General features: G+C 70.7%; 55 protein-coding genes, 2 tRNA genes and 1 pseudogene (1 of these 58 cut by a window edge). 40 read left to right on the forward strand and 18 right to left on the reverse strand.

Annotated elements, in window-relative coordinates; translation table 11 throughout:
- Window positions 1-136 precede the first annotated feature (136 nt).
- Complete coding sequence (locus OWR29_RS43355; protein ID WP_267569470.1) at window positions 137-613, forward strand: DUF2231 domain-containing protein; 477 nt, start codon at window positions 137-139, stop codon at window positions 611-613.
- 64 nt (window positions 614-677) lie between these two features.
- Here the strand turns inward: OWR29_RS43355 and OWR29_RS43360 are convergent, their stop codons facing one another.
- Window positions 678-1001, reverse strand: a complete 324-nt coding sequence (locus OWR29_RS43360) for a translation initiation factor 2 (protein WP_267569471.1) — start codon at window positions 999-1001, stop codon at window positions 678-680.
- Window positions 1002-1065: 64 nt separating this feature from the next.
- Here OWR29_RS43360 and OWR29_RS43365 point away from each other — a divergent pair, with 64 nt between their 5' ends.
- Entirely contained in the window at window positions 1066-1242 is a 177-nt protein-coding gene (locus OWR29_RS43365) for a hypothetical protein (RefSeq protein WP_267569472.1), read from the forward strand.
- A gap of 27 nt (window positions 1243-1269) precedes the next feature.
- Here OWR29_RS43365 and OWR29_RS43370 read toward each other — a convergent pair whose 3' ends face one another.
- Window positions 1270-1797: a hypothetical protein gene (locus OWR29_RS43370; RefSeq protein ID WP_267569473.1), complete on the reverse strand. Its 528-nt coding sequence runs from the start codon at window positions 1795-1797 to the stop codon at window positions 1270-1272.
- Window positions 1798-2018: 221 nt separating this feature from the next.
- On the opposite strand from OWR29_RS43370, the gene OWR29_RS43375 reads away from it, so the two are divergent.
- Window positions 2019-2213: a hypothetical protein gene (locus OWR29_RS43375; protein WP_267569553.1), complete on the forward strand. Its 195-nt coding sequence runs from the start codon at window positions 2019-2021 to the stop codon at window positions 2211-2213.
- A gap of 62 nt (window positions 2214-2275) precedes the next feature.
- Here the strand turns inward: OWR29_RS43375 and OWR29_RS43380 are convergent.
- Both OWR29_RS43380 and OWR29_RS43385 read right to left on the reverse strand, forming a co-directional pair.
- Window positions 2276-2398: pseudogene (locus OWR29_RS43380) on the reverse strand (FmdB family zinc ribbon protein); the annotation flags it as partial.
- A gap of 89 nt (window positions 2399-2487) precedes the next feature.
- Window positions 2488-3096: a 5-formyltetrahydrofolate cyclo-ligase gene (locus tag OWR29_RS43385; protein WP_267569474.1), complete on the reverse strand. Its 609-nt coding sequence runs from the start codon at window positions 3094-3096 to the stop codon at window positions 2488-2490.
- A gap of 82 nt (window positions 3097-3178) precedes the next feature.
- On the opposite strand from OWR29_RS43385, the gene OWR29_RS43390 reads away from it, so the two are divergent.
- The 7 genes from OWR29_RS43390 (at window position 3179) to OWR29_RS43420 (ending at window position 9642) form a co-directional block, all read left to right on the forward strand.
- Window positions 3179-5098 carry a sensor domain-containing diguanylate cyclase gene (locus tag OWR29_RS43390; RefSeq protein WP_267569475.1) on the forward strand — a complete coding sequence of 640 codons (1920 nt, stop codon included), beginning with the start codon at window positions 3179-3181 and terminating at the stop codon, window positions 5096-5098.
- 48 nt (window positions 5099-5146) lie between these two features.
- Window positions 5147-6055: a UTP--glucose-1-phosphate uridylyltransferase gene (locus OWR29_RS43395; RefSeq protein WP_267569476.1), complete on the forward strand. Its 909-nt coding sequence runs from the start codon at window positions 5147-5149 to the stop codon at window positions 6053-6055.
- Window positions 6052-7356 carry a molybdopterin molybdotransferase MoeA gene (locus tag OWR29_RS43400; protein WP_267569477.1) on the forward strand — a complete coding sequence of 435 codons (1305 nt, stop codon included), beginning with the start codon at window positions 6052-6054 and terminating at the stop codon, window positions 7354-7356. The genes OWR29_RS43395 and OWR29_RS43400 overlap by 4 nt, the downstream gene beginning before the upstream one ends.
- Complete coding sequence (locus tag OWR29_RS43405; RefSeq protein WP_267569478.1) at window positions 7353-7973, forward strand: GNAT family N-acetyltransferase; 621 nt, start codon at window positions 7353-7355, stop codon at window positions 7971-7973. Before OWR29_RS43400 ends, OWR29_RS43405 begins: the two co-directional genes overlap by 4 nt.
- Window positions 7974-8129: 156 nt before the next feature.
- Complete coding sequence (sepX, locus tag OWR29_RS43410) at window positions 8130-8858, forward strand: divisome protein SepX/GlpR (protein ID WP_267569479.1); 729 nt, start codon at window positions 8130-8132, stop codon at window positions 8856-8858.
- A gap of 79 nt (window positions 8859-8937) precedes the next feature.
- Window positions 8938-9011: transfer RNA gene (locus OWR29_RS43415), tRNA-Ala, on the forward strand.
- Window positions 9012-9333: 322 nt separating this feature from the next.
- Window positions 9334-9642: a hypothetical protein gene (locus tag OWR29_RS43420; RefSeq protein WP_267569480.1), complete on the forward strand. Its 309-nt coding sequence runs from the start codon at window positions 9334-9336 to the stop codon at window positions 9640-9642.
- Here OWR29_RS43420 and OWR29_RS43425 read toward each other — a convergent pair.
- From OWR29_RS43425 to OWR29_RS43435, 3 genes are read right to left on the reverse strand one after another with little or no spacing between them, the layout of a single operon-like run.
- Window positions 9639-9953 carry a cold shock domain-containing protein gene (locus OWR29_RS43425; protein WP_267569481.1) on the reverse strand — a complete coding sequence of 105 codons (315 nt, stop codon included), beginning with the start codon at window positions 9951-9953 and terminating at the stop codon, window positions 9639-9641. The two genes, OWR29_RS43420 and OWR29_RS43425, sit on opposite strands and share 4 nt — an antisense overlap.
- A gap of 17 nt (window positions 9954-9970) precedes the next feature.
- A complete protein-coding gene (locus tag OWR29_RS43430) occupies window positions 9971-10747 on the reverse strand; it encodes an SDR family NAD(P)-dependent oxidoreductase (protein ID WP_267569482.1) in 777 nt (258 codons plus the stop codon).
- Window positions 10744-11637: an aldo/keto reductase gene (locus OWR29_RS43435; RefSeq protein WP_267569483.1), complete on the reverse strand. Its 894-nt coding sequence runs from the start codon at window positions 11635-11637 to the stop codon at window positions 10744-10746. Before OWR29_RS43435 ends, OWR29_RS43430 begins: the two co-directional genes overlap by 4 nt.
- Before the next feature lie 113 nt (window positions 11638-11750).
- On the opposite strand from OWR29_RS43435, the gene OWR29_RS43440 reads away from it, so the two are divergent.
- The gene (locus OWR29_RS43440) at window positions 11751-12620 is read left to right on the forward strand and encodes a hypothetical protein (protein WP_267569484.1); all 870 of its coding nucleotides are present in this window, start codon (window positions 11751-11753) and stop codon (window positions 12618-12620) included.
- Between the two features lie 70 nt (window positions 12621-12690).
- Window positions 12691-13935 (forward strand): GAF domain-containing sensor histidine kinase, encoded by a 1245-nt coding sequence (locus OWR29_RS43445; protein ID WP_267569485.1) that lies wholly within the window; start codon window positions 12691-12693, stop codon window positions 13933-13935.
- Window positions 13936-14019: 84 nt separating this feature from the next.
- On the opposite strand, the gene OWR29_RS43450 is transcribed toward OWR29_RS43445, so the two are convergent.
- The 3 genes from OWR29_RS43450 to OWR29_RS43460 all read right to left on the reverse strand — a co-directional run bounded on the left by OWR29_RS43450 (window position 14020) and on the right by OWR29_RS43460 (window position 19450).
- Window positions 14020-16425 carry a bifunctional polysaccharide deacetylase/glycosyltransferase family 2 protein gene (locus OWR29_RS43450; protein WP_267569547.1) on the reverse strand — a complete coding sequence of 802 codons (2406 nt, stop codon included), beginning with the start codon at window positions 16423-16425 and terminating at the stop codon, window positions 14020-14022.
- 50 nt (window positions 16426-16475) lie between these two features.
- Window positions 16476-17390 carry a hypothetical protein gene (locus tag OWR29_RS43455; RefSeq protein ID WP_267569486.1) on the reverse strand — a complete coding sequence of 305 codons (915 nt, stop codon included), beginning with the start codon at window positions 17388-17390 and terminating at the stop codon, window positions 16476-16478.
- A 482-nt stretch (window positions 17391-17872) separates the two neighbouring features.
- The gene (locus OWR29_RS43460; RefSeq protein WP_267569487.1) at window positions 17873-19450 is read right to left on the reverse strand and encodes a dolichyl-phosphate-mannose--protein mannosyltransferase; all 1578 of its coding nucleotides are present in this window, start codon (window positions 19448-19450) and stop codon (window positions 17873-17875) included.
- 75 nt (window positions 19451-19525) lie between these two features.
- Here OWR29_RS43460 and rsmI point away from each other — a divergent pair, with 75 nt between their 5' ends.
- A complete protein-coding gene (gene rsmI, locus OWR29_RS43465) occupies window positions 19526-20374 on the forward strand; it encodes a 16S rRNA (cytidine(1402)-2'-O)-methyltransferase (RefSeq protein WP_267569488.1) in 849 nt (282 codons plus the stop codon).
- Here the strand turns inward: rsmI and OWR29_RS43470 are convergent.
- Complete coding sequence (locus OWR29_RS43470; RefSeq protein ID WP_267569489.1) at window positions 20368-21717, reverse strand: hypothetical protein; 1350 nt, start codon at window positions 21715-21717, stop codon at window positions 20368-20370. The genes rsmI and OWR29_RS43470 overlap by 7 nt on opposite strands.
- Before the next feature lie 133 nt (window positions 21718-21850).
- Between OWR29_RS43470 and metG the strand changes: the two genes are divergently transcribed.
- The 3 genes from metG (at window position 21851) to OWR29_RS43485 (ending at window position 25787) form a co-directional block, all read left to right on the forward strand.
- Window positions 21851-23647 carry a methionine--tRNA ligase gene (gene metG, locus OWR29_RS43475; RefSeq protein ID WP_267569490.1) on the forward strand — a complete coding sequence of 599 codons (1797 nt, stop codon included), beginning with the start codon at window positions 21851-21853 and terminating at the stop codon, window positions 23645-23647.
- A 206-nt stretch (window positions 23648-23853) separates the two neighbouring features.
- Window positions 23854-25140: a hypothetical protein gene (locus OWR29_RS43480; protein ID WP_267569491.1), complete on the forward strand. Its 1287-nt coding sequence runs from the start codon at window positions 23854-23856 to the stop codon at window positions 25138-25140.
- An 80-nt stretch (window positions 25141-25220) separates the two neighbouring features.
- Window positions 25221-25787 carry a hypothetical protein gene (locus tag OWR29_RS43485; protein ID WP_267569492.1) on the forward strand — a complete coding sequence of 189 codons (567 nt, stop codon included), beginning with the start codon at window positions 25221-25223 and terminating at the stop codon, window positions 25785-25787.
- On the opposite strand, the gene OWR29_RS43490 is transcribed toward OWR29_RS43485, so the two are convergent.
- The gene (locus tag OWR29_RS43490) at window positions 25718-26752 is read right to left on the reverse strand and encodes a hypothetical protein (protein ID WP_267569493.1); all 1035 of its coding nucleotides are present in this window, start codon (window positions 26750-26752) and stop codon (window positions 25718-25720) included. The genes OWR29_RS43485 and OWR29_RS43490 overlap by 70 nt on opposite strands.
- A gap of 68 nt (window positions 26753-26820) precedes the next feature.
- On the opposite strand from OWR29_RS43490, the gene OWR29_RS43495 reads away from it, so the two are divergent.
- Window positions 26821-27720, forward strand: a complete 900-nt coding sequence (locus OWR29_RS43495; protein ID WP_267569494.1) for a TatD family hydrolase — start codon at window positions 26821-26823, stop codon at window positions 27718-27720.
- On the opposite strand, the gene OWR29_RS43500 is transcribed toward OWR29_RS43495, so the two are convergent.
- The gene (locus tag OWR29_RS43500) at window positions 27717-28139 is read right to left on the reverse strand and encodes a hypothetical protein (protein ID WP_267569495.1); all 423 of its coding nucleotides are present in this window, start codon (window positions 28137-28139) and stop codon (window positions 27717-27719) included. The two genes, OWR29_RS43495 and OWR29_RS43500, sit on opposite strands and share 4 nt — an antisense overlap.
- A 34-nt stretch (window positions 28140-28173) precedes the next feature.
- On the opposite strand from OWR29_RS43500, the gene rsmA reads away from it, so the two are divergent.
- From rsmA to OWR29_RS43525, 5 genes are all read left to right on the forward strand, one after another.
- Entirely contained in the window at window positions 28174-29061 is an 888-nt protein-coding gene (gene rsmA, locus OWR29_RS43505; protein WP_267569496.1) for a 16S rRNA (adenine(1518)-N(6)/adenine(1519)-N(6))-dimethyltransferase RsmA, read from the forward strand.
- Window positions 29062-29137: 76 nt separating this feature from the next.
- Window positions 29138-30085, forward strand: coding sequence for a 4-(cytidine 5'-diphospho)-2-C-methyl-D-erythritol kinase (locus OWR29_RS43510; protein ID WP_267569497.1), 948 nt, complete (start codon window positions 29138-29140; stop codon window positions 30083-30085).
- A 7-nt stretch (window positions 30086-30092) separates the two neighbouring features.
- Window positions 30093-31877: an ABC-F family ATP-binding cassette domain-containing protein gene (locus OWR29_RS43515; protein ID WP_267569498.1), complete on the forward strand. Its 1785-nt coding sequence runs from the start codon at window positions 30093-30095 to the stop codon at window positions 31875-31877.
- A 65-nt stretch (window positions 31878-31942) separates the two neighbouring features.
- Window positions 31943-32419 carry a DUF4383 domain-containing protein gene (locus OWR29_RS43520; RefSeq protein WP_324291311.1) on the forward strand — a complete coding sequence of 159 codons (477 nt, stop codon included), beginning with the start codon at window positions 31943-31945 and terminating at the stop codon, window positions 32417-32419.
- Entirely contained in the window at window positions 32419-32895 is a 477-nt protein-coding gene (locus OWR29_RS43525) for a DUF4383 domain-containing protein (protein WP_267569499.1), read from the forward strand. The genes OWR29_RS43520 and OWR29_RS43525 overlap by 1 nt, the downstream gene beginning before the upstream one ends.
- Here the strand turns inward: OWR29_RS43525 and OWR29_RS43530 are convergent.
- Window positions 32892-33494, reverse strand: a complete 603-nt coding sequence (locus tag OWR29_RS43530; protein ID WP_267569549.1) for a TetR/AcrR family transcriptional regulator — start codon at window positions 33492-33494, stop codon at window positions 32892-32894. The genes OWR29_RS43525 and OWR29_RS43530 overlap by 4 nt on opposite strands.
- Window positions 33495-33777: 283 nt before the next feature.
- On the opposite strand from OWR29_RS43530, the gene OWR29_RS43535 reads away from it, so the two are divergent.
- From OWR29_RS43535 to cysN, 9 genes are all read left to right on the forward strand, one after another.
- Window positions 33778-33848, forward strand: a tRNA-Gln gene (locus OWR29_RS43535).
- A gap of 66 nt (window positions 33849-33914) precedes the next feature.
- Entirely contained in the window at window positions 33915-35375 is a 1461-nt protein-coding gene (glmU, locus tag OWR29_RS43540) for a bifunctional UDP-N-acetylglucosamine diphosphorylase/glucosamine-1-phosphate N-acetyltransferase GlmU (protein WP_267569500.1), read from the forward strand.
- 172 nt (window positions 35376-35547) lie between these two features.
- Window positions 35548-36528: a ribose-phosphate diphosphokinase gene (locus OWR29_RS43545; RefSeq protein WP_267569501.1), complete on the forward strand. Its 981-nt coding sequence runs from the start codon at window positions 35548-35550 to the stop codon at window positions 36526-36528.
- A gap of 385 nt (window positions 36529-36913) precedes the next feature.
- Window positions 36914-37549, forward strand: a complete 636-nt coding sequence (locus tag OWR29_RS43550) for a 50S ribosomal protein L25/general stress protein Ctc (RefSeq protein WP_267569502.1) — start codon at window positions 36914-36916, stop codon at window positions 37547-37549.
- An 86-nt stretch (window positions 37550-37635) separates the two neighbouring features.
- The gene (pth, locus tag OWR29_RS43555) at window positions 37636-38223 is read left to right on the forward strand and encodes an aminoacyl-tRNA hydrolase (protein WP_267569503.1); all 588 of its coding nucleotides are present in this window, start codon (window positions 37636-37638) and stop codon (window positions 38221-38223) included.
- Window positions 38224-38571: 348 nt separating this feature from the next.
- Window positions 38572-40224 carry a sugar transferase gene (locus tag OWR29_RS43560; protein WP_438872732.1) on the forward strand — a complete coding sequence of 551 codons (1653 nt, stop codon included), beginning with the start codon at window positions 38572-38574 and terminating at the stop codon, window positions 40222-40224.
- A gap of 23 nt (window positions 40225-40247) precedes the next feature.
- Window positions 40248-41135: a 3'(2'),5'-bisphosphate nucleotidase CysQ gene (locus OWR29_RS43565; protein WP_267569505.1), complete on the forward strand. Its 888-nt coding sequence runs from the start codon at window positions 40248-40250 to the stop codon at window positions 41133-41135.
- 3 nt (window positions 41136-41138) lie between these two features.
- The gene (gene cysD, locus OWR29_RS43570) at window positions 41139-42101 is read left to right on the forward strand and encodes a sulfate adenylyltransferase subunit CysD (RefSeq protein WP_438872728.1); all 963 of its coding nucleotides are present in this window, start codon (window positions 41139-41141) and stop codon (window positions 42099-42101) included.
- A complete protein-coding gene (gene cysN / locus OWR29_RS43575) occupies window positions 42101-43399 on the forward strand; it encodes a sulfate adenylyltransferase subunit CysN (RefSeq protein WP_267569507.1) in 1299 nt (432 codons plus the stop codon). The genes cysD and cysN overlap by 1 nt, the downstream gene beginning before the upstream one ends.
- Here cysN and OWR29_RS43580 read toward each other — a convergent pair.
- Entirely contained in the window at window positions 43383-44225 is an 843-nt protein-coding gene (locus OWR29_RS43580; protein ID WP_267569508.1) for an ATP-binding protein, read from the reverse strand. The two genes, cysN and OWR29_RS43580, sit on opposite strands and share 17 nt — an antisense overlap.
- A gap of 123 nt (window positions 44226-44348) precedes the next feature.
- Between OWR29_RS43580 and OWR29_RS43585 the strand changes: the two genes are divergently transcribed.
- From OWR29_RS43585 to OWR29_RS43615, 7 genes are all read left to right on the forward strand, one after another.
- Window positions 44349-45359, forward strand: a complete 1011-nt coding sequence (locus tag OWR29_RS43585) for a LacI family DNA-binding transcriptional regulator (protein WP_267569509.1) — start codon at window positions 44349-44351, stop codon at window positions 45357-45359.
- Window positions 45360-45565: 206 nt separating this feature from the next.
- On the forward strand, window positions 45566-47023 hold the full coding sequence (arfA, locus tag OWR29_RS43590; RefSeq protein ID WP_267569510.1) for an arabinosylfuranosidase ArfA: 1458 nt from the start codon (window positions 45566-45568) through the stop codon (window positions 47021-47023).
- Complete coding sequence (locus OWR29_RS43595; protein WP_267569511.1) at window positions 47020-48348, forward strand: ABC transporter substrate-binding protein; 1329 nt, start codon at window positions 47020-47022, stop codon at window positions 48346-48348. Before arfA ends, OWR29_RS43595 begins: the two co-directional genes overlap by 4 nt.
- Entirely contained in the window at window positions 48338-49291 is a 954-nt protein-coding gene (locus OWR29_RS43600; protein WP_267569512.1) for a carbohydrate ABC transporter permease, read from the forward strand. Before OWR29_RS43595 ends, OWR29_RS43600 begins: the two co-directional genes overlap by 11 nt.
- On the forward strand, window positions 49288-50112 hold the full coding sequence (locus tag OWR29_RS43605) for a carbohydrate ABC transporter permease (RefSeq protein ID WP_267569513.1): 825 nt from the start codon (window positions 49288-49290) through the stop codon (window positions 50110-50112). The genes OWR29_RS43600 and OWR29_RS43605 overlap by 4 nt, the downstream gene beginning before the upstream one ends.
- A 2-nt stretch (window positions 50113-50114) precedes the next feature.
- Window positions 50115-51803 carry a glycoside hydrolase family 43 protein gene (locus OWR29_RS43610; protein ID WP_267569514.1) on the forward strand — a complete coding sequence of 563 codons (1689 nt, stop codon included), beginning with the start codon at window positions 50115-50117 and terminating at the stop codon, window positions 51801-51803.
- Window positions 51804-51826: 23 nt separating this feature from the next.
- Window positions 51827-52840, forward strand: coding sequence for a glycoside hydrolase family 43 protein (locus OWR29_RS43615; protein WP_438872729.1), 1014 nt, complete (start codon window positions 51827-51829; stop codon window positions 52838-52840).
- Here the strand turns inward: OWR29_RS43615 and OWR29_RS43620 are convergent.
- The 3 genes from OWR29_RS43620 to galE are packed head-to-tail and all read right to left on the reverse strand — an operon-like array spanning window position 52837 to window position 55186.
- The gene (locus OWR29_RS43620) at window positions 52837-53046 is read right to left on the reverse strand and encodes a hypothetical protein (protein WP_267569516.1); all 210 of its coding nucleotides are present in this window, start codon (window positions 53044-53046) and stop codon (window positions 52837-52839) included. The two genes, OWR29_RS43615 and OWR29_RS43620, sit on opposite strands and share 4 nt — an antisense overlap.
- A gap of 29 nt (window positions 53047-53075) precedes the next feature.
- Entirely contained in the window at window positions 53076-54215 is a 1140-nt protein-coding gene (gene galK / locus OWR29_RS43625; protein WP_267569517.1) for a galactokinase, read from the reverse strand.
- On the reverse strand, window positions 54212-55186 hold the full coding sequence (galE, locus tag OWR29_RS43630) for a UDP-glucose 4-epimerase GalE (RefSeq protein WP_267569518.1): 975 nt from the start codon (window positions 55184-55186) through the stop codon (window positions 54212-54214). The genes galK and galE overlap by 4 nt, the downstream gene beginning before the upstream one ends.
- Before the next feature lie 178 nt (window positions 55187-55364).
- On the opposite strand from galE, the gene trpS reads away from it, so the two are divergent.
- Window positions 55365-56387, forward strand: coding sequence for a tryptophan--tRNA ligase (trpS, locus tag OWR29_RS43635; RefSeq protein WP_267569519.1), 1023 nt, complete (start codon window positions 55365-55367; stop codon window positions 56385-56387).
- Window positions 56380-56624, forward strand: the start of a protein-coding gene (locus OWR29_RS43640) for a 2'-5' RNA ligase family protein (protein WP_267569520.1). 313 nt of this gene lie beyond the right edge of the window; 245 of the gene's 558 nt are visible here — the first part of the coding sequence; its start codon is at window positions 56380-56382; the stop codon falls past the right edge of the window. Before trpS ends, OWR29_RS43640 begins: the two co-directional genes overlap by 8 nt.

Below are 56624 nucleotides of genomic sequence, written 5' to 3' on the forward strand. Positions count from 1 at the left end.
GGTCGGACGCCAGTTGGTCAAGATCGGCCAAAGCGGTGAACCGGGACCGGCCGGCAGGCGTACGCGGAGGCAGGGCAATGCTTGCGTCGTCAGATACTTCTAAGCTGGCGGCTTGACCTGATCATGAGGAGGCGTCGTGTTCGACCAGATCAACGGCCTGCCGGTGCACGCGCTCGTGCTGCACGCGGCGGTCGTTTTCGTCCCGTTGCTCGCGCTGGGGGCGGTGGTCTACGCGCTGGTGCCCCGCTGGCGGCCCCGGATGGGCTGGGCGCTCGGCCTGCTGGCGATCATCGCGCCGGTGACCGCCTTCGTGACGATGGCCTCGGGCACGAAGCTCTACAACCGCCTGCTCGACCAGGGGATGAGCGGCCCCGGCAAGGAGATTCTCGACGACCACATGGGCTTCGGCACGCTGACGGCCTGGTTCACGCTCGCGCTGGGCGTGGTGAGCCTCGTGATGGTGGCCCTGACGTGGCGACGTGGCAGCACCCGCCTCCCCCTCCCGGGCGAACTCGGCGGCGCCGTGGCGTTGATCGTCCTGGCCGCGGTCTCGGGCTACTTCGTCTTCAAGACCGGCGACTCCGGCGCCACCGCCGTGTGGGGCACCTACTGAACCCCGGACCAAACGAACGCCCCGGAGTGCTGCCACTCCGGGGCGTTCGCCGTTGAAGCGCCGGTCAGAAGAGGAGGCGGACGCACAGCAGGCACATCAGGATCAGGGCGATGGCGCCGGCCACCAGGCCTACGCCGTAGGTGACCGTGCGGGCCGAGCCCTCGGAGTCGTCGAGGTCGTCCATGTCTTGCGGGGGCAGGCTGCGCGGCGGGGGCGGGGTGGCGATCGTGGGGGGACGCCAGTTGGCCGACGGGGGTGGGGTGCGTGGCGGTCCGGGGTACGTGGGACCGGGCGGCGGGCCAGGCTCCGGCTCCCCGGCGGGCCCGGCGGAGTGAGGATCCGGTCGCTGCCAGTACGCGTCGTCCGGGACGCCGGTGGGGGTGGTCACGTTCACCGACGGTACAGCCGCAGGGGGAAGACTTGGGCAGCGGCGCGGGCCTACCCTCGTAGGCGTGGACATCCTGGATGAGCCCGAGCGCGACAGCGACGCCGAGCGCGAGGTCGACTTCGAATCGGAAGAGGCGGCCGTCCTGCCCGACCAGACCCGCGACGACACCGAGCGGGGCTGGGGCGAGCGGTCGTACGACAATGACGACCGCCTGCTGGAGGACCGCCCGCCGCACTGGTGAGCGCCGGTCATGACCGCGGCCCTGCGCTCAGCCGGGGCGGATCAGCACGGTGAAGCTCTGGCCGGGAGCGGCGACGGCGCGTTGAGCCTCGGTGGGGGAGAGCGCCAGCAACAGACCGCCGGCCGTCGGGTCGTCGGGCGAGGTCACCTGCAGGACCAGGGCCGACTGGGCCACCGGCTCGGTGCTGCCGTCGGCGTCGTCGAGGCGTAGCAGGTCGACCCGGTTGCCCGGCTCGACCAGGGCCAGAGCGGCCGGATCGGACAGGCGGACGGGAACGCCCATGCTGCCGCTGGGGATCGATGGGGACGCCGCCGGAGCCGAAGGGGCTGCGGCGGGGACCGTGTAGGCCGGCGGGTCGCACGTCGGTGGGGGCGACCACGACACCAGAGCGGCGGCCCCCAGCAGGATCGCGACTACTGCGAGGCGTAGCAGCAGGCCGCGGGCCGGTGGGCGCCAGCGCACGGGATCGAGACGACCGTCGCCGCCGTCGCGGCTCGGCGATCCCGGCGCCGGGGGCAGGGCCGAGCCCAGCCGGGCCGAGCTGGATCTGCCCATGGTCCTGCCCCTTCCGCTCTGGCGTCGCGGTCTGGCGGCGCCGGACGAGACGCTAGGCGTTCGGCGAGGTCGCCCGCCGGAGCCCTGTGGATAGAGCGGAAATGTGGATAACCGCGTCGCACGCCCGCGATCTGCTAGGGGAGGCGGCGCGGGCTGAAGCACGACAAACCGCGCCGGGCCGGTGGCCGGGCGCGGTTCGTGGGGTGGGTCAGGAGGCGGAGGTGGCCTTCGCGCTGCTTCCCGAGCTCGAGGACGACGACGTGGACGTAGACGTCGAAGTCGACGACGAGGAAGACGAGGTCGAGGACGACTCGCTGGATGAAGAGGACGTCGACGTCGCGTCGCTCTTCTTGGCGGTCTCGTTGCTTCCGGACTTTTCGGCGCTCACGTTGCCGGAGCGGGAGTCGTTCCGGTAGAAGCCCGAGCCCTTGAAGACGATGCCGACCGAGTTGAAGACCTTGCGGAGCTTGCCGGCGCAATTCGGGCACTCGGTGAGCGCCGGGTCGGAGAACGACTGCACGGCTTCGAGCTGGTGTCCGCACTCGGTGCAGGCGTACTGGTAGGTAGGCACGGCTCCTCCGGATTCGTCGGCTGCTGGCACTCGCCAACTCCGAGTGCCAATGTTGCGCCATCGGAGGTCATTTCGTCCACTCGGCCCGGCGTCTGAGCGCTCACACCCGTCGGCGGGAATCAGCGGGCGGCAAAAACGGTCAGGCCGCCGCCGGGGGTGATTACCGCATGGACCGGGCGGTCGTGCGGCTCGGCCGGCACCGCGTCGACCAGTTCGCCGTCGTGCAGCAGCGCCACCACCAGCGGTCCTCCTGATTCCGGCAGTCGCGCCAGCGCCCGGTCGTACGAGCCACCCCCGCGGCCGAGGCGGAGGCCGCGCCGATCGACCGCGAGAGCCGGCACGAGAACGACGTCGGCCGTGGCGACCGCCGACACGCCCAGCCGAGGTCCGGCGGGTTCCAGCAGGCCACGGGGCCCGGCGGCCAGCTCCGAGGAGTAGTCGGCCCACTCCAGGTCGCCGTCCGGGAGCAGCACCGGCAGCAGTACCCGCGCCTGTGCGGCCAGCGCCGCCAGCAGCGACGAGCCGCCCGGTTCGGAGCCGATCGGGACGTACGACGCCACCACGGCCGCCCCCTCCCGGCGTACGAGGGAAAGGGTTTGACCCTGAATCTGTGCGGCGGCCGCCGCTAGCTCGTTGGACGAGAGAGAGCGACGGGAAGTGAGGAGCCGATTGCGGAGTGCGATCTTGGCGGACCGAGATTCTTCCGCTTCACCGGTTAAATCGGACATGGAACACCCCCCTTGTGAAAAGCGGCAAACGGTGCACACTATGTCAGCATCGCTCCGAAATGGGCCACCACCGGGAGGATGCGTGACGCTACGGGGCCGTCTGACCACCGCGTTTTTGGTGGTCGTGCTCGGCCCGGTCCTGCTCGGGGCCATTTTCGTCGCCGTCACGGTCGCCGCGGTGAACCGGGATCGGAGCGCCGAGCGGCTTGACCATGCCACGGCCACGGTCCGCACCGGCATCGCGGCCACCTGCCGGCAACTGCAGGCCGCGGCCGACGCGGTGGCGGTGGTGCCCGCGCGGGACCGATCGGCGGTGGCCGACCAGCTGATCGCTCGCGGTCTGGCCACCAAGATCCAGATGGACGCTCCGGCCGGCGGACAGGACTGCGCCCACCCGGCCGACGGGCCCGTCACCGCGATCGCGGCCCGCTCGGTCACCGGCGACCTCACCGTCACCGCGGGTCAGACGGTCGATCAGGACTTCCTCGAACGCTTGTCGGCGGCTGCCGGCGCGCGAGTCGCGCTGACCGGCCGGGACGGGGGCCGGGTGCTGACGCCCGAGCCCGGCCAGCCCCTTCCTCTCACCCTCACGGTTCCCCAGAACAAACCGATTTTCCTGTACGTCGTACTGCTCGCCGTGGTTCTGTCGGTGGCCGTCGTCGCCGTGCTGGTCGCCCGCGGGCTGGCCCACTCGACCACCCGTCCGCTCGGCGAGCTGGCCTGGGCGGCCGGCCGGGTGGCCGACGGCGATCTGAACACGCGCGTCCCCATCCCGCACCCCGACGAGCTGGGCCGCCTGGCCGCCAGCTTCAACCGGATGACCCGGGAGCTGCAGGCCTACGTCCAGGCCCTGACCGCGAGCCGGGATCAGCTGCGCGGCCACCTCGCGATCCTCGGCGAGACCCTTTCCAGTACGCATGACCTGCACCGGATCCTGCAGGTCATCCTGCGGACGGCGCTGGCCGCCACCGGGGCCCGGGCCGGCCTGGTGCTGCTCATCGACCGCCCCGCCGGGCAGCTGGTCGCGCAGTGCGGCATCGGCCTGGCCGGTCGCTGGGACGTGCCCGACAGCGAGCTGCCCCAGCAGCGCCTGCCGCTCGGTGAGGGCGTGCTGGGCGGGGTCGCCGCGACCGGTGAACCGCGTCGTGGCCAGGGCGAACTCGCCTCGGCCGAGCCGCCCTGCCTGTCCTATGTGGCGGTGCCGATCTGCGCCCCGGGCATTCCCGAGGAGCCCGGCGACCCGGCGCCCTTCCCCGAGACGCTGGGTGTGCTGGCCCTCTACGACCGGGTGGGCGGCGACCGGTTCGACGACTCCGACCTCAGCACGCTGCGCACTTTCGCCGGTCAGGCCGGGGTGGCCGTACACAATGTCCGGCTGCACGAGGAGGCGCAGCGGCTCTCGCTCACCGACCCGCTGACCGGGCTCTGGAACTACCGCTACCTGCACGAGTCGCTGCGCCGCGAGGTGGAGCGGGCCAGCCGCTTCGGGCGCATGCTGGCCGTGCTGGTGCTTGACCTCGACCACTTCAAGGACGTCAACGACACGTACGGGCACGCGGCCGGGGACGCGGTGCTGGGCGAGTTCGCCCGCCGCATCCGGGTCGGCCTGCGCGAGGTGGACGTGGCCTTCCGGCAGGGCGGTGAGGAGTTCGTGGTGCTGCTGCCCGAGACCGACGCGTACGGCGGAGCCATAGTCGCCGAACGTCTGGGCGCCGCCGTCCGCGACCACCCGGTGAGCTTCGACGGCCTCACAGTGCCGATCAGCGTCTCCATCGGAGTGGCGGTCTATCCGGAGCACGGTGAGAATTCACCGCAGGTGCTCGCGGCGGCCGACCGAGCCCTGTATGCGGCCAAAAACGCCGGACGCGACACATATCGGTTGGCCGAGCCCGCGGATGTGACGAAGTCGGGGGTTTCGCCAGGTGATCATGGTGGAGATTGTGATCCCGCGCCGGCCGTGCCCAGCGGGCCACGACCGCCGCAACACAGGCGTGGCCGATAGTCTCGCGGCATAGCACGGGCACGACTGAGCGAAGGTGCGGTGACCTGGATGACCTCGAACGCGCACGAGTCCGGCCGGCGGGCGGTGAAGGCTGTCATCCCGGCGGCCGGCCTGGCGACCCGGTTCCTGCCGGCCACCAAGGCCGTGCCCAAGGAACTGCTGCCGGTCGTCGACCGGCCCGTGCTGCAGTACATCGTCGAGGAAGCGGCCGCCGCCGGCATCACCGACGTCCTGCTGGTCACCGGCCGGGGCAAGACGTCGATGGTCGACCACTTCGACCGCCGGCCCGACGTCGAGGACAGGCTCGAGAAGAAGGGCGACCACGAGCGGCTGGCCGCCGTACGCCGGACGAGCGAACTGGCCGACATCTACACCGTCCGCCAGGGCGAGGCGCTGGGCCTGGGCCACGCGGTGGGCACCGCTGCATCACACATCGGCGACCAGCCCTTCGCCGTGCTGCTCGGCGACGAGTTCGTCGAGCCGGACAAGCCACTGCTGCCCGACATGATCGATCTCCAGGCCCGTACGGGGGGAATTGTTCTGGCCCTGGGCGAGGTGAAGCCTGAAGAGACGTCGCGCTACGGCATCGCTGCCGTCTCGGCCGAGAACGACGGCGTGGTCGAGGTGACCGGGCTCGTCGAGAAGCCCGCCCCCGAGGAAGCGCCGAGCAACCTGGCCGTCCTGGGCCGCTACATCCTGCCGGCGAGCATCTTCGAGGCCATCAAGGACACCAAGCCCGGCAGCGGCGGCGAGATCCAGCTGACCGACGCCATGGCCCAGCTGCTGGCCGACGGCGTTCCCGTGCACGCCATCGTCTACCGCGGCCACCGCTACGACACCGGCATGCCGCTGGGCTACCTGCAGACGGTCGTGATGCTGGCGGCCAAGCGCGACGACCTGGGCGAGGAGTTCCGGAGCTGGCTGGCCGAGTTCGTCGCCGGCGGTGCGAGGGGATGACGGCCACGGCCGATGCCGAGGCGGCCGCCAACGAGCTGAAGCCTCTCGCCGAATACCTGGGCAGCGTGCTGCGCAGGCTCCGGGCGCTGCCTCCGCTCGACCTCGACCTCACCCAGGCCCACGGCAACGTGCTGGCCAACGACGTGCTGGCGCCGCACCCCTACCCGGCCTTCGACCAGGCCGCGATCGACGGGTACGCGGCCCGCTGGGAAGACCTGTCCGGAGCCGGACGAGTCGGATCGCATCCGTCCCGGGGGTTCGAGGGCGGGCGGCCGGTGCGGCTCAACGTCGTAGGCGACCTCGGCGCGGCCAGCTGGCGGCCGGTGCGCATCAACCCCGGCACCTGCTTCTCGGTGGCCGCGGGGGCGCCGCTGCCGATCGGCGCCGACGTGGTCGTCCCCGTGCACTGGACCGATCAGGGCATGGCCGCGGTCGAGATCCTGCACGCGCCGAAGCGTGGTTCGGGCGTACGCCGGGCCGGTGACGAAATAGCGTCCGGGCAGGTGCTGGCGCCGGCCGGGGCCTACGTCACGCCGCCCATGGTGGCCACCTTCGCCGCCTCCGGCATCGGGCACGTCGTGGTGCGGCCCAGCCCCCGCGTCGTGGTCGTGGCCACCGGCGACGAACTGGTCGACGTGGGCCGGCCCAGCCAGCCCGGGCAGGTGGTCGACGCCAACTCGCACGCGCTGACGGCCGCCGCGGTCGAAGCGGGCGCCCTGGCGTACCGGATCGGCATCTGCGACGACGACCCGGAAGGCCTGCGCGGCCTGCTGGAGGACCAGACCCTGCGGGCCGACCTGATCATCACCACCGGCGGCACCGGCACCGGCCCGGGCGACATGCTGCGGCGGGTGCTCTCCCGCCGCGACCCGGGCCGGGGCACCGTGGAGTTCACCGACGTCGCGCTCTGCCCGGGCACCACGCTGGGCTTCGGCACCGTCGGCGGCGAAGAGGTGCCGGTCGTGTGCCTGCCCGGCGAGCCCGGGGCCGCACTCATCGGCTTCGAAGTGCTCGCCCGCCCGGTCATCCAGCTGCTGGCCGGGGCCGAACCGGTGTTCCGGCCCAGCGTCAAGGCCCACCTGCTCGAGACGGTGTCGTCGCCCGGCGGCCTGCGCGAGTTCCGGCCGGCCCACGTGGCGGAGCGGCGCGGCGGCGGACATACGGTGCAACCGCTGGCCGGCGGGCCGTACACTCTCTCCGGCCTGGCCGAGGCCAACGGACTGCTGGTGCTCGGCGAACGGGTCACCACGGCGGCCGCCGGCTCGACCGTTGACGTGCTGTTACTCGACCGGAGGCGATGATGCTGGGGTCCACACCCGGATGGCCCGCCGTGCTGGCGGACGGTCCGGTGGTGTTGCGGCCCTACAAGCGGGGTGACGGCCGGGCCTGGTCCGAGGTGCGCATCGCGAACCAGAAGTGGCTCGCCCCCTGGGAATCGGCGCCGCCCGGTCCCTGGTCCGAGATGAACTCCACGCGCGCCTACAGCTACGTCTACCAGGACATGCGGCGGTCGGCCCGGCGCGGCGAAAGCATGCCCTTCGCGGTCTGCTACAACGACCAGCTGGTCGGCCACCTCAACCTGGGCAACATCGTGCGACGGGCCTTCAGTTCGGCGTACGCGGGATACTGGGTCGACCATCGGGTGGCCGGCCGTGGCGTCATCCCGACCGCCCTCGCGCTCGCCGTCGATCACGCCTTCGGCCCCGGCGGCCTGCACCGCATCGAGGTCAACATCCGGCCCGAGAACCACCCGTCCCGCCGCGTGGTCGAGAAGCTGGGCTTCCGCGAGGAGGCGTACCACCAGCGCTACATGCACATCGACGGCACTTGGCGCGATCATCTTGGATATGCCCTGACCAGCGAGGAAATCGCGGCCGAGGGCGGCCTGATGGCCCGGTGGCGGCGCGTGCGGGCCTGACCCCCGTTGTGCCGAATGATCCTTACGCCCGACACGCCCGGCGCGTCGAGCATGTTTCCGCAGCTCGCGCCCGTAGCCTCGGGGAGATTGGGTCTTGCGGTCCGCCACCGTAGACGTGTAATGGCGGGCCGCCCGTAGCTGACGGGAGGGGTGAGGGTGCCGACCTCGGTGCTCCTCGCCGTCCTCGCCGCGGCCGGACTGCTCGCCCTCGCACCGGCGCTCGTTCGCCGGTACGACGCCACCGAGCGGCTCGCCGCGGAGCGGGCGTCGTCGACGGCGAGGGTGCTGCAGCGCCACCGCCGTCGTCGCACTGTGCCCGGACGCCGACCGATCAACCCTGGACGCCTGGTCACGGTTACGGTTCCCGCGGTCACGGAAAAGCCACAGCGCCGCCTGCGCCTGGTCACACCCGGCCGCCGCCCGGCCCGGCGCGCGCCGCAGCGCCGGCACACCCCGGCGGTCGTCCGCCGCCGCCGGGTCTTCGCCGCGCTGCTGCTGCTCAACGTCATCGAGCTGATCGGCGTGGCGGCGGTCGGACCCGGCTTCTGGATCGGCTTCGCGGTGACCGGCATGCTGCTCGCCTTCGACCTGGTGCACCTGCGCAACCGGGCCCTGGCCGACCGCCGCCGGCGCCGCATCGAGGCCCGCGAGGCGGCATGGCTGGCCGCCCAGCAGGCCATGGTCCGCCGGGAACAGGCCCGGCGAGCACGCGACCGCCGCGAGAAGCAGAAGCAACTGGCCGCCCAGCGGGAAGCCGCCCGCCGCACGGCCATGGGCCTGGACCGCGACGAGCCACCGGCCGCCGCGCCGTCGGTCTACTACCGCCGGGCCGGAGGGTTGCGCGGGCGGGCCTACGAGGCAGGCGGACGGCACCACACCGCATAGGTGGGGCCGGTTCGCGACGCGAGTCCGGAACCTGTTAATGTTGCTGCGGTTCCCCGGACAACTGTCCGAGGGCTGGTAAGGGGCTGTGGCGCAGTCTGGTAGCGCACCTCGTTCGCATCGAGGGGGTCTGGGGTTCAAATCCCCACAGCTCCACGAGTCGAAGGCGACCTTGTCCGCGGAAAGCGCGGACCTGGTCGCCTCGTCATATCTGCTCAGGGGGCCGAGCCCCCTGAAACCCCACGTTGCGGCTGGCGTCTGCTGGGCGGGTGGTTCGGCAGGGCTAGCGCCCTGAAAACCCAGGCGGCGGTGAAGGCCGTGACGTTGCGGGGTGCGACTTTACGATTCATTCGTGTCGTTTACTGATTACTTCTTGGCGCCTGGTGACAGCATTGCGGTCACTGCGGCTGATGACGGGGGGCCCGTCTCCACCGAGCTGCCGACGGTCGAGGCTAAGCACATCGATCCTGTGGTCAACATGGGGAATCTCGAGTCCGTGCTGACCGGGGTCCCGTACGACGTCGTCCTGGCGCAGCCGCGGCACGGCAAGGCGGTCACTGACGTTTCCGGCGAGGTGGAGCACGTCGTCGTCGCCGTGACCGACACCTTGCGGGACGCCTTGGCTGCCGCGTCCCACGACACTCTCTACGACGCCGCGGTGCGGCTGGCTGCCACCGAGGAACTGGCCGGCTTCGAGCCCGCCGGCATCGCCGACTTTCTGCATCGCCTGGCGGCGCTTGCTCGGCGGGCGGACGGGTGGCACCTCTACTGCTATTGGTCGCTTTAGCGTTTCGGGTCGTCCGGCGGTGGGGGGTCGAAGGTCAGCGTCAACGTGCTTCGGTAGGCGGCGCTGGGCTGCGAGGTTGTGATGCGGTCGACGGGGTCGCGGTCGGCCGGCCAGAAGCGGAGGGCGCGGAACGTGTAGCCGTCCTGGTGGGCCGGTTCCCACTCCAGTCGGACCGGCAGGCCGGGCGTGAACGGGGGCTCGCCGGCGGCGGCGCTGAAGTGGGCCCAGCAACCGCCGGGGGTGTGGGGGGAGTCGATGACGCCCCAGCCCTCGTCCTCGTTCCAGACGCGGATCGTTCCGAGGTCGGCCATGCCGGAATCCTTGGGCGTCACCAGACGGTCCAGCCTCCGTCGACCACGACGTTCGTGCCGGTGGTGTAGCTGGAACGCGGGGACGCCAGGTAGAGAACCGTTGTGGCGATCTCGGTGGCGTCGCCGACCCGGCCCAGAGGGGTCTGCTGGGCCAGGCGGGCCAGCAGGGCCGGATCGCCGCCCTCGCCGGGGAACGGGCCGGGCGTCACGCAGTTGACCCGGATGCCGGACGGGCCCAGCTCGACCGCCGCGTAGCGGGTGAGCTGCACCAAGCCGGCCTTGACGGCGCCGTAGTAGGGCGGGTTGCCCGCCTCGGGGGTGTCGTACAGCTGCGGCTTGGGGCTGACCACGCCGTACATCGAAGCCACGTTGATGATCGACGGGGAGCCGTCGGTGGCCTCCAGCAGGTCGCGGGTGGCGTCCAGCAGGCGCTGGAACGCACCCAGCGCCAGATCGGCCGCCGCCAGGTAGTCGGACGGCGTCGACGACCGCAGCGAGCCGCCCTTGCCGACGTGCGCGTTGTGCACCAGCACGTCCAGCCGGCCCTGCTCCTCGCGCAGGCGGGCGCCGAGCGCGGCCACGTCCTCGTCGACGGTGACGTCGCAGCGCGCGGCCCGGCAGCGGTCGCCCAGCTTCTCGGCCAGGGCGTCGAGGCGGCCCTGGTCGCGGCCGACCAGATAGGTGATCGCGCCCGCCCCGGCCAGGGCCTCGGCCATCACCTGGCCCAGGCGGCCGGTCGCGCCGGTCACCACGGCCACCCGCCCGCTCAGGCCGAACAGGTCTTCGAGATTCATGCGTTCCACCGGCTGGGGTCGAGCAGCGCCACCGGCATCTCGGGCAGCGCGGCCAGCGCCTGCTCCCGTTCGGCGTCGGTCAGCGGCTTGCGGCTGATCAGGTCGGCGTTGCGGCGCAGCTGGTCCTCGGTCTCGGCGCCCACGACGAGCGAGGTGACCCAGGGCAGCGACAGCAGATAGGCCAGGCACAGGTCCGTACGGTCCTCGCGCCCGAACTCGACGGCCAGGCGGTCGAGGGTGGCGACCACGGCGTCGCGCTCGGCGTCGGGCAGGTGCGGCCACTTCACGGTGCTGCCCGCGGCGAGCAGCCCCTGCAGGTAGGCGCTGCGAACGGTGACCACGATGTCCGGGACCTCGATGGAAAGCCACCGCTTGTCGAGGATGTTGCAGGGCAGCTGGACATAGCCCAGGTCGGGCAGCGTGAGCACCTGGCGCAGCTCGTCCGGGGACTGCACCGACACCCCGATCCGGTCGGCCTCGCCCGCCTCCAGGAGAGCCCGCAGGTCGGACCACCCGGCGGAAGCGTCGGCCGCGCGGTGCAGCAGCACAGTCAGCGGCCCCTCGACCCTCAACATAGAGCGGCTGGTGGCCAGGCTTTCGCGTACGGAAGCACCCGGCCCGATCTTGGTGATGACGGACAGGCCGAGCCCGGGCAGCGCGGCCCCCAGCCGGCGCTCGCTCTCGCCGTACGCCCGGGCGGTGTCGACGTGGGTGACGCCGAGGTCGCGGGCCGCGGTCAGCATGCGCACGGTGGCGTCGTCGTCCGGCACGCCGGTGCGGTTGGCGATGCCGTACGCCCCACCGAGCTGAGCCGTGCCCAGAACCAGCGCCGACTGGCGGTAGGCGCCCCGCGCCCGGACCGGCACGACCGGCCCCGCCTGGTCTTTCATCAGTTGCCCTCCGCCGGCGCCGACGCCGTTAGTTGATATCTCTTCCGATCGGTACAATCGCACGCCGTACGCCCCGAACGTATCGCCCACCGCTGCGCTGTCTGGATGAGGGTATGCACCACGCCAACTACTACTACGGTCACGCTCACCTGCTTGCCCGTTACGCCCAGCTGGACGATTGGATGCACCCGCCGCGCATGCAGGGTTACCTGCAGCACGGGTGGAACATCGGCGACGGCCTGGCCCCCGGTGTCCCGTTCGTCGACGGCAGCCGCCTGCTGGTCTGGAGCGAGCAGGTGCGCCGCCGCGCCTGGTCGCAGGGCCGCCGCGACGTCATCGCCATCGGCTCGCCGTTCGCCTATCTCCTCGAGATGGACGAGACGCCGGTCGACGAGTCGAAGCGCGACGGCACCATCTTCTACCCCTTCCACGGCTGGGAGGGACAGGAGGTCATGGGTGACCACCAGCGCCTGATCGACGAGCTCAAGGCCAACGAGACCGGCCCGCTGACGGTCTGCCTGTACTGGAACGAGCACAAGGTGCGGGCGATCCGCCGGCTGTACGAGAAGGCCGGCTTCCGGGTCATCTGCCACGGCTACCGCGGCTTCTGGTGGCGCGACCACGACCGCGACTTCCTGGTCCGCCAGCTGGCCGAGCTGCGCCGGCACAAGCGCGTCGTCTCCAACCGCCTGTGCAGCGCGATCTGGTACGGCCTGCTGGCCGGCGCGCAGGGCGCGGTCTACGGCGACCCGATGGTGCTCGAGAACGCCGACCCCACGTTCGGCGGCGAGCCCCGGCTGCGGCGGCAGTGGCCCGAGGTGTACGGCGTCGACCCCGATCCGATCGCGGCCCGCAAGGTGGCCGAGGTCGAGCTGGGCGCCGACATCCTCTGCACCCCGGAAGAGCTGCGCACCCACCTGGGCTGGCCGGTCGCCACGCAGCCGCTCAAGCAGTGGCACCGGGCGGCTCCGCTGACCGCCTGAGGGGCTGTCCGAAAAGCCGGGACTGCTACTTTCGTGTGGTACCTCTGAAGCAAGCCTTCGGAGGTGCCCCATGAAAGCTCCCCAGCCCGAGAACGAGACCGACCGGCTCGCCGCGCTGTACGCGCTCGACATTCTCGACAGCGAACCGGAGCAGGACTTCGACGACATCGTCGCGCTCGCGTCCAACGTCTGCGGCACCCCGATGTCGCTGGTGACCCTGCTCGACACCGACCGCCAGTGGTTCAAGGCGCGCGTCGGCGTCGAGCAGTCCGGGACCGACCGCGATGTCTCGTTCTGCTCCCACGCGATCCTCGGGCGCGACCTGATGGTCGTGCCGGACGCGACCAAGGATCAGCGCTTCGCCGACAACCCGCTGGTCACCGGGCCGATGGGCATCCGGTTCTACGCCGGCGCCCCGCTGGTCACCACCGACGGCTTCGCGCTGGGCACCCTGTGCGTGGTCGACGACGAACCCCGCCGGCTCGACATCGAACAGTTGCAGGCGCTGCGGGCACTGGCCCGCCAGGTGACCTCGCAGATGGAGATGCGCCGGCACGCGGTCGCCCTGGCCAACACGACGGCCCGGCTGCAGGAGCTCGAGCGGCGCAAGGACGAGCTGGCCGGGCTGCTCGGCGGTGATCTCCGGGCGCCGCTGCGCCTGATCTCGGCGTACGTGGAAAAGCTGGGAACCACCGGCCGGCACGACGCCGACATGGCCGAGCTGGTGGCCCGCGCGACCTCCGGACACATCCGCGGCTTCCTCGACCTGCTGCACCACCTGTCGCAGATGGCCGAGGCCGGTTTCGGGGCCGAGAGCCTGCACATGCGGCAGATCGACCTCACCCGCATCACCCGGCAGGCGGTCGAGGCGGTCCGGCCGATCGCGGCCACCAAGCAGATCTGGATTCTCAACCAGGCCGGCGGGCCCGCGCTGCCGATCATCGCCGATCCGGTCCGGCTCGAGCAGGTGCTCACCCACCTGCTGTTCGCGGCGGTGAAGTACACGCCGTCGGGCGGGCGGGTGCGCGTCGGCACCGACATCGAGTCCGGACCGGCCGTCCGCCTCGACGACATGGACATGCCCGACGGGATGCGGCCCGAGCTGTTCCCGCACCTGTACTACGGCGCGATCGCCAACCCGGCCACCGTGCCCGGGCCGGACCGCGGGCTGGCTGTGGCCAAGAAGATCCTGGACGCGCACCACGCCACCGTGGCGCTGTCGGACCGGCCCGGCGACGGCACCTCGCTGCACGTGGTGTTCCCATCGGCTGACCGCAACCCGGCCGCGATGCTCGACGCCCTGATCGCCGCCTAGCCGTACGACACATCGGCCCGCGCCCACCTCGGCTGCAGTTCGAGGGGGACGCGGGCCGACGCATTCACCCGGCGGGGGCCGGGCTCACCCGGTGTAGACCGGGCCGGAGCCGCCACCCGGGGGCGAGCCGGCTGACGGAAGATCCTCGGGATCGAGGTCACGAACGGCCTGGGACGGCACCGCGGGCCGGGCGTTGGCGCGGCCCGCCGCCGGGTGATGCTCGACCGTGATCTGGCCCAGCGTCGACGGCCACGTGTCCACGGGCGGCGCGACGGACTGCTGCGGCGCCGGCGGCACGGTGGCCGCCCGGGCGCCCAGACCGGCCCGGTGCAGCTTGTGCCACCGCAGCCGGCCGCCGGTCATCGCCGTGGTCGCCGACTGCATGAGCACCAGGTACATCAGCTGGCGATAGGCGAACTGCTGCAACGGCAGCCGCCACAACGGCTTGAGCGATTCCCGGTCGAAGCGGAACGCCACCGCCGCCGTGAACAGCTGCAGGGCCAGCATGCCGAGCCAGGCCACCACGGTCTCCTCGAGCTCCCAGAAGACCAGGCCGTAGAGCAGCATGATGTCGACCACCGGGGCGAGCATCGGCAGGGCCACACCGAACAGCGCCAGGAAGGGCAGGCCGACCCGGCCGAACCGGCCCGACGGACCCTTGTCGAACAGCGCCCGGCGGTGCTTCCACATCGCCTGCATGGTGCCGTAGCTCCACCGGTAGCGCTGGCGGTACAGCTGCTCCAAAGTGGCCGGCGCCTCGGTCCACGCCTTCGCGTTCTCGGCGTAGACGACCCGCCAGCCCGCCCGCAGCATGGCCATCGTGACGTCGGTGTCCTCGGCCAGCGTCTCGTCGCTGATCCCGCCGACCTGGGCCAGCGCCTCGCGGCGGAACGCGCCGATCGCGCCGGGCACGGTCGGCATGATGCCCAGCACCTCGTACAGGCGGCGGTCGAGGTTGAAGCCGATCACGTACTCGATGTGCTGCCAGGCGGCGACCATCTTCTCGCGGTTGCCGACCTTGACGTTGCCGGCGATCGCGCCCACCGACGGGTCGGCGAACGGCTGCACCAGGTTGCGGATCGAGTCCGGCTCGAAGATCGTGTCGCCGTCGACGGTGACGATGAGGTTGTGCCGGGCCAGGGCGATGCCGGTGTTCAGGGCGTTCGACTTGCCGCCGTTGGGCACCCGGACGACTCGTACGTTGGGCAATCGCATCTGCTCGACCAGGGCGGCCGTGCCGTCGGTGGAGCCGTCGTCGACCACCACAACCTCGATCTGCGGATAGTCGCCCCCGGCCAGCGACTGCACGGCGGCCTCGATGCCCTCCTTCTCGTTGTAGGCGGGCACGATCACCGACACCGGCTCGGTCACCTCGGGACCCCAGCTCCAGCCGGGCTTGCGCCGCTGCCGGGTGTGGCGGGTCGCGAGCAGCAGCAACAACGCCGTACGACCGATGGTGAGCACGCCGACCACGAGGAACAGGACGGCGATGACCCAGACGAGACCGTCGGCCAGCCGCACGGTCCAGATCACCGCGCTGCCGCGCCAGACGTCACTGCCCGCGGCGGCCGGGTTCTCCGGCAGCTCCGGCACGGGCTTGGCGCCGGCTGCGGCGGCCTGGTTGCTCTGCTCGATCGTGCGGTTCAGGCCCTCGGTGACCGTGGTGAAGACGTAGCCGCGGGCCTTCATCATCGGGATGAACTTGCGCAGCGCCTCGATGGTCTGGGCCCGGTCGCCGCCGGCGTCGTGGAACAGGATGACGGCCGAGGTCTCGCCGGGCGGGGTCGCGTTCTTGATGATCCGGTCGACGCCGGGCCGCTGCCAGTCCTGGCTGTCGGTGTCGTTGACGACGACCAGGTAGCCCTGCCGGCCCGCGTTCTTGATGATCTTCCAGTTGTCGTCGTCGATGGCCGCGTTCATCGACGAGTACGGGAAGCGGGCCAGGTTGGTGTGCACCCCGGTGGCCCGGGCGATCGCGACCTGCGTCTGGGACAGCTCCAGGGTGCGCCGCCAGGGCGCGAGCAGCTGCAGGTTGGGGTGGGTGAAGGTGTGCAGGCCGAGCTCGTTGCCGTCGTCGGTGACCCGCTTGGCCAGGGCCGGATGCCGGGCCACCTCGGAGCCGACGACGAAGAACGTGCCGTGCGCGCCGTTCTCCTTGAGCACGTCGAGGACGCGCGGTGTCCACGTCGGATCGGGGCCGTCGTCGAAGGTGAGCGCGATGGTCTTGGGTGGCATGCGGCTGGTGCTCTCCTGGCCGCCGGTCGTGTTGATGACCGGGCCGCCGTTCAGCACCTCGGGCGGGACGGTGGCGTTGTCGCCGACCTCGGTCTCGACGTGGTCGCCCTTGAACTCGGAGTTGACGTAGGCCTGAACCACCAGCACGGCCACGAAGACGCCCAGCAGCAGCGTGCCGAGCAGCACCCGGGGCCGGGGGAGCAGCCGCCGCCGGACCGGGCCCCGGCCGCGGGTGCGCTGGCGGGTGGACGGCATCGGCGGCGGGGTGTTGGGGGGTGGGGCCTTGTGGGCCGGGGTGTGGGGGGTCACTGCAGCACCTTGGATGTCAGGTCGTCGTCAGGGTCCAGGACGAGGTCGGTGGCGGACTTCGGGGTGTCGTCGCCGGCGGCCGACCCTCCGCTGCCGGCCGATCCGCCCTTGCTGCCACTGCTCTCGCTGCCGCTGCCGCTGCCGCTGCCGCTGCCGCTGTCGCCGCCTTCGTCGCCGGCCCCCGAGGCGGACGAGCCCGAGCCGGTCGGGCTCGGGCTCGTCGGGGTTCCGGCGCCACCACCGGAGCCGCCGGTTCCTCCGCCGGAGCCGCCGGTTCCTCCGCCGGAACCGCCGGTTCCTCCGCCGGTGCCGGGCGGCACCGGGGGCGGCGGGTTCTGGTCGGTCGGCGGGGTCGTCTCCTCCGTCGGCGGGGTCGTGCCGCCCGTCGGCGGGTCCACGGTGACCGGCGGTGTGGTCGTCGGCTTGGTCGTGGTGGTCGATTCCGGCTGCCTCGACGTCGGCGCCGGCTTGGCGGTCGTCTTGGACGGGCTGGGGGTCCTGGTCGCCGCCGGGGTCCGGGTCGACTCGAGGCGCGGCGCCCGCGTCCGCGCGGTGGTGCGGCGCGGCTGCGGTTCGGCGATGGTCAGGGCGCGCGACACCTGGGTCGGCGTCGGGCTGGGCGTCGGCGTGGGGGCGGGGGGCTTGGGGGCCGGCGTCTCCTTCTTCTCGGGTTCGAGCCCGGGCAGCGGCAGAACGGCGCTCGAGCGGACCGGTCCGCCGGCCAGGCTGACGCTGATCAGGCCGCCGTAGAGCATGACCAGCGCGCCGAAGGCGTACGCGATCCGCCGCAAGAACCGGCTGCGGCGCCCGGTGCTGTCCACGAAGACCGGCGCGGGTGTCTCGATCGAGATCACGTCGGTCTCGAGGACGTCGGTCGCGGTATGCGGGTTTTCTGGCTCCTGCGAAGTCACGCGGCGAGCTTAAAAAGATAAATAGCGATCTTGGTACGACTCACTCTCGTGAGTGACGGATGATCGTTTCCCGGATTTCAACCGAAATGATGAGCATCAGCGTTTGACCAGATGGCAGGTCATCTGTGCCACGGGTGAGCAGGACTCGCTGAGCTGCATAGCAAGCGCGGAAGGCCGAAGGTTACGCCAATTCTCCGTTTGTTTTCCTGTCGTATTCGCGACAGTGAAAGAGGCAAAATAGCGAAGCTTATTCACAGCACTAAATGCGTAACTTAATGAGAAGATACCACTATGTCCGAGTTGTCCATGCTGTGCGTGATCGAAATTTGAAACTTCCCCTGGCCACCCGTTGAATCCGCCATCAGAGGTCGTTAAGCTTCATCTTGCGCGCTCCTATCGCCCGCTTCCCCCGTGGCAGGCGATCGGGGCGCGCACCTATTTCCCCCGCCTCCCGCGTCGATCGCGCGGTCGAGAGCAGCGGCCTAGATCCAGCGACCGCCCAGCCACATCCGGTGCGACCAGCTCTCGTACGGAATGAGCTGACCCACGAAGATCGGGTAGAAGTAGGCGAAGCAGACGGCCACCAGCACGAGATAGGCGGCGGCCACCACTGTGCCGATCAGCTGGCGATCCGACCGGCCCGACCCCCGCGCCACCCCCTCGGGCGGCGTCATGATCGCGCCCAGCACGTAGACGACGGCCAGGATGAGGAACGGCAGGGCCGGCAGGGCGTAGAACGAGAACATCGTGCGCCCGTCCTTGACCGCGTAGTAGAACCACGGCAGCAGCCCGGCCACCGCGGGCACCAGGATCGCCCACGCCCGCCAGTCGCGGCGGGCCAGGCCGAACCAGACGAGCGCGACCAGCGCGGGCAGGAACGACCACCACAGAACCGGCGTGCCCAGCAGCAGGATCTCGCGGGCGCAGCTCGGTGCGCCGCAGTCGCCGCCGTTGTTCCAGTAGAACGCGACCGGCCGCCCCAGCAGCAGCCACTGCCACGGCCAGGACTGATAGACGTGTCGCTCGGTCAGTCCGCTGTGGAAGGTGTACGCCTCGTGGTGGTAGTGCCACAGGTTCAGCAGTGCGCCGATGACCGGCGGTTCGCTGAGCCCGTTGGCCTCGCGGTAGTGCCGGAAGTAGCCGGTGTCGGTGACGAACCAGCCGGTCCAGGTGGCCAGGTAGATCACGAAGGTGAGCCCGAAGCTGAGGATTAGCCAGCCCAGGTCGCCGATGATGCCGGCCAGGAAGGGACCGCGCACCCCGGCCGAGCGGCGCGCCTGCACCCGCCAGGCGATCACCAGACCGGCCAGGAAGGGTGCGAAGAACAGGGCACTCCACTTCACGCCGCAGGCCAGGCCGAAGGTGACGCCGGCGACCAGCAACCACCACGGGACGATCCGGGGCAGGTCGGGGGTCTGGGCCGGGTCGAACCCGTTCTCGAGCGCGCGCAGCATCCGCCGGCGGTAGTGATCCCGGTCGAGCACCAGCGCCGCGAACGTGGCCAGCAGGAACGTGGCCAGGAAGATGTCGAGCAGCGAGGTGCGCGAGAGCACCAGCTGGAAGCCGTCGAGCGTCATCAGCAGCCCGGCCAGCCCGGCCAGCAGCACCGAGTGGAACAGCCGGTAGGTGACCCGGATCAGGATCAGGATCATGACCGTGCCGGCGATCGCGGCCGGGAAGCGCCAGCCCAGCTCGTTGTTGCCGAAGATCAGCTCGCCCACGGCGATCAGCCACTTGCCCAGCGGGGGATGCACAACGTACGCCGCGCTGTTGGTTTTCTCGTCCCACTCGACGCCGTGCGAGAGCATGTCCCAGGCGTCGGTCGGGTAGTAGACCTCGTCGAAGATGTAGCCCTTGGGACTGCTGATCCCGTTCAGCCGCAGGATCGCCGCGATCGTCACGATGAGGCCGGTGACCAGCCACGAGTGCGGGTTGAGCCAGTTGTCGAGCGTGGCCAAGCGGCGCCGGACGATCTCGGGGACGCCGCGGACGCCCCCGGGCTCGGCCGCCGCGGGCGGTTCCGGGGTGAGATCGGTCTCCGTCGCGGGCGCCGTAGTCACCCCGCGATCGTAGGGCGTGCGGCTGAGAGGTGACGCCTGCCGTCACCGGGCCCGGGCGTGTGATGGACTTTCGGAGTGGACTCGACTGAGAAGGGCCGGGTGGTTCTGCTCGGCGCGCCGCTGGGCAACGTCGGCGACGCCTCCGCCCGGCTGCGTGAGGTGCTGGCCACGGCCGACGTGATCGCCGCCGAGGACACCCGGCGGCTGGCCCGCCTGACCCGGGATCTGGGCGTCACGGTCACCGGGCGGGTCGTCTCGTATTTCGAGGGCAACGACGAGCGGCGTACGCCCGAACTGGTCGACGCCCTGGCCGGTGGGGCCGTGGTCGCGGTGGTCACCGACGGCGGCATGCCCAGCGTCTCCGACCCCGGCTTCCGCCTTGTGCGGGCCGCCCTGGACGCGGGTTACCCGGTCACCGCGGCGCCCGGCCCGAGCGCTGTCACGACGGCCCTGGCGCTCTCCGGCCTGCCGAGCGACCGCTTCGTCTTCGAGGGCTTTCTTCCCCGTACGGGTTCACACCGCCGTTCCCGCCTGCGGGAGCTCACGGGCGAGGGCCGCACGCTGGTCTTCTTCGAGGCGCCGCACCGCATCGCGGGCATGCTGGCCGACGCCGCGGCCACCTTCGGCGACGACCGGCCGGCCGCGGTGTGCCGGGAACTGACCAAGACGTACGAGGAGATCCGCCGCGACACGCTGGCCGAGCTGGCCGCCTGGGCCGTCCGCGAGGAGCCGCGGGGCGAGATCACCGTCGTCGTCGGCGGCGCCCCGCCCCGCCCGGCCGAGCGCCCGGCCGACGAGGAGCTGCGGGCCGCGGTGGCCGGGCGCGAGGCGGCCGGCTCATCGCGGCGCGACGCCATCCAGGCCGTCGCCGACGAGTACGGCCTGCGCAAGCGCGAGGTGTACGCCCTGGTCCACGGTCAGTAGGCGGCGGCCAGGAACCCGGCCAGCAGTGCCAGTGGGCCGGCCAGGCTCAGCAGCACCGCCGCCCGCCGGGCCCGGGCCGTGTCGAGCCGGCGGGCCTTCGTCACCCCGGCGATGGCGTAGCCGCACAGCAGCACGAGCGCGAAGCCGAGCATCCAGCGCAGCTGCAGCAGGGGTCCGGTCCCGCCGACGTACGCCTGCAGGCTGTCCGGGCTGACCATGCGGGCCGGGGTGACCGCGCCCGGCTGCCGCGCCTGTCCCTCGACGCCGAGCAGCCGCACCTGGGCGATCGTGTAGCGGCCGCCGGCGTCGGCGAACCGGCCCGCGCAGCGCTGGGTGACGCCGTCGCCCACGCAGCGGGTCGTGGTCGCGTACCCCTGGTCGCCGTGGCCGACCGCCAGCCAGAACGGCTCGGCGCTGACCCACGCGAAGAACGCCGCCACCAGGCCGAGCGCCACCAGCGAGACCTGGGCCGAGACCGGCCGTCCGCTCGGTTTGCGGGCGGCCCGGCCGGTGCCGCGGTGGCGGGCCCGGGTGAGCACCGGCGCCGGTTCCTCGCCGGGCGGCACCTCGATCGTGTCGTCGGTCGGTTCGCGCCAGAACGAGGAGTTCTCCAGGCGCTCGAGGCGGGCGTCGGTGGACGCCGTCCCGGTCGGCGGGGGCAGCGGCTCGGTGTGGCGGACGCCGCCCTGGCGGGGGCGGGCCGGCATCGGGCGGTCCAGCGGCACGGTGGGCCGGTGGCGCGGGTTCGGCTCGGGCAGCACCATCACGTCGTCCGGCGGCGGGGGCGGGGTGACGGTGGCCTTGCTCGCGGAAGGCGGCACGAGCGGGGGCGGCTTCAGCACGGGCGACTCGAGCGGAGGCGCCTTCAGCACGGGCGGCTCGAGCGGGAGCGGCTTGAGCACGGGCGGCAGCGCGACGGTGGCTTCCGGAGCGTCGGCCGCCACCGTTGCCGGCGACGCCTTGGCAACATGGCCTGCCGCCGGCCGCAGCACGGTATAGCGGTGCGGGTCGGGCTGGTCGTGATCACGTTCGACGGCGGGCGGCTCGACCACGGCCGGCGCGACCTTCGGTTCCAGCTCTTTCGCCAGGTCATGGGCCCCGGCGGCGTGTGCCTCGGCCGCCTCGCCGGTGCGGGGCACGGCCGCGGGCGGCAGCAGCACTCCGGTGCCGCCCGTCGGCTGCTCGGCGCCCTGCGCGGGCTGCCGCCGGGCCGGTGCGGACATCGGGTCGGCGCCCGAGCGGCCGGTCTCGCCCCGCCACCAGGCCGGGTCGGGATCGGCGAACGACCACGGGTCGCCCTCGCTACGAGGCGTTTCCCCTGGCTGAGGCGTGTCTGCTGGCACGGCTCCATTGGACTACGACCTCGACCGGGGGACGCGTTTTGAATCTGGGCGTGTCGGGATAAATACGGATCTCGCGGAGGGCTGAACGAATCCGTTCGCTTGCCGCCACCGCCGCTCATTACTCTTAGTCCTCATGAGTCACGTTCTCGCCGCGGTCGCCTGGCCCTATGCCAACGGCCCGCGCCACATCGGTCATGTCTCCGGCTTCGGGGTGCCCTCCGACGTTTTCAGCCGGTACATGCGGATGGCCGGCCACGACGTGCTCATGGTCTCGGGCACCGACGAGCACGGCACGCCGATCCAGGTGCAGGCCGACGCCGAGGGGGTGACCGCGCGCGAGCTCGCCGACCGCTACAACCGAGTGATCGTCGAAGACCTGCACGGTCTGGGCCTGAGCTACGACCTGTTCACCCGCACCACCACGCGCAACCACTACGCCGTGGTGCAAGAGCTGTTCACCGCGCTCGAGCGCAACGGCTACATCGTCGCGCGCACGACGCTGGGCGCCCGCTCCCCGTCGACCGGGCGCACCCTGCCCGACCGCTACATCGAGGGCACCTGCCCGATCTGCGGCTACGACAGCGCCCGCGGCGACCAGTGCGACAACTGCGGCAACCAGCTCGACCCCGAGCAGCTGATCAACCCGCGCTCCAAGATCAACGGTGAGACCCCGGAGTTCGTCGAGACCGAGCACTTCTTCCTCGACCTGCCGGCCTTCGCCGAGGCCATCGGCAACTGGCTCGACCAGCGGGAGAACTGGCGGCCCAACGTCCTCAAGTTCAGCCGCAACCTGCTCGACGACCTGCAGCCCCGGGCCATCACCCGCGACCTCGAGTGGGGGGTGCCGATCCCGCTCGACGGCTGGCGCGACCGCACCGACAAGCGCATCTACGTGTGGTTCGACGCGGTCATCGGCTACCTGTCGGCCTCGATCGAGTGGGCCCGCCGCTCCGGCGACCCCGAGGCGTGGCGCAAATGGTGGTCGGCCGACGCCGAGGGCAAGGACGCGCTGGGCTACTACTTCATGGGCAAGGACAACATCGTCTTCCACTCGGTGATCTGGCCGGCGCTGCTGCTCGGTTACTCGGGCGAGGGCGACAAGGGCGGCGAGCCGGGCGAGCTGGGCCGGCTCAACCTGCCCACCGAGGTGGTCTCGAGCGAGTTCCTGACGATGGAGGGCAAGAAGTTCTCGTCGTCGCGCCGGGTCGTCATCTACGTCCGCGACTTCCTCGAGCGTTACGACGCCGACGCGCTGCGCTATTTCATCGCGGTGGCCGGCCCCGAGTCCACCGACACCGATTTCACCTGGGCCGAATTCGTCCGGCGCAACAATGACGAACTGGTGGCCGGCTGGGGAAATCTGGTCAACCGGTCGATCTCGATGGCGGCCAAGAACTTCGGCGCCATCCCGGCTGTGACTGAGCTCACGGCCGACGACGAGGCCCTTCTCGCGTACGCGAAATCGGGTTTCGCCACGGTCGGCGAACTGATCGCCAAGCACCGGCAGAAGGCGGCGATCGGCGAGGCGATGAAGGTGGTCGCCGAGGCCAACAAGTACCTTTCCGACCAGGCCCCGTGGAAGCTCAAGTCCGAGGACGAGAAGCCGCGGCAGGCCACCGTCCTCGCAGTCGCGTTGCAGGTGGTCAGCGACGCCAACACGCTGCTGACGCCGTTCCTGCCGCACTCCGCGCAGAAGGTGTTCGAGCTGCTCGGCGGCGAGGGCGTGCACGCGCCGATGCCGAGCATCGAGCAGGTCGACGACCTCGACGGCGGACCGTCCTACCCCGTTCTCACGGGCGACTACACGGTCGGTGCGCGCTGGGAATCGGTGCCCCTGGTGGCCGGCACGCCGCTGGCCACGCCCAAGCCGGTCTTCCGCAAGCTCGAGCCGTCCGTCATCGAGGAAGAATTGGCCCGTCTAGCAGGGTGATGTAGTTCTATTGACGAGGCTCGATCGCACTAAGGGTGCGGTCGAGCCTCGTCCGTTTATGGGATTGATCGATGCTTCGAAGATCGGGTAGCGTCTGCGAGCCACGGGGGAACACCAGCGTTTCATCGATACGGCTCCGTCCCGACGGGATTCGTATCAGTTGTGCCCCCTTCGTGCGGTTTTACCCCCCTCGAAGGAGCATTTCCTTGAAGTCTCGCCTCTCACGTCCGCTGCTCGCGGTCGTCGTCAGTGGTGCGTTCCTGGCTGGTGGCGGCCTGTTCGCCGCGCCCGCCCTGGCCGCGCCGCCGCCGCCCACCACCACCGCGACGCCCACGTCGGAGCCCACGACGGAGCCGCCGACCACGGCGCCCACGACGGAGCCGCCGACCACCGAACCGACCACGACGGCGCCCACCACCGAGCCGCCGACGACGACGACGGAGCCCACCACGCCGGCTCCGACCACGACGGCGCCCGAGGACCCGACCGACCCGGGCACGACGCCGCCCACCACGACGCCGCCCACGACCACCACGCCGCCGCCGCCCGCGGACAAGACCGCGCCGCAGGGCACCTTCGCCCCCAACCGCTGGTCGATCTTCCCGGGCCAGTCGGTCACGCTGACCCTGAGCGGCATCAAGGACAACGTGAGCACGCCGACGCAGATCAAGCGCGTGGTCACCTGGGGCGACGGCTCGAGCTCGACCGTGAGCCCGGCCTCGACGACCATCGCCCACGTCTACAAGTCGTCCGGCAAGAAGCCGATCACGCTGACGCTGACCGACGCCGCGGGCAACAAGAAGGTCGTCAAGTCCTCCGGCCCCACCGTCGTTCCGCAGTCGGTGAAGTGGAAGCTCAGCCGCACCTCGGTCTTCCACGGCCAGAAGTTCGTCTGGGAGCTCCTGAGCGTCCCGGCCGGCGCCACCAAGATCACGGTGGCCTGGGGTGACGGACGGGCGACGGTGATCTCCAAGCCCAAGAAGCAGAAGATCACCCGGTACTACTACTCGGACCCGGCCGGCTACATCGTCCCCAAGGGCACGAAGACGCTGAAGGCGACCGTCTACAACAAGTACGGCGCGGCCACTCCGCAGGTCGTCGGCAAGGTCACCCTGAAGCCGGACACCGCTCGCCCGAGCGTCACGATCACCCCGCCGGCGAAGGCCAACAAGGCCTCGTCGTGGAAGGCGGTCAAGGGCACCGTGCGTGACACCGGTTCGGGCGTCAAGGAACTGATCGTCATCGCCTTCGTCGGCAAGGACAACGGTTCGGTCGCCTGCTACGCGCCGTCGAAGAAGAACTGGATCACCGTCACGCCGAGCAGCAACCTCTCGGTCTGCTTCAACGCGGCGAAGCCGGTGAGCGGCAAGTACTCCGTCGCGTTCAAGAAGACGCCGCCCAAGGGCCAGCTCAGCATCGGCGTCATCGCCATGGACTGGGCCGGAAACCTGAACGCCGACAGCAACGGCAACTACGACCGTCGCATCAGCTGATCACCCAGCAAGACAACGAAGCCGACGTCACCCCTGGAGGGTGGCGCCGGCTTCGGCGTTCAACGACTCATGGATTGAGCATGGCTGCCGACTGGGACCGATTCACTGCTTTTCTGCTCGCGGCGCGGTTCGACGAGGTGCTGCTGCCGGCGTATATCGATGAGAGCGCGCCGGCTGTGGTCCGCCCTTTCGCGTTCTCGGTCTTTCTGCGGGCAGGCGACCGCTGGCTGCGGCTCTCCCAGGTCGAGCAAGGGGATCAGCTCGAGATCGCGGTGGTCGATCGGGTCGAGCACGACGCGTCGCTGGTAGAGGATCCGGCGGTCACGGCCGTGACTGTCGATCTGACGCCGCAGGTGCTCGGCGAGGTCGACTCGTTCCGGATCACTGAGGCGCGCGGATACCTGTCGGCACTGTCGGATCCGGCGGCCGGGCGAGTGGCCGGCCTGATGCTGACCGCCGAGCCCGGTGGGACTCTCTTGTTCGATCCGCTGTGGGGCAGCGGGATACGAGTCCTGCCCGTGGCTGGTCCGGACGCGTGGCCCGCGAACCGGGCGCCGGACGGTGTCGTGCGGTGGGCTCAGAGCGCGTACGGGATGTCGGCGATGTGGTGGTCGAGCAGTTCGCCCACCGGGGCCCACGACTCGTAGACGCCCCGCTCGTAGCAGCGCGCGCCGGTGTGGGAGAGCGAGTCGTTGTCCGGGCGCACCAGCCGCAGCCGGGCCCAGGCCTCGTCGCGCTGCAGCACCCAGCACGGGGTGCCGCGCCACAGGGCCTGCTCGGCCCGGCGGCTCAGCGTCGACACGGGATAGCGGGCGGCGCGGGTCAGCGCCCGCACCCGGAACTCCTCGGGCGGGTCGGCGACCGCCTCGTACTCCTTGCCCTTGATCTGGCCGACCAGCTTGGCCGAGCCGGTCGTCGTGCAGGGCACGTATTCGCGGTCGGGGCTGACGCCGGGCAGGTTGTCGAGCAGGCTGCGCCAGCGCGGGCCGGCCAGCCGCAGCCAGCCGTTCTGCTCCGGCTGGTACGTGTAGAGGATGACCTCTTCGCCGCCCGGCACGTGCGCGACGATCTGCGAGTTGGCCGGGATCGGCAGGTCGGCGAATCCGGCCGTGACGTATTCCGGGATGAGGTCGTCGGTGCTCGGCGTGAAGCCGGTGCCGAGGATCATCGCGCCGATCCGGTTGTGCGACTGGATCGAGGCCAGGCCGGGCTGTTCCGCCCCGCCCGGCACCTCGTAGTCGAGCGGGTCGACGGCCCGCCAGCGCAGCGCGTAGGCCACCTCGGAGTCGGTCACGCCGTCGGTGCCCAGCAGGGCCAGGTCGCGCGGGTCGGTGAGGTGGGCCACGTCGCAGGCGCGGTAACAGAAGCCGTACGGCAGCCAGCCACCGAGGTGACCGGAGACCTGCGCGGGCGACAAGATCTTGGTCATGCGGGTGCCGCGCCGGACCGCCGCCGTGATGCGGATCTGCCGCAACGTCGAGTCGTCCCGGAAGTTGGCGGACTGGCTCATCCGCTGCACCCGAGCCCAGTCGAGGTCGCGCCGCAGCGGTGCGGATAGCGGGGGCTCGAGCGGATCGATGTCGATCACGCTGTCCTCGCCGGTCACGGTCACGGTCGGAAACTAGACAACACCGGTGGACTCCAGGTGAACAAACAGTGTCCGCGGGGTCGAAGTGCAGAATGTCTCACATGTCATCGTCACCTTCGGAATCCCGGCGCGAGAAGGCCCGCCGCCGGGCCGGTGAGTTCCCCGCGCCGCCCGAGCCGCTGGTCGTTTCCGTCTTCGACAGCCACACCCACCTGGACCTCACAATTCAGGAGGCCGGTGTGCCCGGCGGCGGCGCGGCCGACCCGGTCGAGGCGCTGATCACGGCGGCCGCCAAGGCCGGGGTCGACCGGATCGTGCAGGTCGGCGTGGACGAGCCGTCGTCCCGCTGGGGCGCCGAGCTGGCCGGCCGCCACCCGTCGGTGCTGGCCGCGGTGGCGGTGCACCCCAACGAGGCCCCGCTGCTGTCCGATCTGGACGAGTCGTTGCGGGTGATCGAGGCGCTGGCCGGGCAGCCGCGGGTGCGGGGCGTCGGCGAGACGGGCCTGGACACATTTCGTACGGGGGAAGAGGGCCGCGCCGCCCAGGAGCTCAGCCTCCGCGGGCACATCGCCATCGCCAAGCGGCACGGCAAGGCGCTGATCATCCACGACCGGGAGGCCCACGAGGACGTTCTGCGCGTGCTCGACGAGGAAGGCGCGCCCGACACGGTGGTCATGCACTGCTTCTCGGGTGACGCGGTGTTCGCGGCCGAATGCGTACGCCGGGGCTTCTTCCTCAGTTTTGCCGGGACGGTCACCTTCGCCAGCGCCGGCAACCTGCGCGAGGCGGCCGCGCTCACGCCGCCCGGCCAGATCATGGTGGAGACCGACGCGCCCTATCTGACCCCCATGCCGCACCGGGGCCGGCCCAACGCGTCGTACCTGATCCCGCTGACCGTGCGCGCGCTGGCCGAGACCCGTGGCGACGACGTCGACGAACTGTGCGCCGCCATCTCGGCCAACGGCGAGCGCGTCTTCGGCCCCTGGCGCTAACCCTCGACCCAGGCCCCGGTGCCGAGCTGCCGGCCCAGGTGCTCGATCTGGGCGCCGAACTGGGCCGGGGCGGCGCGCAACGGCCCGCGGGCGACGAACCGCACCGCCCAGCGGGCCCGCGGCGCCACGTTGAGCACCCGGAACACCACCTGGCTGCCGCGCTGGTCGGGCGTCACCTCGTAGACCCCGCGGTACCACCACTCGCCCTGCTGAGAAACCATGCGCGCGTCCCGGTCGACGGTCACCGTGATGCGGCTGCCGTCGTGCACCACCACGAACTCGTCGCCGGTGTCCGTCTCGTCGACCCGGCCGGTGACGGCGATCGGCGAGCGGCCACCGGGGCGCACGTCGAGCAGCACCTCGGCCACCCGGTCGGGCGACGCCTCGACGATCGCGCGCAACTCGAGCAACTGCGTCATGCGCACGTTTCTACCCCGTCTAGGCTTCTGACTCATGGCTGACGCACTTCTCGGCCCGGCGGAGATCCGGGAGCTGGCGGCCCGGCTCGGCGTGGCCCCCACGAAGAAGCTCGGCCAGAACTTCCTGCACGACCCCAACACGATCCGCCGCATCGTCACCGCGGCCGGCCTGACCGCGGACGACGTGGCGCTCGAGGTCGGCCCCGGGCTCGGTTCGCTGACGCTGGGCCTGGTCGGCGCCGTCCGGCACGTGCACGCGGTCGAGATCGACCCCCGGCTGGCGGCGGCCCTGCCCGAGACGGTGACGGCCGCCCACCTGACCGTGCACAACGCCGACGCCATGCGGGTGCGGGGGGCCGATTTCGATCCGGCGCCCACGATGCTGGTGGCCAACCTGCCCTACAACGTGGCCGTGCCCGTGGTGCTGCATCTGCTGGCCGAGCTGCCGAGTCTGCGCGGCGGCCTGGTCATGGTGCAGAAAGAGGTGGCCGACCGGCTGGTCGCCGGTCCGGGTTCCAAGGTGTACGGCGTCCCGTCGGTCAAATTGGCCTGGTACGCCGAGGCGCGGGCGGCCGGCAAGGTGCCCCCGGCCGTGTTCTGGCCGGTGCCCAATGTGGACTCGGGCCTGGTCGCCTTCACCCGCCGCGACCCCCCGCCCGGTGTCGATCGAACGGATGTCTTCGCCGTGGTCGACGCCGCTTTCGCCCAGCGCCGCAAGACCCTGCGGGCCGCCCTCGCGGGCTGGGCCGGTGGCGCCGTACGGGCCGAGGAGTTGCTGGTCGAGGCGGGCATCAGCCCCCAGGCCCGCGGCGAGTCCCTGACCGTCGCCCAGTTCGCCGCGATAGCCGGGGCCGCGAAACTGTCGCCCACCGGCGGTAAGCTCAGCCCGTCCGACAGGCAGCCCGAGGGGGTGGACTCATGACCGTAGTGTCGGCCGGGTCCGCCCGTGCGCTGGTGGCGCCGTTCGAGATCGAGCTGCAGATCGGGGACATCACTTCGTGACCGAGGCCTGGGGACCGGATGACGACGAGCCGCGGCGGCATCACGGGCCGGTCCGGGTGCGGGTGCCCGCAAAGATCAATCTGCATCTCGGCGTGGGTCCGCTCCGGGCCGACGGCTTTCACGAGCTCAACACCGTCTACCACGCGATCAGCCTGTTCGACGAGCTGACCGCGCGGGCCGGCGACACGTTGACGCTGACCATGGAGGGTGAGGGCGCGGGCACGCTCGCGCTCGACGAGACCAACCTCATCATCCGGGCCGCCAAGGCGCTGGCCGCGCGCACCCGGGTGCCGGCCTACGCGCGGCTGCACCTGCGCAAGACGATTCCGCTGGCCGGCGGGCTGGCCGGGGGCAGCGCCGACGCGGCGGCCGCCCTGATCGCCTGCGACCTGTTGTGGGGCACCGGCCTCTCACGGGAAGAGCTGGCCGAGGTCGGGGCCACGCTGGGCTCGGACATTCCTTTCCTGCTGCACGGCGGCACCGCGCTGGGCACCGGCCACGGCGAGGCGATCAGCCCCATCCTGGCCCGGCCCACCACCTGGCACTGGGTGGTCGCGGTGGCCGACGGCGGCCTGTCCACCCCCGAGGTCTACCGCAAGCTCGACGAGCTGCGTGACGGTTCCTGGCCGCCCAAGGCGCTGGGCGACGCCGACGAGCTGATGTCCGCGCTGCGCCAGCGCGACCCCGAGGTGCTGGGCGCCGTGCTCGGCAACGACCTGCAGCCGGCCGCCCTCGCGCTGCGGCCCGAGCTGGCCGACGTGCTCAAGGCGGGCGCCGAGGCCGGGGCGGTCGCCGGTCTGGTCTCCGGGTCCGGCCCCACCTGTGTGTTCCTCGCCACCGACGCGACCCACGCCGGGCAGGTCGCGGCCGGTCTCAACGCCGCCGGGGTGTGCCGCGAGGCGGTCACCGCGCGGGGGCCTATGCCGGGGGCGCGGGTAATCTAGAAGCATCGTGGCGAACATCATCAACCTGGACCGGGTGAGCAAGGGCTACGGCGCCGCCGGCCAGCTGCTCACCGACGTTTCTCTCGGGCTCGACGACGACGCCCGCATCGGCATCGTCGGCCTCAACGGGGCCGGCAAGTCGACGCTGCTGCGGCTGCTCGCCAAGGGTGAGGAACCCGACTCGGGCCGGGTCACCCACCGGCGCGACCTGCGCGTGGCCACCCTGCCCCAGACGTTCACGCTGGCCGCCGAGGCCACCGTGCGTGACGTCGTGCTGGGCACGGCCTGGCTGTCCGAGGGCATGGGCGCCGAGCACGAGTGGGCCGGCGACGCCGGTGTGCGGGCCATCCTCGACGGCCTCGGCATGGGTTACCTGGGCCTCGACACCCCGGTCGGCCCGATGTCCGGTGGCGAGCGCCGCCGGGTCGCCCTGGCCGCGCTGCTGGTCCGCGAGAGCGACCTGCTGATCCTCGACGAGCCCACCAACCACCTCGACGTGGCCGGTGTCGACTGGCTCGCGCGCTACCTGCTGACCCGCCGCGGCGCGCTCGTCGTCGTCACCCACGACCGCTGGTTCCTCGACGAGGTCTGCACGGCGACCTGGGAGGTCGTCGACGAGCAGGTGCACACGTACGAGGGCGGCTACGCGGCCTGGACGCTGGCCCGGGCCGAGCGCCAGCGGGTCGCCGCCGTGATCGAGGCCCGCCGGCAGAACCTGCTCCGCAAAGAGATCGCCTGGCTGCGGCGGGGCCCGCCGGCCCGGACGTCGAAGCCGCAGTTCCGCATCGACGCGGCCAACGCGCTGATCGCCGACGTGCCGCCGGTGCGTGACAAGGTCAGCCTGCAGCGGCTGGCCACCTCACGCCTCGGCAAGCAGGTCTACGACCTGGAAGACGTCACTCTCGACGCCGGCCCGAAGCGGATCCTCGACGGGCTGACCTGGCAGGTCGGGCCGGGCGACCGGTTCGCCATCCTGGGCGCCAACGGGGCCGGCAAGACGACACTGCTGCGGCTGCTGGCCGGCGTGACCAAGCCCGACGGCGGCCGGCTGATCACCGGCTCGACGGTCCGCGCGGCGTTCCTGTCGCAGGAACTGAAAGAGCTGCCGGGCGATCTGCGCCTGCTCGAGGCGGTGGAAGAGGTGGCCAAGCGGGTCAAGCTGGGCGACCGGGAACTCTCGGCCGGTCAGCTGGCCGAGGTGTTCGGCTTCACCGACAAGCGCATCTGGACCCCGGTCAGCGACCTGTCCGGTGGCGAACGGCGCCGGTTACAGCTGCTGCGCCTGCTCGCCGCCGAACCCAACGTGCTGCTGCTCGACGAGCCCACCAACGACCTCGACACCGACACCCTGGCCGCGCTGGAAGACCTGCTCGACTCGTGGCCGGGCACCATGATCGTGGCCAGTCACGACCGCTACCTGGTCGAACGGGTCACCGACACGGCGTACGGCATGTTCGGCGACGGGCATCTCGTGCATCTGCCCGGCGGCATCGACGAATATCTGGCCCGCGCCGGTTCGCGCATTCCCGGCGTACGGGAAGAGAAGCCCGCCGCCGCGAGCGGCCTCTCGGCGGGTGATCTTCGCCAGGCTCGCAAGGACCTGGCCCGGCTCGAGCGGCAGCTGGCCAAGCTCGACGAGCGGGTCGTCAAGATCAACGAGAAGCTGGCCGAGCACGGCAGCGACTACGACAAGATCATGGAGTTCGACGCCCAGCTCAAGGCCGTGCAGCAGGAACGCTCCGAGGTCGAGGAGGCCTGGCTCGAGCTGGCCGAGCAGGTGCCCGAAAACTGATCCGGGGGGTGTGCCTGCGCCGCTCGGGGGCAATACGCGAGAATCGGCGGGTACAACATCTGACCTTGGAGACGGACACCATGGCGCACACCCCGGTCAACCACCCGCTGCGGCCTCTCTATCGCGCGCTCAGCTTCCTCGCCGGCGCCTTCCTGGTCGTGTTCGGCGTCATCGGGCTCATCCAGACCTCCGGTGAGAGCTTCACCGGCGCCAACGACGAGCGTGCGCTGGGCCTGGGCACCAACCTGCTGTGGTCGATCCTCGCCATCATCATCGGCGCCGTCGTGCTGGCCACCTCGGCGCTCGGCCGCAACCTCGACGTCGAGGCCAACAAGTACCTGGGCTGGGCCATCCTGGTCATCGGCAGCTACGAGCTGGCCACCAGCCGCACCGACGCCAACTTCTTCGGCTTCACCATCGGCACGGTGATCGCCACCTACCTCACCGGCCTCGTGCTGATCCTGGCCGGGCTCTACCTCAAGGTCGCGCCGCGGAGCGAGGCCGGCGCGCCGCGCCAGGTGCGCGAGGGCCGCACGGCCTGATGGCGCACTACCCCCTCAATCACCCGCTGCGTCCCGTCTTCCGTCTCCTGGCCTTCCTCGCCGGGGCCTATCTGGTGCTCTTCGGCGCCATCGGCCTCGGCGTGACGGCCGGCGACCCGTTCTTCCACCGCGGGTCCGACTGGGTGCTCGGTCTGCGCACCAACCCGGCCACGGCGTGGCTCACGCTGCTGCTGGGCGTGGTGCTGCTGGCCGCCGTGCTGGTCGGCCGCAACCTCTACCACCAGGTCACGCTGGTCCTGGGCTGGGCGCTGGCCGGCTTCGCGATGGTGACCATGGCGATGATCCAGACCGACGCCAACGTCTTCAACGTCTCGATGATCAACGTGATCGTGCTGACCGTGCTGGGCCTGGTGGTGCTCACGGCCGGCCTCTACGGCAAGATCGGCACGCCGGAGGCGGCCCAGGGCGAATCCCGCGCCGCCCACGGGCAACGCGCTTCCGCGCCGGCCTCCTAGCGGGCCCTCCGCGTGAGCAGGGCCGGCTTCGCCTCGAGGTTGGACAGGCCGTTCCAGGCCAGGTTGACCAGGTGGGCCGCCACCATCTCTTTCTTCGGCTTGCGGGCCTCACGCCACCACTGGCCGACCAGCGCCACCATGCCGACCAGGGCCTGCGAGTAGAGCTCGGCGAACTTGGGGTCGAGCCCGCGGGCCTTGAACTCGGCCCCCAGGATGTGTTCGACCTGGTGGGCGACGTCGTTCATCACGCTGGAGAAGGTGCCCGCCCGGGACAGCACAGGCGATTCGCGCGCCAGCACCCGGAAGCCGTGCGGCTCTTCCTCGATGTAGTCGAGCAGCGCCAGCGCGGCCTGTTCCAGCAGCTCCCGCGGGTGCCCGGCGGTCAGCGCGGTGGCGATCCGGTCGAGCAGGGCCCGCACCTCACGGTCGACGACGACCGCGTACAGGCCCTCCTTGCCGCCGAAGTGCTCGTAGACCACCGGCTTGGAGACCTTGGCCCGCGCGGCGACCTCTTCCACGCTGGTGGCGTCGTAGCCCCGCTCGGCGAAGAGCTGACGACCGATCGCGATCAGCTGCTCGCGTCGCTGCGCGGCCGACATGCGCACCCGGGCGGCGCCCGCCCCTCGGTCCCGCCGCTGCTTGCCGTCGCCCTCGCCAGCATCCGTCACCCGGCCATCCTGCCAGGTCCGGCCGGACCCCGGCCGCCCCGCGAGACGACCGGGCAGCTGATCGCCGGGGAGGTCGTCGCGCGCGAGGAGCGCGCGGGGAGCGCGCGGGGAGCGCGCGGGGAGGAGGCTCGGACCGCCGGGGCCGAGGCGATCGGCGAGGTGCCGCTAAGATGTGACCGGTGGACATGGCCCGATGGGTGAATGTCCGCTTTGGTCCCGGATCGTCTAATGGTAGGACCGCGGCTTTTGGTGCCGTTTATAGGGGTTCGAATCCTCTTCCGGGAGCAGTCCTCCGCGGCTGAATCGTCGCCGCCCTTTCTTCCATGACTACTGCGAGCACAGGAGTACCGCGTGAGTCAGGCCCCTCGTCGTACCGTCGTCGTCCTCGCCGCCGGTGAGGGTAAGCGGATGAAGTCCGCCACCCCCAAGGTTCTGCACCCGCTGCTCGGGCGCACCCTGGTCGGGCACGTGCTGACCGCCTCGGCCGCGGCCGGCGCCGAGCAGACGATCGTGGTCGTCGGGCACAAGGCCGAGCTGGTCGAGGCACACCTGGCCGAGGTCGCGCCGGCCGCCACGCCGGTGCTGCAGGCTCAGCAGAACGGCACCGGTCACGCCGTCCGCCTCGCGCTCGAGGCCGTGCCCGAGGCGACCGGCACCGTGGTCGTGCTCAACGGCGACGTGCCGCTGCTGCGGGCCGAGACCGTCGGCCGCCTGATCGAGGCGCACGAGTCGGGCGCGCGCGGCGCGACCGTCCTGGCTGCCGAGGTGGGCGACCCCACCGGTCTGGGCCGCATCGTGCGCGACGCCGCGGGAAACCTGGAGCGGATCGTCGAGGAGCGCGACGCCGCGCCCGAGGTGCGGGCGATCCGCGAGATCAACGCCGGCATCTACGCCTTCGACGTGGCCTCGCTGCGAGAGGCGCTGTCGAAGCTGTCGACCGACAACGACCAGGGTGAGGAATACCTGACCGACGTGTTCGGCATCCTGGCCTCGGTGGGTCACCCGGTCGGGGTCTTCGTGGCGCCGGACGCGGACGAGACGCTGGGCTGCAACGACCGGGCCGAACTGGCGAGCCTGCGGGCGCTGCTGCGCGACCGGGTGAACGAGGCCTGGATGCGTGCCGGCGTGTCGATCCTCGACCCGGCCACCACCTGGATCGACGTGACCGTGCGGCTCGAGCCGGACGCCGAGATCGACCAGAACTCGCAGCTGCTGGGCGAGACGACCGTCGCCGCTGGCGCGATCGTCGGGCCCGACACCACGCTGATCGACAGCACGGTCGGCGCGGGCGCGGTCGTGCTGCGCACCCACTCGATCGGGGCCGAGATCGGGGCCGAGGCCACCGTCGGCCCGTTCTCGTTCCTGCGGCCGGGCACCCGCCTGGGCCGCAAGGCCAAGGTGGGCGGCTTCGTCGAGACAAAGAACGCCGAGCTCGGCGAGGGGGCGAAGGTTCCCCACCTGTCGTACGTGGGTGACGCCACCATCGGGGCCAAGGCCAACATCGGCGCCGGCACGATCTTCGCCAACTACGACGGGGTGAACAAGAGCCACACCACGGTGGGCGAGGCCGCGTTCGTCGGCTCCGACACCGTGCTCATCGCGCCGGTCGAGATCGAACCGGGGGCGTACGTGGCCGCCGGCAGCGCCATCCAGAAGGACGTGCCCGCGGGCAGCCTGGGTGTGACCCGGGCGCCGCAACGCAACGTCGAGAACTGGGTGACCCGGCGCCGGGCCGGCACGGTGTCGGCCGCGGCGGCCGAGCGGGCGATCGCCGCGAAGGACGACGGCGGCGAGGTCAGCACGGCCGAGTGACATGCGGAGGCTCGCCGGGTGCGGTTAGCTGGGAAGGCGGCTCGTACGCCGTCGGAGCAGGGTGAGGCATCCCACGCGGCGGGCGCGGAACGTGGCGTGCAGGTGGCCGCGGGGGATACTTCACTCGAATCACATCCCCACCCCCTCCGAATCAAACGGGAGTAGCGAGCCGATGGGCAGCATCGTCGCGGAGAACCGTAAGTCTCTGATGCTCTTCTCCGGTCGGGGTTTCCCGGAGCTGGCGGACGAGATCGGCCAGGTGCTCGGGGTCGCGCCGACCCCCGCCGACTCCTACGAGTTCGCCAACGGTGAGATCTTCGTCCGCTTCAAGGACTCGGTGCGCGGCTCGGACGCGTTCGTCGTGCAGTCGGTGACCGAGGGCGTCAACCGCTGGGTCATGGAGACCCTGATCATGATCGACGCGCTCAAGCGCGGGTCGGCCAAGCGGATCACCGTCGTCCTGCCGTTCTATCCGTACGCCCGGCAGGACAAGAAGCACCGCGGCCGCGAGCCGATCTCGGCCCGCCTGGTGGCCGACCTGCTGAAGACCGCCGGCGCCAACCGGATCCTCACCGTCGACCTGCACACCGCGCAGATCCAGGGCTTCTTCGACGGCCCGGTCGACCACCTGTTCGCGATGGACATCCTGGCCGAGCACGTCGAGAAGAAGTACGCCGGCCGTCCGCTCACCGTGGTCGCGCCCGACTCGGGCCGGGTGCGTGTGGCCGAGCGGTGGACCGACCGGCTGGGCGGCTGCCCGCTGGCCTTCATCCACAAGACCCGCGACCCGTTGAAGCCCAACCAGGTGGTGGCCAACCGGGTGGTCGGCGAGGTCGAGGGCCGGGTCTGCCTGATCGTCGACGACATGATCGACACCGGCGGCACGATCACCAAGGCGTCCGACATCCTGTGGGAGGAGGGCGCGGCCGACGTGATCGTGGCGTCGACCCACGCGCTGCTGTCCGACCCGGCGACCGAGCGGCTGAAGAACAGCCGGATCAGCGAGCTGGTGGTGACCAACACGCTGCCGCTGCCGCCGGAGAAGCGGCTCGACAAGATCACCGTCCTGTCGATCGCGCCGCTGCTGGCCCGGGCGATCCGCGAGGTCTTCGACGACGGTTCGGTGACCACCCTGTTCGGGGGACTCAGCTGAACCCGTCATTTGACGGAATGTGATTCACACGGCGCGTCAGCGGGGTCGTTTGCCGGAATTGTGGGCCCTTCCGGGGCCATCGAGCGGGTGAAGTGCCGGACCGTGCCGGACCCGCTTAATGATGCGTGCGCGCGGTAGGTAAGATAGTGCGGTTGCCACGGCGAGGGTGCCCCGCGGTCTGCTGAGGTTCGCAGCCATTCGGGGGCACCGTGATCGACGCGGTGCTCCGGGCCTGTGCCCAGCGCGCCCCCTTGCCCGGCAGCGCCGACGACGGCCTCAGGCACCGGCGGCGGCTCTCAGCCACACATTGCCGACTGCACCACCGCAAGGCAAGCAAAACGCCGACTAAGTCGCAGCCCGATCCAAGAGTTTCAGGAGTTTCCCCGTGTCCGAGGTAAAGATCAGCGCCGAGCCCCGCACTGAGTTCGGCAAGGGTGGTGCCCGCCGCACGCGCCGGGCCGGTCTGGTGCCCGCCGTGCTTTACGGCCACGGCGAGAAGCCGGTGCACATCGCGCTGCCGGCCCGTGAGTTCGCGGCCGCCATCCGCCACGGTGGCCTCAACACCGTGTTCACGATCGACATCGTCGGTGCCTCGGGCGCCACGCTGGCCCTGCCCAAGGCCATCCAGCGTGACCCGATCAAGGACACCTACGAGCACGTCGACCTCATCATCGTCAAGCGTGGCGAGAAGGTCCAGGTCGACGTCCCGGTGACGCTGACCGGCGAGGCCGCCCGCAACACGCTGGTCGTCAACGAGTCGACCACCCTGGCCGTCGTGGCCGAGGCCATGCACCTGCCCTCCGGTTTCGAGGTGTCCATCGAGGGCCTCGAGGCGGGCGCTCAGGTCACCGCGGCCGACGTGCAGCTGCCCAGCGGCGTCGAGCTGGCCGTCGAGCCCGAGTACGTGCTCGCGATCGTCTCCCAGGCGCAGACCGCCGAGCAGCTCGAGGGCGAGACCGCCGAGGGTGGCGAGGGCGAGACCGCCGAGGGCGAGACCGCCGAGGCTGCGACCGAGGAGTAAGACCCGCCTAGTCGGCGTACGTACGAAGACCGGGGAAAGTGCCTGCGCGGCACTTTCCCCGCAGTCATGTCTGGAGAGGGAGAGCAGTGAGCGACGAGTCGCCGTGGCTGGTGGTCGGGCTCGGTAATCCGGGCAAGGAGTACGCCGGCAACCGGCACAACGTAGGCTTCATGGTGGCCGACCTGCTGGCGTCCCGGGTGGGCGCGAAGTTCGGCCGGTCGAAGCGCGCGCACGCCGAAGTGGCCGAGGGGCGATTGGGCTTCGGAGGCCCGAAACTGGTGCTGCTCAAGCCGCTGACCTACATGAACCTGTCGGGCGCGCCGGTGGCCTCTCTGGGCCAGTTCTTCAAAGTCCCGGTGTCGAACGTGATTGCCGTGCACGATGAGCTTGATGTGCCGTTCGGGCAGGTTAGGGCTAAGCGTGGCGGTGGTGAGGGTGGCCACAACGGTCTGCGGTCCATGTCGAAATCATTGGCCGACAAGGAGTACGCGCGGGTGCGGGTCGGGATCGGCCGTCCGCCCGGCCGGCAGGACCCGGCCGACTACGTGCTCTCTGACTTCTCCGGCGCCGAGCGCAAGGAGCTGGACTTTCTCGTCGACCGGGCAGCCGACGTCGTCGAGGCGATCGTGCTCGAGGGCGTGGAGTGGGCGCAGAACAAATACCACGGCGGTTGATGCCGCGGGGTCGAAACGTTTAGATCGTTTGGGCGGTTTTGTCCGTCCCTCGATCCCGTGACGCTCTCGACCGTCCGACCGTTGGTCAGACGTATGCACCGAATCGGTGCGAAAGCGACCGGCGTTTGGGGGAGGTTCGGGGTGCAGCACAAGCTGTCCGCGCAGGAGGCGGTGCTGTCCCAGCCGACCGTGCTCCTGCCGGCGATCCGTCCGGTGAAGCCACCGGCGCACGCGCCCGAGGGCTACGGATGGGCCAACCACGCGCCGGCGAACGCCGGGCCCAAGCGCACGATCCCGTCCCCGGTCGTTCCGCTCAGCCCGGCGCCGGCCGGCGCCGGGTCGTCGGCGATGCACCTCGGGGCCACCGCCCCGACACGCCCGGCACCGGGACGGCCGACGTCGCCCAACCGGCTCGACCCGCCGCCCGGCAAGCCCGACAACGCGGCGCCGCTGTCGGCCGGCGGCAAGTCCGACGTCGCGCGCAACCAGGCGATCGACCGGCACTGGTCGGACAAGCCCAGCAAGTCGGCCGCGGCCCGGCCGGCCGCCCGGCCCTTCGTGCGGATCCGCGGTCGGCACGCGGCCATGTCGCGCCGGCAGCGGTGGGAACGCCAGTACGTGCGCTCGCTGGTGCTGTGCGACCTGATGGCCGGCACGGCGGCCGGGGCGGTCACCTTCGGGCTGCGCTTCGGCGACGAGGTGACCACCTACAACCGGGCCTACGTGGGGTTGTCGGTCCTGCTGCCGCTGCTCCTGCTGGCGGTGCTGGCGGTGTCCCGGGCCTACGAGCGGCGCTATCTGTTCGTCGGCACCGACGAGTATCAGCGGGTGCTCCGTGGCGGGGTCGGCCTGATCGCCGGGGTGGCCCTGGTCTCGTACGCGCTGGACCTCGATCTGGCGCGCAGTTACGTTCTGGCCGCCCTGCCCACCGCGATCGTCTCCTCCATTGTGCTGCGGTTCGCGCTGCGCAAACGGCTGCACCTGGCGCGGGCCCGGGGCGAGAGCCTGCGCCGGGTGATCCTGGTCGGGCACGAGCTCTCGGTCATCGGCATGTCCCGCCAGCTGCGGCGGGAGCGCTATCACGGGCTCGAGGTGGTGGGCGCCTGCCTGCCGCCCGGGCACGACGGCGTCGGCGTGGGCGGGCCGCAGGGGCTGCCGGTCTACGGCTCGTTCGAGGATGTCGCGGGTGCGGTCGAGCAGGCCGACGCGGACACGGTGGTGGTGCTGAGCTGCCCCGAGCTCGACGGCGCGGCGCTACGCCGGCTGGCCTGGCGGCTCGAGCGCGACGAGGTCGACCTGGTGGTGGCGAGCGCGCTGGTCGATGTGGCCGGCGCCCGCACGACGATCCGCCCGTTCGACGGACTGCCCATGCTGCACGTCGAGCACCCGCGTCTGCACGGCGGATCGCGCCTGGTCAAAGAGGTGTTCGACCGGATCGGCGCGCTGGCCCTATTGATGATCTTCGGTCCGTTGCTGCTCGCGCTCGCACTCTGTGTGCGGTGCACTTCCCGCGGGCCGGTACTCTTTCGACAGGTGCGGGTGGGTCGCGACGGCCGGTTGTTTCGCATCTTCAAGTTCCGCAGCATGTATGTGGATGCCGAGGCGCGGCTGGCCGAGCTGCGGCATCTCAACGAGAACGACGGTGTGCTGTTCAAGATCCGTGACGATCCGCGGGTGACCCGGGTCGGCCGGTATCTGCGCCGCTTCTCGCTGGACGAGCTGCCGCAGTTGCTGAACGTGGCGCTGGGGCAGATGTCGCTGGTCGGACCGCGTCCGCCGCTGCCGTCCGAGGTGGCGGCCTACGCCGACGACGTGCGGCGCCGGCTCGCCGTCAAGCCGGGCATGACGGGCCTGTGGCAGGTATCCGGACGATCGGACCTGCCGTGGGAGGAAGCGGTCCGACTGGACCTGCGCTATGTGGAGAACTGGACCCTCAGTTTGGATCTGGTGATCCTGTTGCGCACCATGACCGCAGTGGTGCGCTCCTCGGGAGCGTACTGACGGCGTAGAGGAGCGGTTGAGATATGGGCGAGCGGACAGAGACGTCGGCGCGCGTGACCCCCCAGCGGGAGAGCAATGACGGCGGCGTCCCGCCGGTGAACGACGCGGCCTTCGCCCGGTGGCTGGCCGACAAGGCGGGGCAGACGCTCCTGCAGGTCCGTGACGAGGTCGGCTACGCCGACGGCAAGGCGCTCAAGGCGGCCGGCGACAAGGCCGCGCACCACCTGATGCGGGCCGAGCTGGCCCGCTGGCGCCCGGCCGACGCGGTCCTCTCGGAGGAGGACGACCACGCCCGCGACGCCTGGCGCGAGGGCGAGCAGAGCACCGTGCGGCCCGAGCGGCTCGGCGCCTCGCGGGTCTGGATCATCGACCCGCTCGACGGCACCCGCGAGTTCTCCGAGGAGGGCCGCACCGACTGGGCCGTGCACGTGGCGTTGTGGACGGCCGACTGCTCGAGCCCGTCCTGCCTGTCCGCGGGCGCGGTCGCGATGCCGGCCCAGCACCGCACGATCGCCACCGACCACGCTCCCGCGTACCCGCCCATGCCGCTCGACGCGACGGCCGGCCCGATCCGGATCGCCGCCAGCCGTACCCGGCCGCCCGCCTTCGTCACCGCCCTGGCCGAGGACATCGGGGCCGAGCTGGTGCCGATGGGCTCGGCCGGCGTGAAGATCGCCGCCGTAATCAGCGGCGAGGCCGACGCTTACGTGCACGCCGGCGGCCAGTACGAGTGGGATTCGGCGGCCCCGGTCGCTGTGGCGTTGGCCACCGGGCTGCACGCTAGCCGAATCGACGGATCTGCGTTGAAATACAACGAGGCCGACCCTAAGTTGCCGGACCTGGTGGTGTGCCGTAAGGATCTCGCTCCTCGGTTGCTTGCAGCGTTGCAGCGTCACCTTCCGTCAGAATGACGGTTGTCTAAGGGCAACGTTGCCTTCCCCCTTGAGAGGTCTGGAGCCCATCAGATGAGCCAGACGAAGCCGTACCGCGTCTCGCATCTGGATGCCCTCGAAGCCGAGAGCATCTTTGTCATGCGCGAGGTCATGGCCGAGTTCGAGCGTCCCGTGCTGCTCTTCTCCGGCGGCAAGGACTCGATCGTGATGCTGCGTCTCGCCGAAAAGGCGTTCGCCCCCGCGCGCATCCCGTTCCCGGTCATGCACGTCGACACCGGCCACAACTTCGCCGAGGTGCTGGAGTACCGCGACACCCGGGTCGCCACGCTCGGGCTCAACCTGGTGGTCGCCAGCGTGCAGGAGGCGATCGAGACGGGCCTCGTGCGCGAGCTGCCCGACGGCACCCGCAACCGGATCCAGACCCCGGTGCTGCTGGCCGCCGTCGAGAAGTACCGCTTCGACGCGCTCTTCGGCGGCGCCCGCCGCGACGAGGAGAAGGCCCGCGCCAAGGAGCGCATGTTCAGCTTCCGCGACGAGTTCGGCCAGTGGGACCCGAAGAACCAGCGGCCCGAGCTGTGGGGGCTCTACAACGGCAAGCACCACCCCGGCGAGTCGATCCGGGTGTTCCCGCTGTCGAACTGGACCGAGCTGGACGTCTGGCACTACATCGCCAAGGAGCAGATCCCGCTGCCGAGCATCTACTACGCCCACGACCGTGAGGTCGTCGAGCGCGGCGGGATGTTCTACGCGGTCAACGAGTTCATCCGGCTTCGCGACGGCGAGACCTCCGAGGTGCGCCGGGTCCGCTACCGCACGGTCGGCGACGCCTCGCAGACGGCCGCCGTGCTTTCCGAGGCCGACACGGTCGAAAAGGTGATCGACGAGGTCGCCGCCACCCGCATCACCGAGCGGGGCGCCACCCGCGGTGACGACAAGGTCAGCGAAGCCGCGATGGAAGACCGCAAGCGAGAGGGTTACTTCTGATGAGCCAGGCCGTCCTGGAGACCGAGACGGCGCCCGCCGCGCGCATGGACCTGCTGCGGTTCGCCACCGCCGGCAGCGTCGACGACGGCAAGTCGACACTCATCGGCCGTCTCCTCTACGACACCAAGACGATCTTCGCCGACCAGCTCGAGGCGGTCGAGGCGGCCAGCGCCTCGCGCGGCGACGAGTACACCAACCTGGCGCTGCTCACCGACGGTCTGCGGGCCGAGCGCGAGCAGGGCATCACGATCGACGTGGCCTACCGCTACTTCGCCACCCCGCGGCGCAAGTTCATCATCGCCGACACCCCGGGCCACATTCAGTACACGCGGAACATGGTCACCGGCGCCTCGACCGCCGACCTCGCGCTGATCCTGGTCGACGCGCGCAAGGGCCTGGTCGAGCAGTCCCGCCGGCACGCGTTCCTGACCTCGCTGCTGCGCGTGCCGCACCTGGTTCTCTGCATCAACAAGATGGACCTGGTCGACTGGGACAAGGCGGTCTACGACAAGATCGCCGACGAGTTCACCTCGTTCGCGGCCAAGCTCGAGATCGGCGACCTGACGATCATCCCGGTGTCCGCGCTGAACGGCGACAACATCGCGTCGCGGAGCGAGAACAGCCCGTGGTACGACGGCCCGTCGCTGCTGCACCACCTCGAGCACGTGCACATCGCCAGCGACCGCAACCTGGTCGACGTGCGGTTCCCGGTGCAGTACGTGATCCGTCCCCAGTCGACGACAGTGACCGACTACCGCGGTTACGCGGGCCAGGTCGCCTCGGGCGTGCTCAAGCCGGGCGACGAGGTCATGGTGCTCCCGTCCGGCATGACCAGCACGATCGCCGGCATCGACACCGCCGACGGCCCGGTCGACGAGGCGTTCCCGCCCATGTCGGTCACCGTGCGGCTGAACGACGAGATCGACATCTCGCGGGGCGATCTGATCTGCCGGCCGCACAACGCCCCGGCCGTCGCCCAGGACATCGAGGCGATGATCTGCTGGATGGACGAGACGGCCCCGCTGCGGGTCGGCGGCAAGTACGCCATCAAGCACACCACCCGCACGGCCCGCACGGTGGTCCGCGGCCTGCAGTACCGGCTCGACGTCAACACCCTGCACCGCGACGAGCAGGCCGGCGAGCTTCAGCTCAACGAGATCGGCCGGGTGCGGCTGCGCACCACGGTGCCGCTGCTGGCCGACGAGTACCGGCGCAACCGCACCACCGGCGGCTTCATCCTGATCGACGAGAGCACCAACCGCACGGTCGGCGCCGGCATGATCATCGAGGCCCAGTAGGCCCGTCGTTCCGTACGCTCGACGGCAGTCGCGGGGTTCCGTTCCGCGGCTGCCGTTTGTGCGTCGCGGGTGGCTGCAGCGTCGCCCACACCACCTTGCCGGTGCTGGTGGGCAGGCTGCCCCAGGCCACGGCCAGCGCGTCCACCATGTGCAGGCCCCAGCCGTGCTCGTCGAGCGGCTGGTCGCGCCGCACCCGGCTCATTCTGAGCAGCCGGGGCGGCGCGGTGACGCCGTCGGCCACGCTGAGGTGGACGCCGGCGCCGCGCAGCGAGACCACCACTGTCGCCTCGGTGCGGGCGTGCTCGATGGCGTTGGTCACCAGCTCGGACATCACGGCCCGGCTCGGGTGCAGCAGCTCCACCCTGTCCCAGGCCAGGCAGGCGTCGCTGACCAGGTTGCGGGCGATGCTGGGCGAGTCCGGCTCGGGCGGCAGGGTGGCCTTGAGCCGCTCGGTCAGCGGCAGCCGGCCGGCGATGGCGACCCGGGCCTGGCGAACACGGGCGTAGACCGGCAGATAGTGCCGGGCCCCGAGGCGTTGCATGCGGTCGGCCAGCGGCAGGTCGGGCGGGATGCACAGGGCCAGTTGCACCGGGGGTGTCATGGCAGCGGCCTTGCGCTGCGCGGCCATCCAGGTGGGCGCGCTGACCGCGCCGGGGTCGTCGAGCCAGGAGAGGTCCACGATGAGCGCCTCGGGGTGCTCGGCCAGGCATTTGTTCAGCCGCTCGGTGGTCTGCTTCCACAGCGCGCGGTCCCACGCGCCGTCCACCGTCAGCGTGACGAGCGATGCGTCGACATCTGATTCGAGGTGCACCGCGGGCTCCTTCACGGGCAGACACGCTGCGCTCGGGGACATGCCGTCACAGTAATCCGATTTGCTGATCCTTTAGCCTTCCCTTAGCTCCGCCGGGTGATCGGACTTAAGTACTGCAACGTTGTATAGTCCCTTTTCGTGCCGCCGGGCCTCAAGGATGTCGCCGCGCGGGCCGGTGTGTCGATCAAGACGGTCTCCAACGTCGTCAATGGTTATGTGCACGTGGCCCCGGCCACCCGTGCCCGGGTGCAGGCGGCCATCGACGCGCTCGGTTACGTGCCCAACATCGCCGCCCGTCAGCTGCGCAGCGGCCGCTCCGGGGTGATCGCGCTGGCCGTGCCCGAGCTGCAGTCGCCCTACTTCGCCGAGATCGCCGGTCTGATCGTGCAGGCCGCCGAGCGTCGATCCTGGACGGTGCTGATCGACCAGACCGACGGCCAGGCCGAACGCGAGCGCGACCTGGTCGAGGGGTTGCGGCGGCACGCCATCGACGGGCTGATCTTCAGCCCGCTGGCGCTGGCCGGGGAAGAGCTGGCGCTGCGCGACGGCACGCCGATGGTGCTGCTCGGCGAGCGCGTCTGGCACGGACCGGCCGACCACGTGGCGATCGACAACACCGCGGCCGCGGCCGACGCGACCCGACATCTGACATCGCTGGGGCGGCGACGCATTGCCGCCATCGGCGTGCAGGACAAGCCCTCCGCGGTGACCGCGCACCAGCGGCTCGCGGGTTATCGAGCGGCGCTGGCTTCGGCCGGGCTGCCGACCGATCCGGCCTTGGAGATGGCGGCTGAGGGCTTCCACCGGGCCGACGGGGCGGCGGCGATGGCGCGGCTGCTCGATCTTGAGACACCGCCGGACGCGGTGTTCTGCTTCAACGATCTGCTCGCGCTGGGGGCTTTGCGGACTTTGCTCTCGCGGGGAGTCTCGGTGCCGGGTGACGTCGCGGTGATCGGGTTCGACGACATCGAGGACGGGCGGTTCTCGACGCCGACGCTGAGCACGATCGCGCCCGACGCGCCGCGGATCGCTCAGCTCGCGGTGGATCTGCTGGCCGAACGGCTCGGGGACGGGCCGGCCGCGGCCGGGGCGCCCCGCGAGTTGCGCGTGGACCATCGGCTGGTGGCTCGGGAGAGCACTGCGGGCTGAGCGGGCCTGTGGATACAGCGGGGTGGCCCGTCGGGGCCGACTGTGGATGACGGCGCTCCTTGCCTTGACAAACGCGTAGTGTCGCCGTCCCGGGGTGGGTGGGGGAGGCGGCGGCCTACCAGGCAAGATCACGCGTTTCGGATTCGTTTCAGGATCTTTACCGCTGTCTCTTTACAACGTTGAATCCAACGTTGTAAAAACTTGGCATGGTAGTGGCGCAGCTCACCCTTGATCCGGCCTTCACGGTCGCCCCGGTCGATCGGCGGCTCTTCGGCTCGTTCGTCGAGCACATGGGCCGGTGTGTCTACACGGGCATCTTCGAACCCGGCCACCCCTCCGCCGACGCCGACGGGCTTCGCGGCGACGTGCTCGACCTGGTGCGCGAGCTCGGCGTCACCACGATCCGCTATCCGGGCGGCAACTTCGTGTCGAACTATCGCTGGGAGGACGGCGTCGGCCCGCGCGGCGACCGCCCCCGCCGGCTCGACCTGGCCTGGCGGGCGCTCGAGAGCAACGCGTTCGGGCTCAACGAGTTCATGCGCTGGTCGTCGCTGGCCGGGGTCGAGCCGATGATGGCGGTCAACCTGGGCACCCGGGGCATCGAGGCCGCCGCCGAGCTGGTCGAGTACTGCAACCTGACCGAGGGCACGGCCGCGTCCGACCTGCGCCGCAAGCACGGGGTGGCGCAACCCCACGACGTACGGCTGTGGTGCCTGGGCAACGAGATGGACGGCCCGTGGCAGATCGGCAGCCTGACCGCCGACGAGTACGGACGGCTGGCCGCCCGGGCCGGGCACGCCATGCGCCGGGTCGACCCCACGATCGAACTGGTCGCCTGCGGCAGCTCCAACTCGGACATGCCGACCTTCGCCGCGTGGGAGGCCACCGTCCTCGAGCACGCGTACGACCAGGTCGACTACATCTCGCTGCACACCTACTACGACCCCGAGAAGCACGACGAGGCCAGCTTCCGGGCCTCCGCCGTCGACCTCGACGGGTTCATCGACAACGTCGTGTCCACCGCTGATTACGTACGCGCGAAACTGCGCCGCCAGAAGCGGATCAAGCTGTCGCTGGACGAGTGGAACGTCTGGTACCAGTCCCGGTTCACCGAGCCCGAGGACAGGGCGATCGAGGACGTGCCGGCCCTGATCGAGGACGACTACAACGGCACCGACGCGGTAGTGGTCGGCAACCTGCTGATCAGCATGCTGCGCCACGCCGACCGGCTCACCGTCGGCGCCCAGGCCCAACTGGTCAACGTGATCGCGCCGATCCGCACCCGGGCCGGCGGCGAGGCCTGGCGGCAGACGATTTTCCACCCGTTCGCGCATACCGCCCGCCTCGCGCGGGGAACCGTGCTGCGCCCCGCCCTCACCTCGCCGGACATGACCACCGGCCGCTTCGGTGAGGTGCCGTCGGTCGACGCCGTGGCCACTCACGACGAGGAGTCCGGCGCCCTCACCGTCTTCCTGGTTAACCGTGGCACCGAGCCGGTGCCGCTCTCCCTCGATCTGCGTGCCTTCCCGCAGCACCGGATCCGGGAGCACCTCACGCTCAGCGCCGGTCGTCCCGAACTGGTCAACCAGGCGCCCCAAGAAGAGATCCTCCTACCGCCCGTGTCCTGGCACGCGCTGTGCCTCACCCCCGAGGAGTCCAAATGAATATTTCGCGCCGTAATTTGATGGCCCTGGGCGCCGGAGCCGGCGGTGCCGTGCTCCTGAGCGCCTGCGGCGACAGTGGTCCCAACGAGAAGGTCACCGGCGGCGGCCAGAACGCCGCGCCCGCCGCGACCGCGTACACCGGGCCGAACGTGACCCTGGCCTTCTGGAACGGCTTCACCGGTGGCGACGGCCCGTTCATGAAGAAGCTGGTCGACCAGTTCAACACCGAGCACCCGAACATCAAGGTCACGATGAACACGTACCAGTGGGCCGACTACTACCAGAAGACGCCGGCCGCCGTCGCCACCGGCAACGGCCCCGACGTCGGCGTCATGCACGTCGACCACGTGGCCACCAACGCGGCCCGCGGCGTCATCCTGCCCCTGGAAGACCTGGCCAAGGCGCTCAACTTCAAGGCGGAGGACTTCTCGCCGCCGGTGTGGAACGCGGGCGTCTACAACAACACCCGCTACGCGATCCCGCTCGACGTGCACCCGCTCGGCTTCTTCTACAACAAGGCCGTGATGGAGAAGGGCGGCCTCGACCCCGAGAAGCCGCCGACGACCAACGACGAATACCAGGCGGCCCTGGAGTCGATGAAGTCCAAGGGCATCCAGGGCGACTGGGTGACCCCGTTCGAGTTCACCGGCAGCATGCAGTTCCAGTCGCTGCTGTGGCAGTTCGGCGGCAACCTGTTCGACGACGGCGCGACCAAGGCGCTGTTCGCCGAGGACCCCGGCGTCAAGGCGCTGACCTGGATGACCGACCACGTCAAGAACGGCTACAGCCCCAAGAACGTGGCCCAGGACGCCGACATCGTGGCCCTGCGCAACGGCAAGAACGCGTTCAACTGGAACGGCATCTGGACGATCAACACGCTCAAGGAGGACAAGAACCTCCAGTGGGGCGTGTCCGCGCTGCCGCAGATCGGCCCGCAGAAGGCGGCCTGGGCCGGCTCGCACCAGTTCGTGCAGTTCAAGCAGAAGGCCAAGGACGACAACAAGCTGACCGCGGGCAAGGTCTTCATCAACTGGATCAGCCAGCACTCGATCGAGTGGGCCCGCGGCGGCCAGGTGCCGGCCCGCGCCGAGATCCGCAACGGCGCCGACTTCAAGGCCCTGCCCGAGCAGTCGGCCATCGGCTCGCAGATCGACGACCTGCACTTCCTGCCGCCGAAGCCGGGCATCGCCGACGTCATGGCCACCGTGGTCACGTCGATCAACGAGGCTGTCCTCGGACGCAAGGAGCCGGCCAAGGCGCTCGCCGACGGCGCCGCCAAGGCCAACCAGCTCCTGGAGCAGAACGCCAAGAAGTATGGCAGCTGAGACCGCACTCACCCGTACGCCGCCGGTGCCGACTGGGGAGTCCGGCGCCGGCGGCCGGGTGCGGCGTACGGGCACCCTCACGCCGTACCTGTTCCTGTTGCCGTACGCCGTCGTCTTCTGCACTTTTGTGCTGGCGCCGGCGGTGTACGGCCTGTGGATCAGCCTGCACGACTGGGACTACCTGCTGCCGGGCAAGCCGTTCGTTGGGCTGGACAACTACAAGGCGCTGTTCGATTCGAATTCGGCGGTCTACAGCTTCTGGTGGGAGAGCCTGTCGGCCACCGGGATCTTCACGGTTCTGAGCGTGCCGCTGCTGCTGGCTGTCCCGCTGATGCTGGCCCTGCTGCTCAACCGCAGCTTCAAGGGCCGCACCCTGTTCCGGGCGATCTACTTCGCGCCGTACGTGCTGGGTGTGGCCGTGATCGGCGTGCTCTGGCGGTTCCTGCTCGACCCGAACTTGGGCGTGGTGAACGCGGTGCTGGGCGCGATCGGGCTGCCGGGGGACACGCCGTGGACGACGGCGCTGCCGTGGGGCTGGGTCACGCTGGTCGGCGTCACGGTCTGGTGGACGCTCGGCTTCAACGCGGTGATCTACCTGGCCGGGCTGCAGGACATCCCGCGTGAGCTGTACGAGGCGGCGCGGATCGACGGCGGCGGCAAGTGGGCCGAGTTCCGGCACGTGACCTTGCCCGGTCTGCGCCCGGTGCTGCTGTTCGTCACGGTCAACACGGTGCTGGTGTCGGCCAACATGTTCGGCCAGTCCTATCTGATCACCCAGGGCGCGCCGGGCACCGAGACCCGTACGGCGATCATGTACATCGCCCAGGTCGGCCTGAGCGACTACAAGATGGGCAGCGCGGCCGCGATGAGTTACCTGCTCACGGCGTGCCTGCTGGTGATCAGCCTGATCGTGTTCCGCCTCTTCCGGGAGAAGGACGCATGAGACGAGTGAAGCCCGTCGCCTGGTACACCGTCCTGATCGGACTGAGTCTGATCTTCGTCGCGCCCCTGGTGTGGATGCTGCTGACCGCGTTCAAGACGCCCGGCGAGGCGACCCGGGTGCCGCCCACGGTGCTGCCCGAGGAACCCACCATGGGCGCCATCGACACGCTGCTGGGCAACTCGCAGACGCCGGTGCTGCGCTGGTTCGTCAACAGCCTGCTGGCCGCCACCGGCCAGGCCGTGCTGGTGCTGGCGATCGCCTCGATGGCCGCCTACGCCCTGGCCCGGCTCGAGTTCCGGTTCAAGAAGCTGATCTTCGGCATGATCATCGCGACGCTGTTCGTCCCGAGCTTCGTGCTGATCATTCCGAACTTCCTGATCGTCGACCGGTTCGGCATGCTCGACACCCTGTGGGCGCTGATCATCCCGGGCGCGGCCGGCGCGTTCGGCGTCTTCTTCCTGCGGCAGTTCTTCCTGAGCCTGCCCAGGGAGCTCGAGGAGGCGGCCGTGCTCGAGGGGGCCAACTCGTGGCAGATCTTCACCAAGGTGGTGCTGCCGCTGTCCAAGCCGGCGCTGGCCACGCTGGCCGTGATCAGCTTCCTGACCAACTGGAACGACTTCATCTGGCCGGTCTACGTGCTGTTCAGCCCCGACCAGTTCACGCTTCAGCCCGGCCTGGCGATCCTGCAGGGCGCGTACACGATCAACTATCCGGTGATCATGGCGGGCGCGCTCGTGGCCAGCATCCCGGTGCTGCTGCTGTTCATCGTGGCGCAGCGCTACGTGATCGAGGGTGTCTCCCGTTCCGGCCTGAAAGGATGATCATGCGACGTCTGACGGCCGCGCTCGCCGCGGCGATCACCCTCGTCGGTCTCACGGCGTCGGCGGCCCAGGCCTTCGGCGCCTCCGGGCCGCGCAACCCGATCTCGGCGAGCTTCGCCGACACCTTCGCCGACCCGGTGATCGTCCGCGGCGACGACGGGTTCTACTACGGGTACGGCACGTCCGACCCGCTGCGGGAGGGCGAGAAGGTCGCCCACCGCATCCCGATCGCGCGCTCGACCGACCTGAAGAACTGGAAGTACGTCGGCGACGCGTTCGGCGACCTTCCGCCGTTCGCGGCCGCCAACGCCTCGCTCTGGGCGCCCGACGTCCGCAAGATCGGCAACCGGTGGGTGCTCTACGCGACGGTGACCGAGACGACGACCGCTCCCGGCGCCTCGGCGATCGGCGTGGCCACCGCGCCCAAGCCGACCGGCCCCTGGACCTGGGCCGCGGAACCGGCCGTGCCGCCGCGCGCGGCGCCCGACGGTGGTTGGTGGTGGACCTTCGACCCGGCCCAGCTGACCACCCCGGACGGCAAGAAGTACCTGTACTACGGCAGCTACTTCGGTGGCATCTGGGTCAGCGAACTCACCGCCGACGGCCTGAAGATCACCGGCACGCCGACGCGCGTGGCCATCGACAACAAGTTCGAGGGCGCGTACGTCGTACGCCGCAACGGCTACTACTACCTATTCGCGTCGTCGGCCAACTGCTGTGCGGGCCCGACCACGGGCTACTCCGTGTCCGTGGGCCGGTCGCGCAGCCCGCTCGGCCCGTTCACCGACCGCGACGGCCTGCGACTGGACGTCTCGCGGGCCGGTGGCACCCCGGTCATCGCACCCAACGGCAACCGCTGGGTCGGCACCGGCCACAACGGACTGATCACCGACCGGCGGGGGCAGGACTGGTTCGTCTATCACGCGATCGACCGCAACGATCCGTATCTCGACGAGCCGTTCGGCATCAACGAACGCCCGATGCTGATCGACCGGCTCGACTGGGCCGGCGGCTGGCCGGCGGTGAACGGTGGCGACTGGGCGTCCGACAGACGCGACGCGCCCCCGGCCCGTACGCCCGCACCCGGGAAGTTGACCTTCTCGGACGAGTTCGGGAGCGCGAAGCCGGGCTGGAGCTGGGTGCGGCCGGACCCGGCGGCCACGGTCGGCGGGGGAGCGCTGAACTGGCCGGTCCAAGGCGCCGACCTGACGGGCACCGGCAACGACGCGGGCATTTTCCTTCGTACGCCGCCCAAGGGCCGTTGGATCGCCGAGACCAAGCTGACTTTGCCGCTGGGTGAGGACGTCGTCCGCAATTACCAGCAGGCCGGACTGATCGCTTACGCCGGCGACGACCTGTTCGCGCGGCTCAGTGCGGTGGCGATCTGGAACACCCGGCAGGTCGAGTTCGGCAAGGAGATGCCGTACGCGGACGCGCTTTCGTACGGCGGGACGATCGCCGGCACCCCGGGCCTCACGACGACGTGGCTGCGGCTCGCGCACCGGGTCGACCCGGTCAACGGCGAGCACGAGTACCGGGCCGGAGTGAGCCGCGACGGCAAGCGCTGGACGTGGGGTGGAGTGTGGACGCTGCCCGCCGACAGCAACCCGCGGGTCGGCCTGGTCGCCCACGGTGGCGCCGAACCGGCGGTCACGGCATCGTTCGACTATCTGCGGTTCTACCAGTGGTGAGGCCGGCGGGGGTGGCGGGGCGAGTGCTGTTGACCGGGGCGCTGCTGCTCGGCGGCTGCTCGGCTGATGACTCGGCCGCCACTCCGGCCGGCGGCGGATCGGAGACGTCGGAAGCGAGGCAGGGCGTGACCTTCACGAATCCCGTGTTCAGCGACAACTTCCCGGATCCCGGGGCCCTGCTCGTCGGGGCCACCTGGTACGCGTACGGGACCAATGGCCCGACCGGCAACGTGCCGGTCCTGACCTCCAGCGATCTGGTGAACTGGAAGCCGGCGGGCGACGTGCTGCCCGAAGTCGGCAAGTGGGCCGAGCCCGGCAACACGTGGGCGCCCGAGGTCATCACCGGCCCGGATGACACGTACCTGCTGTATTACACGGCCCGGTCGACCGCGACCAACCGTCAGTGCATCGGCGTCGCCTCGGCGACCAAGCCGGAGGGCCCGTTCGTCGACGAGTCCGACCAACCGCTCATCTGTCAGGCCGGCGAGGGTGGGTCGATCGACGCCAGCCCGTTCACCGACGAGAACGGCGACCGCTGGCTCTACTGGAAGAACGACGGCAACGCGATCGGGCAGCCGACCTACCTGTACGGGTCACGTCTCAGCGCCGACGGCCGGTCACTCACCGGGGAGCCGAAGCAACTGCTGGTCAACGACGCCGGCTGGGAGGCTCACGTCATCGAGGCGCCGCAGATGGTGCGCCACGACGGGAAGCTCTACCTGTTCTATTCGGCCAACGCCTTCGACAAGGAGGAGTACGCCCTGGGCTACGCGACCTGCGAGAGCCCGCTCGGCCCGTGCGTCAAGGCGGCCGAGAACCCGATCCTGCACACGTCACCGGCCGCGTCCGGCCCGGGGCACGGCTTCCTGGTCACCACCCCGGCCGGCGAGTCGTGGCTGCTTTACCACGCCTGGCCACCCAGCGCGGTCGGCAGCGTCGCACCCGGCCGGCAGCTGTGGCTCGACCGGGTCGACTGGGTGGACGGGCGGCCCGTGGTGAAGGGGCCGACCGTCGAGGCGCAACCGGCGCCGCGCTAGGACTTGTCCTCGTCGTCGCGCTCGGTGGCCTCCTCGATGGCCCCGGTGATCGCGCCCGTGAGGTCGCCGGCGGGCACCGCGATGCTCTCGCCGTAGCCCTCCTCGGTGCCCCGCTCGGGCTCGGGCGCGGTCGCGCCGCCGGCGAAGCCGAACTCGTTGGGCTCGTCGTGTTCCTGCTCACGGCCCTCGTTCTGTGAAGTCGTCATGCCCAGCGGATTACCCGGTGGGCCTGACGTTAAAGCCGCTCCGCGCCCGGGCCGGCTGTGACGGTCCAGGCAGTCGGGGGTGTGAAACCTTCCTTGGCGTACGCCTCTTCGACCGCGGCGGTGACCTCGGCCGCCTTGTCCGCGTCGATCAGGGCCAGAACGCAGCCACCGAAGCCGCCGCCGGTCATCCGGGCGCCGTACGCCCCGACCCGCAGGGCGGTCTCGACGGCGATGTCGACCTGGGGCACGGTGATCTCGAAGTCGTCGCGCATCGAGACGTGCGAGGCGGTCAGCAGCGGGCCGATCTCGCGCACCTGACCGGCGTGCAGCAGCTTCACCGTGGCCAGCACCCGGTCGTCCTCGGTGACGATGTGCCGCACGCGGCGGCGCATGACCTCGTCGTCGAGGCGCGCCAGGGCGTCGTCCAGCTGGTCGCCGGTGATGTCGCGCAGGGCGCGCACGCCGAGCAGACGGGCCGCCTCCTCGCACGACTTGCGGCGGGCGCCGTACTCGCCGTCGACGTGCTGGTGCGGGGCGTTGCTGTTGATCACCAGGATGGCCAGGCCGGCCGCGGCCAGGTCGAACGGGATCTGCTCGACCTCGTACGACCGGCAGTCGAGGAACAGCGCCCGGCCCTCCTGACAGCGGATGGAGGCGGACTGGTCGAGGATGCCGGTGGGCGCGCCGACGTACACGTTCTCGGCCCGCTGGGCGATCGCCGGGCGCTTCTCGAGCGGCACGTCGAGGCGGCCGAGATCGATCAGGGCGGTCAGCACCGACGACTCGAGCGCGGCCGAGGACGACAGCCCGGAGCCGAGCGGCACCTCGGAGGCGATGGCGATGCGCGCGCCGGGCACCTCGTGACCGGCGTCCTGCAGCGCCCAGACCACCCCGGCCACGTACGCGGCCCAGCCGGTGACCTCGCCCGGCTCGGTGCGCCCGAAGCTGACCGGCTCGTCCTCGAACGTCGAGCAGACGGTCCACTCGCCGGCCGGGGCCGGGCCGACCGCGGCGATAGTGCGCTGGGGCAGGGCGAACGGGAGCACGAAGCCCTCGTTGTAGTCGGTGTGCTCGCCGATCAGGTTGACCCGGCCGGGCGCGGCCCACAGGCCGGCCGGCTCGGCGCCGTAGCTCTTGCGGAACCGCTCGGCGGCGTCGTCGGCGATCATGCGACGTGCTTGCGGTAGAAGGTCCAGGCGTCGCCGATCATCGCCTGCAGCGTGTTCTTCTCGGGCACCCAGCCGAGCTCTTCGCGGGCCCGCTCGGACGAGGCGACCAGGGTGGCCGGGTCGCCCTCGCGGCGGGGCGCGATCTCGACCGGCAGCTCGGCGCCGGTGACCTCGCGGGCCACCTCGGCGACCTGCTTGTTCGAGAAGCCGTTGCCGTTGCCCAGGTTGTAGATGCGGTGCTCGCCCGCGGTGGCCGCGTCGAGCGCCAGCAGGTGGGCCCGGGCCAGGTCGTGGACGTGGATGTAGTCGCGCACGCACGTGCCGTCGACGGTGGGGTAGTCGTCGCCGAACAGCTGCAGCTTCTCGCGCTTGCCCGCGGCCACCTGCAGGGCGATCGGGATGAGGTGGGTCTCGGGGTTGTGCCGCTCGCCGATCTCGTGCTCGCCCGAGATGTAGGCTCCCGCGACGTTGAAGTAGCGCAGCGAGACCGCGGCCAGGTTGTGCGCGAACGCCTCGGAGGTGAGCGCGTGGTCGAAGGTGAGCTTGGTCGCCCCGTACGTGTTGGTGGGGGCCTTGACCGCGGACTCGGTGATCGGCAGTTCGACCGGGTTGCCGTAGACGGCGGCCGTGGAGGAGAAGATGAACCGCGGCACCCCGGCGGCGCGCACCGCGTCCAGCAGGGCCAGCGACTTCACCACGTTGTCGTGCCAGTACAGCTCGGGCTTGACCATCGACTCGCCCGCCGCGATCAGGCCCGCGAAGTGCAGCACCGCGTCGAAGCCGGAGCCGGGCGTCAGCACCTGGGCGGCGTCACGGATGTCGGCCTCGACGAACGTGGCGTCCGGTGCGACGGCCTCGCGGAAGCCGGTGACCAGGCTGTCGAGGACGGTGACCTCGTGACCGGCGTCCAGCAGGAGCCGGCTGGTGACGCTGCCGACGTAGCCGGCGCCCCCCGTGACGAGCAGTTTCACGGCGATACCCTTCCGCAGATTAGGCCTTCATAGTTCCACCAACTTCGCTCAAAAGTCAACATCTTCAAACATTGCAGCTCGGCCCCGTCAGGGTCGGTTTCAGGGCGGTGGGCGGGGTGGTCGGACGGCAGTACGGGTGGTTCGCTGAGCGCTGCGCGAGGCTGACACAATGGTCGTCATGTCCGATGTCGCCCGCCGTCCCCGCGTGCTTTCCGGCATTCAGCCGACCGCCGATTCGTTCCACCTCGGCAACTACCTCGGCGCCGTGCGCAACTGGGTGGCGATGCAGGAGACGCACGACGCCTACTACTGCGTCGTCGACCTGCACGCGATCACCATGGGGCACGACCCGGCGGCGCTGCGCCAGCGCACCCGCGTCTCGGCCGCCCAGCTGCTGGCCCTCGGGCTCGACCCCGAGCGGTGCACGCTGTTCGTCCAGTCCCACGTGCCCGAGCACGCGCAGCTGGGCTGGGTGCTGAGCTGCATCACCGGCTTCGGCGAGGCCGGCCGCATGGTGCAGTTCAAGGACAAGTCGGCCAAGGCGGCCGACACGACGACGGTCGGCCTGTTCACCTACCCGATCCTGCAGGCGGCCGACATCCTGCTCTACCAGGCCGACCAGGTGCCCGTGGGTGAGGACCAGCGCCAGCACCTCGAGCTCACCCGCGACCTGGCCCAGCGCTACAACACCCGCTTCGGCCGGACGTTCACGATCCCCGCGCCCTACATCCTCAAGGACACGGCCAAGATCACCGACCTGCAGGACCCGACGGCCAAGATGTCGAAGTCGGCCTCCTCGCCCAACGGCATCATCGAGCTGCTGGAAGACCCGGCCCGCTCGGCCAAGAAGATCAAGTCGGCGGTGACCGACACCGGCCGCGAGATCCTCTACGACGAGGAGAACAAGCCCGGCGTGAGCAACCTGCTCACCATCTACGCCGCGCTGACCATGCGGACCATAGACGAACTGCTCGAGCAGTACGAGGGCCGCGGCTACGGCGACCTGAAGAAAGACCTGGCCGAGGTCGTGGTCGACTTCGTCAAGCCGATCCAGGAGCGCACCCGCGCGTACCTGGAGGACCCCGACCACCTCGACAAGGTGCTGGCCATCGGGGCCGAGAAGGCCCGTGCCGTCGCCTCGGTGACGCTGGCCCAGGCCTACCAGAACATCGGGTTCCTCAGCCCGGCTCGCGGTGCTTAACCCTCTGACGACGCGAATAGGCGTCGCGATCGACATCCCCGGACCCTGGGGTGAACAGCTCACCCAGCGCCGGGCCGCCGCCGGTGACCCGCAGGCGGCGTACACCCCCGCCCACGTGACGCTGCTCGGCCCGACCGAGGTGCCGACCGAGGCGCTGCCGCGCATCGAGAAAGACCTCGCCGCCATCGCCGCCGCGCAGGCTCCGTTCACCATCCACCTGCGCGGCACGGGCACGTT

Source organism: Paractinoplanes pyxinae (assembly GCF_026626335.1).
Lineage (GTDB): Bacteria > Actinomycetota > Actinomycetes > Mycobacteriales > Micromonosporaceae > Actinoplanes > Actinoplanes pyxinae.

Coding starts and splice junctions, on each gene's coding strand:
- OWR29_RS43495 (WP_267569494.1), top strand. CDS start 26,821: ATGTCTCACATGTCATCGTCACCTTCGGAATCCCGGCGCGAGAAGGCC.
- OWR29_RS43430 (WP_267569482.1), bottom strand. CDS start 10,747: ATGAATCTCGAAGACCTGTTCGGCCTGAGCGGGCGGGTGGCCGTGGTG.
- OWR29_RS43605 (WP_267569513.1), top strand. CDS start 49,288: ATGAGACGAGTGAAGCCCGTCGCCTGGTACACCGTCCTGATCGGACTG.
- OWR29_RS43385 (WP_267569474.1), bottom strand. CDS start 3,096: ATGTCCGATTTAACCGGTGAAGCGGAAGAATCTCGGTCCGCCAAGATC.
- OWR29_RS43565 (WP_267569505.1), top strand. CDS start 40,248: ATGGGCGAGCGGACAGAGACGTCGGCGCGCGTGACCCCCCAGCGGGAG.
- rsmA (WP_267569496.1), top strand. CDS start 28,174: ATGGCTGACGCACTTCTCGGCCCGGCGGAGATCCGGGAGCTGGCGGCC.
- OWR29_RS43610 (WP_267569514.1), top strand. CDS start 50,115: ATGCGACGTCTGACGGCCGCGCTCGCCGCGGCGATCACCCTCGTCGGT.
- OWR29_RS43400 (WP_267569477.1), top strand. CDS start 6,052: ATGACGGCCACGGCCGATGCCGAGGCGGCCGCCAACGAGCTGAAGCCT.
- OWR29_RS43600 (WP_267569512.1), top strand. CDS start 48,338: ATGGCAGCTGAGACCGCACTCACCCGTACGCCGCCGGTGCCGACTGGG.
- OWR29_RS43420 (WP_267569480.1), top strand. CDS start 9,334: ATGGGGAATCTCGAGTCCGTGCTGACCGGGGTCCCGTACGACGTCGTC.
- OWR29_RS43425 (WP_267569481.1), bottom strand. CDS start 9,953: ATGGCCGACCTCGGAACGATCCGCGTCTGGAACGAGGACGAGGGCTGG.
- OWR29_RS43445 (WP_267569485.1), top strand. CDS start 12,691: ATGAAAGCTCCCCAGCCCGAGAACGAGACCGACCGGCTCGCCGCGCTG.
- OWR29_RS43560 (WP_438872732.1), top strand. CDS start 38,572: ATGCACCTCGGGGCCACCGCCCCGACACGCCCGGCACCGGGACGGCCG.
- OWR29_RS43450 (WP_267569547.1), bottom strand. CDS start 16,425: ATGCCGTCCACCCGCCAGCGCACCCGCGGCCGGGGCCCGGTCCGGCGG.
- OWR29_RS43405 (WP_267569478.1), top strand. CDS start 7,353: ATGATGCTGGGGTCCACACCCGGATGGCCCGCCGTGCTGGCGGACGGT.
- OWR29_RS43440 (WP_267569484.1), top strand. CDS start 11,751: ATGCACCACGCCAACTACTACTACGGTCACGCTCACCTGCTTGCCCGT.
- trpS (WP_267569519.1), top strand. CDS start 55,365: ATGTCCGATGTCGCCCGCCGTCCCCGCGTGCTTTCCGGCATTCAGCCG.
- metG (WP_267569490.1), top strand. CDS start 21,851: ATGAGTCACGTTCTCGCCGCGGTCGCCTGGCCCTATGCCAACGGCCCG.
- galK (WP_267569517.1), bottom strand. CDS start 54,215: ATGATCGCCGACGACGCCGCCGAGCGGTTCCGCAAGAGCTACGGCGCC.
- arfA (WP_267569510.1), top strand. CDS start 45,566: ATGGTAGTGGCGCAGCTCACCCTTGATCCGGCCTTCACGGTCGCCCCG.
- OWR29_RS43435 (WP_267569483.1), bottom strand. CDS start 11,637: ATGAAAGACCAGGCGGGGCCGGTCGTGCCGGTCCGGGCGCGGGGCGCC.
- OWR29_RS43485 (WP_267569492.1), top strand. CDS start 25,221: ATGGCTGCCGACTGGGACCGATTCACTGCTTTTCTGCTCGCGGCGCGG.
- OWR29_RS43395 (WP_267569476.1), top strand. CDS start 5,147: ATGACCTCGAACGCGCACGAGTCCGGCCGGCGGGCGGTGAAGGCTGTC.
- OWR29_RS43500 (WP_267569495.1), bottom strand. CDS start 28,139: ATGACGCAGTTGCTCGAGTTGCGCGCGATCGTCGAGGCGTCGCCCGAC.
- OWR29_RS43370 (WP_267569473.1), bottom strand. CDS start 1,797: ATGGGCAGATCCAGCTCGGCCCGGCTGGGCTCGGCCCTGCCCCCGGCG.
- OWR29_RS43525 (WP_267569499.1), top strand. CDS start 32,419: ATGGCGCACTACCCCCTCAATCACCCGCTGCGTCCCGTCTTCCGTCTC.
- OWR29_RS43530 (WP_267569549.1), bottom strand. CDS start 33,494: ATGTCGGCCGCGCAGCGACGCGAGCAGCTGATCGCGATCGGTCGTCAG.
- OWR29_RS43620 (WP_267569516.1), bottom strand. CDS start 53,046: ATGACGACTTCACAGAACGAGGGCCGTGAGCAGGAACACGACGAGCCC.
- OWR29_RS43595 (WP_267569511.1), top strand. CDS start 47,020: ATGAATATTTCGCGCCGTAATTTGATGGCCCTGGGCGCCGGAGCCGGC.
- OWR29_RS43545 (WP_267569501.1), top strand. CDS start 35,548: ATGGGCAGCATCGTCGCGGAGAACCGTAAGTCTCTGATGCTCTTCTCC.
- cysN (WP_267569507.1), top strand. CDS start 42,101: ATGAGCCAGGCCGTCCTGGAGACCGAGACGGCGCCCGCCGCGCGCATG.